The 57,671-nt window shown below is 37.5% G+C and carries 56 protein-coding genes, 1 tRNA gene and 3 pseudogenes (2 of these 60 only partly in view); 30 read left to right on the plus strand and 30 right to left on the minus strand.

Features of this window, described 5'->3' with window-relative positions; genetic code table 11:
* The 7 genes from JOOMADRAFT_RS16890 to JOOMADRAFT_RS16915 all read left to right on the plus strand — a co-directional run.
* Positions 1-490 carry the 3' portion of an MvaI/BcnI restriction endonuclease family protein gene (locus JOOMADRAFT_RS16890; RefSeq protein ID WP_008615531.1) on the plus strand. It extends 692 nt beyond the left edge of the window, so the window shows 490 of its 1,182 coding nt (coding positions 693-1,182); its start codon lies beyond the left edge, outside the window; it ends in the stop codon at positions 488-490.
* Positions 491-746: 256 nt separating this feature from the next.
* A complete protein-coding gene (locus JOOMADRAFT_RS16895; RefSeq protein ID WP_008615532.1) occupies positions 747-1,298 on the plus strand; it encodes a hypothetical protein in 552 nt (183 codons plus the stop codon).
* 184 nt (positions 1,299-1,482) lie between these two features.
* Positions 1,483-1,581, plus strand: a tRNA-OTHER gene (locus tag JOOMADRAFT_RS20215).
* Positions 1,582-1,593: 12 nt separating this feature from the next.
* On the plus strand, positions 1,594-2,340 hold the full coding sequence (locus JOOMADRAFT_RS16900) for a HEPN domain-containing protein (RefSeq protein WP_008615534.1): 747 nt from the start codon (positions 1,594-1,596) through the stop codon (positions 2,338-2,340).
* 739 nt (positions 2,341-3,079) lie between these two features.
* Entirely contained in the window at positions 3,080-4,330 is a 1,251-nt protein-coding gene (gene ltrA / locus JOOMADRAFT_RS16905; RefSeq protein ID WP_008615535.1) for a group II intron reverse transcriptase/maturase, read from the plus strand.
* 185 nt (positions 4,331-4,515) lie between these two features.
* Complete coding sequence (locus JOOMADRAFT_RS16910; protein ID WP_008615536.1) at positions 4,516-4,842, plus strand: hypothetical protein; 327 nt, start codon at positions 4,516-4,518, stop codon at positions 4,840-4,842.
* An 11-nt stretch (positions 4,843-4,853) separates the two neighbouring features.
* A complete protein-coding gene (locus JOOMADRAFT_RS16915; protein ID WP_157136702.1) occupies positions 4,854-5,357 on the plus strand; it encodes a hypothetical protein in 504 nt (167 codons plus the stop codon).
* A gap of 290 nt (positions 5,358-5,647) precedes the next feature.
* On the opposite strand, the pseudogene JOOMADRAFT_RS16920 reads toward JOOMADRAFT_RS16915, so the two are convergent.
* Positions 5,648-6,046 (minus strand): annotated as a pseudogene (locus JOOMADRAFT_RS16920) (transposase); the annotation flags it as partial.
* Positions 6,047-6,566: 520 nt separating this feature from the next.
* Between JOOMADRAFT_RS16920 and JOOMADRAFT_RS16925 the strand changes: the two are divergent.
* The 20 genes from JOOMADRAFT_RS16925 (at position 6,567) to JOOMADRAFT_RS17015 (ending at position 27,379) form a co-directional block, all read left to right on the plus strand.
* Positions 6,567-7,811 carry a site-specific integrase gene (locus tag JOOMADRAFT_RS16925; protein ID WP_008615538.1) on the plus strand — a complete coding sequence of 415 codons (1,245 nt, stop codon included), beginning with the start codon at positions 6,567-6,569 and terminating at the stop codon, positions 7,809-7,811.
* Positions 7,812-8,310: 499 nt separating this feature from the next.
* On the plus strand, positions 8,311-8,994 hold the full coding sequence (locus tag JOOMADRAFT_RS16935) for a response regulator transcription factor (RefSeq protein ID WP_008615540.1): 684 nt from the start codon (positions 8,311-8,313) through the stop codon (positions 8,992-8,994).
* Positions 8,991-10,271 (plus strand): sensor histidine kinase, encoded by a 1,281-nt coding sequence (locus JOOMADRAFT_RS16940; RefSeq protein ID WP_008615542.1) that lies wholly within the window; start codon positions 8,991-8,993, stop codon positions 10,269-10,271. The genes JOOMADRAFT_RS16935 and JOOMADRAFT_RS16940 overlap by 4 nt, the downstream gene beginning before the upstream one ends.
* 69 nt (positions 10,272-10,340) lie before the next feature.
* Positions 10,341-10,730, plus strand: coding sequence for a hypothetical protein (locus JOOMADRAFT_RS16945; protein WP_008615543.1), 390 nt, complete (start codon positions 10,341-10,343; stop codon positions 10,728-10,730).
* Between the two features lie 137 nt (positions 10,731-10,867).
* Positions 10,868-11,590 carry a superoxide dismutase gene (locus JOOMADRAFT_RS16950; RefSeq protein ID WP_008615545.1) on the plus strand — a complete coding sequence of 241 codons (723 nt, stop codon included), beginning with the start codon at positions 10,868-10,870 and terminating at the stop codon, positions 11,588-11,590.
* The gene (chrA, locus tag JOOMADRAFT_RS16955) at positions 11,590-12,957 is read left to right on the plus strand and encodes a chromate efflux transporter (protein WP_008615548.1); all 1,368 of its coding nucleotides are present in this window, start codon (positions 11,590-11,592) and stop codon (positions 12,955-12,957) included. Before JOOMADRAFT_RS16950 ends, chrA begins: the two co-directional genes overlap by 1 nt.
* A gap of 458 nt (positions 12,958-13,415) precedes the next feature.
* On the plus strand, positions 13,416-14,390 hold the full coding sequence (locus JOOMADRAFT_RS16960) for a DUF1259 domain-containing protein (RefSeq protein WP_008615549.1): 975 nt from the start codon (positions 13,416-13,418) through the stop codon (positions 14,388-14,390).
* A 1,086-nt stretch (positions 14,391-15,476) separates the two neighbouring features.
* Positions 15,477-15,614 (plus strand): hypothetical protein, encoded by a 138-nt coding sequence (locus JOOMADRAFT_RS20360; protein WP_008615551.1) that lies wholly within the window; start codon positions 15,477-15,479, stop codon positions 15,612-15,614.
* A gap of 461 nt (positions 15,615-16,075) precedes the next feature.
* Positions 16,076-17,329: a site-specific integrase gene (locus tag JOOMADRAFT_RS16970; protein ID WP_008615553.1), complete on the plus strand. Its 1,254-nt coding sequence runs from the start codon at positions 16,076-16,078 to the stop codon at positions 17,327-17,329.
* Positions 17,330-17,678: 349 nt separating this feature from the next.
* A complete protein-coding gene (locus tag JOOMADRAFT_RS16975) occupies positions 17,679-18,086 on the plus strand; it encodes a hypothetical protein (protein ID WP_008615555.1) in 408 nt (135 codons plus the stop codon).
* Positions 18,087-18,295: 209 nt separating this feature from the next.
* On the plus strand, positions 18,296-19,324 hold the full coding sequence (locus JOOMADRAFT_RS16980) for a nucleoid-associated protein (protein ID WP_008615557.1): 1,029 nt from the start codon (positions 18,296-18,298) through the stop codon (positions 19,322-19,324).
* Complete coding sequence (locus JOOMADRAFT_RS16985; RefSeq protein WP_008615558.1) at positions 19,317-20,744, plus strand: hypothetical protein; 1,428 nt, start codon at positions 19,317-19,319, stop codon at positions 20,742-20,744. The genes JOOMADRAFT_RS16980 and JOOMADRAFT_RS16985 overlap by 8 nt, the downstream gene beginning before the upstream one ends.
* Positions 20,745-21,157: 413 nt before the next feature.
* Positions 21,158-21,994, plus strand: a complete 837-nt coding sequence (locus tag JOOMADRAFT_RS16990) for a DUF932 domain-containing protein (RefSeq protein WP_008615560.1) — start codon at positions 21,158-21,160, stop codon at positions 21,992-21,994.
* Between the two features lie 680 nt (positions 21,995-22,674).
* The gene (locus tag JOOMADRAFT_RS20365; RefSeq protein ID WP_008615562.1) at positions 22,675-22,821 is read left to right on the plus strand and encodes a hypothetical protein; all 147 of its coding nucleotides are present in this window, start codon (positions 22,675-22,677) and stop codon (positions 22,819-22,821) included.
* 77 nt (positions 22,822-22,898) lie between these two features.
* Positions 22,899-23,255 carry a single-stranded DNA-binding protein gene (locus tag JOOMADRAFT_RS16995; RefSeq protein WP_008615563.1) on the plus strand — a complete coding sequence of 119 codons (357 nt, stop codon included), beginning with the start codon at positions 22,899-22,901 and terminating at the stop codon, positions 23,253-23,255.
* Between the two features lie 75 nt (positions 23,256-23,330).
* Positions 23,331-23,711, plus strand: coding sequence for a DUF6876 family protein (locus JOOMADRAFT_RS17000; protein WP_008615564.1), 381 nt, complete (start codon positions 23,331-23,333; stop codon positions 23,709-23,711).
* 22 nt (positions 23,712-23,733) lie between these two features.
* Positions 23,734-23,931 carry a hypothetical protein gene (locus JOOMADRAFT_RS20565; protein ID WP_008615565.1) on the plus strand — a complete coding sequence of 66 codons (198 nt, stop codon included), beginning with the start codon at positions 23,734-23,736 and terminating at the stop codon, positions 23,929-23,931.
* A 431-nt stretch (positions 23,932-24,362) separates the two neighbouring features.
* Positions 24,363-24,743, plus strand: a complete 381-nt coding sequence (locus tag JOOMADRAFT_RS17005; protein ID WP_008615566.1) for a BfmA/BtgA family mobilization protein — start codon at positions 24,363-24,365, stop codon at positions 24,741-24,743.
* A gap of 11 nt (positions 24,744-24,754) precedes the next feature.
* A complete protein-coding gene (gene mobB, locus JOOMADRAFT_RS17010; protein WP_008615567.1) occupies positions 24,755-25,786 on the plus strand; it encodes a MobB family relaxase in 1,032 nt (343 codons plus the stop codon).
* A 9-nt stretch (positions 25,787-25,795) separates the two neighbouring features.
* Positions 25,796-27,379, plus strand: a complete 1,584-nt coding sequence (locus JOOMADRAFT_RS17015; protein ID WP_008615568.1) for a type IV secretory system conjugative DNA transfer family protein — start codon at positions 25,796-25,798, stop codon at positions 27,377-27,379.
* Between the two features lie 9 nt (positions 27,380-27,388).
* Here the strand turns inward: JOOMADRAFT_RS17015 and JOOMADRAFT_RS19755 are convergent, their stop codons facing one another.
* From JOOMADRAFT_RS19755 to JOOMADRAFT_RS17060, 9 genes and pseudogenes are all read right to left on the minus strand, one after another.
* Positions 27,389-28,135 (minus strand): hypothetical protein, encoded by a 747-nt coding sequence (locus tag JOOMADRAFT_RS19755; protein WP_008615570.1) that lies wholly within the window; start codon positions 28,133-28,135, stop codon positions 27,389-27,391.
* Positions 28,125-31,037, minus strand: a complete 2,913-nt coding sequence (locus tag JOOMADRAFT_RS17025; protein ID WP_241077787.1) for an Eco57I restriction-modification methylase domain-containing protein — start codon at positions 31,035-31,037, stop codon at positions 28,125-28,127. The genes JOOMADRAFT_RS19755 and JOOMADRAFT_RS17025 overlap by 11 nt, the downstream gene beginning before the upstream one ends.
* A 305-nt stretch (positions 31,038-31,342) precedes the next feature.
* Positions 31,343-31,708, minus strand: coding sequence for a hypothetical protein (locus JOOMADRAFT_RS17030; RefSeq protein ID WP_008615577.1), 366 nt, complete (start codon positions 31,706-31,708; stop codon positions 31,343-31,345).
* A 7-nt stretch (positions 31,709-31,715) separates the two neighbouring features.
* Positions 31,716-32,549 carry a DUF4138 domain-containing protein gene (locus JOOMADRAFT_RS17035; RefSeq protein ID WP_008615578.1) on the minus strand — a complete coding sequence of 278 codons (834 nt, stop codon included), beginning with the start codon at positions 32,547-32,549 and terminating at the stop codon, positions 31,716-31,718.
* Between the two features lie 55 nt (positions 32,550-32,604).
* Complete coding sequence (gene traM / locus JOOMADRAFT_RS17040) at positions 32,605-33,534, minus strand: conjugative transposon protein TraM (RefSeq protein ID WP_008615579.1); 930 nt, start codon at positions 33,532-33,534, stop codon at positions 32,605-32,607.
* Between the two features lie 33 nt (positions 33,535-33,567).
* A complete protein-coding gene (locus tag JOOMADRAFT_RS17045) occupies positions 33,568-34,182 on the minus strand; it encodes a conjugal transfer protein TraK (RefSeq protein WP_008615580.1) in 615 nt (204 codons plus the stop codon).
* 11 nt (positions 34,183-34,193) lie between these two features.
* Positions 34,194-35,036, minus strand: coding sequence for a hypothetical protein (locus JOOMADRAFT_RS17050; protein ID WP_008615581.1), 843 nt, complete (start codon positions 35,034-35,036; stop codon positions 34,194-34,196).
* Positions 35,037-35,038: 2 nt separating this feature from the next.
* On the minus strand, positions 35,039-35,608 hold the full coding sequence (locus JOOMADRAFT_RS17055) for a hypothetical protein (RefSeq protein WP_008615582.1): 570 nt from the start codon (positions 35,606-35,608) through the stop codon (positions 35,039-35,041).
* A gap of 12 nt (positions 35,609-35,620) precedes the next feature.
* Positions 35,621-38,017, minus strand: a pseudogene (locus JOOMADRAFT_RS17060) (TraG family conjugative transposon ATPase).
* 5 nt (positions 38,018-38,022) lie between these two features.
* Here JOOMADRAFT_RS17060 and JOOMADRAFT_RS20770 point away from each other — a divergent pair.
* Entirely contained in the window at positions 38,023-38,271 is a 249-nt protein-coding gene (locus JOOMADRAFT_RS20770) for a hypothetical protein (protein ID WP_157136703.1), read from the plus strand.
* Positions 38,272-38,321: 50 nt separating this feature from the next.
* On the opposite strand, the gene JOOMADRAFT_RS17070 is transcribed toward JOOMADRAFT_RS20770, so the two are convergent.
* A complete protein-coding gene (locus JOOMADRAFT_RS17070) occupies positions 38,322-38,609 on the minus strand; it encodes a hypothetical protein (RefSeq protein WP_008612775.1) in 288 nt (95 codons plus the stop codon).
* A gap of 189 nt (positions 38,610-38,798) precedes the next feature.
* On the opposite strand from JOOMADRAFT_RS17070, the gene JOOMADRAFT_RS17075 reads away from it, so the two are divergent.
* Both JOOMADRAFT_RS17075 and JOOMADRAFT_RS17080 read left to right on the plus strand, forming a co-directional pair.
* The gene (locus tag JOOMADRAFT_RS17075; protein ID WP_008615583.1) at positions 38,799-39,446 is read left to right on the plus strand and encodes an N-acetylmuramoyl-L-alanine amidase family protein; all 648 of its coding nucleotides are present in this window, start codon (positions 38,799-38,801) and stop codon (positions 39,444-39,446) included.
* A 143-nt stretch (positions 39,447-39,589) separates the two neighbouring features.
* Entirely contained in the window at positions 39,590-40,246 is a 657-nt protein-coding gene (locus tag JOOMADRAFT_RS17080; RefSeq protein ID WP_008615584.1) for a class I SAM-dependent methyltransferase, read from the plus strand.
* Between the two features lie 38 nt (positions 40,247-40,284).
* Here JOOMADRAFT_RS17080 and JOOMADRAFT_RS17085 read toward each other — a convergent pair whose 3' ends face one another.
* The 19 genes and pseudogenes from JOOMADRAFT_RS17085 to JOOMADRAFT_RS17170 form a co-directional block, all read right to left on the minus strand.
* A complete protein-coding gene (locus JOOMADRAFT_RS17085; RefSeq protein WP_008615592.1) occupies positions 40,285-40,947 on the minus strand; it encodes a P-loop NTPase family protein in 663 nt (220 codons plus the stop codon).
* On the minus strand, positions 40,931-41,683 hold the full coding sequence (locus JOOMADRAFT_RS17090) for a hypothetical protein (protein WP_008615593.1): 753 nt from the start codon (positions 41,681-41,683) through the stop codon (positions 40,931-40,933). The genes JOOMADRAFT_RS17085 and JOOMADRAFT_RS17090 overlap by 17 nt, the downstream gene beginning before the upstream one ends.
* A gap of 3 nt (positions 41,684-41,686) precedes the next feature.
* Complete coding sequence (locus JOOMADRAFT_RS17095; RefSeq protein WP_008615594.1) at positions 41,687-41,971, minus strand: helix-turn-helix domain-containing protein; 285 nt, start codon at positions 41,969-41,971, stop codon at positions 41,687-41,689.
* A gap of 310 nt (positions 41,972-42,281) precedes the next feature.
* A complete protein-coding gene (locus JOOMADRAFT_RS17100; protein ID WP_245547692.1) occupies positions 42,282-43,076 on the minus strand; it encodes an RteC domain-containing protein in 795 nt (264 codons plus the stop codon).
* Between the two features lie 282 nt (positions 43,077-43,358).
* Complete coding sequence (locus JOOMADRAFT_RS17105; RefSeq protein WP_008615596.1) at positions 43,359-44,273, minus strand: helix-turn-helix transcriptional regulator; 915 nt, start codon at positions 44,271-44,273, stop codon at positions 43,359-43,361.
* Between the two features lie 2 nt (positions 44,274-44,275).
* Entirely contained in the window at positions 44,276-44,767 is a 492-nt protein-coding gene (locus tag JOOMADRAFT_RS17110; protein ID WP_008615597.1) for an asparaginase domain-containing protein, read from the minus strand.
* Positions 44,768-45,208: 441 nt separating this feature from the next.
* Complete coding sequence (locus JOOMADRAFT_RS17115; RefSeq protein ID WP_008615599.1) at positions 45,209-46,030, minus strand: universal stress protein; 822 nt, start codon at positions 46,028-46,030, stop codon at positions 45,209-45,211.
* A gap of 56 nt (positions 46,031-46,086) precedes the next feature.
* Positions 46,087-46,443 carry a SpoIIAA family protein gene (locus tag JOOMADRAFT_RS17120; protein ID WP_008615606.1) on the minus strand — a complete coding sequence of 119 codons (357 nt, stop codon included), beginning with the start codon at positions 46,441-46,443 and terminating at the stop codon, positions 46,087-46,089.
* Between the two features lie 18 nt (positions 46,444-46,461).
* Positions 46,462-46,638, minus strand: a complete 177-nt coding sequence (locus tag JOOMADRAFT_RS20370) for a hypothetical protein (protein WP_008615607.1) — start codon at positions 46,636-46,638, stop codon at positions 46,462-46,464.
* A gap of 9 nt (positions 46,639-46,647) precedes the next feature.
* Positions 46,648-47,964 (minus strand): APC family permease, encoded by a 1,317-nt coding sequence (locus JOOMADRAFT_RS17125; protein ID WP_008615608.1) that lies wholly within the window; start codon positions 47,962-47,964, stop codon positions 46,648-46,650.
* An 18-nt stretch (positions 47,965-47,982) separates the two neighbouring features.
* Positions 47,983-48,168 carry a hypothetical protein gene (locus JOOMADRAFT_RS17130; RefSeq protein ID WP_008615609.1) on the minus strand — a complete coding sequence of 62 codons (186 nt, stop codon included), beginning with the start codon at positions 48,166-48,168 and terminating at the stop codon, positions 47,983-47,985.
* A gap of 3 nt (positions 48,169-48,171) precedes the next feature.
* Positions 48,172-49,170, minus strand: a complete 999-nt coding sequence (locus JOOMADRAFT_RS17135; protein ID WP_008615610.1) for a sodium:calcium antiporter — start codon at positions 49,168-49,170, stop codon at positions 48,172-48,174.
* An 11-nt stretch (positions 49,171-49,181) separates the two neighbouring features.
* Positions 49,182-49,853 (minus strand): lipoprotein signal peptidase, encoded by a 672-nt coding sequence (locus JOOMADRAFT_RS17140; RefSeq protein ID WP_040880183.1) that lies wholly within the window; start codon positions 49,851-49,853, stop codon positions 49,182-49,184.
* A gap of 45 nt (positions 49,854-49,898) precedes the next feature.
* Positions 49,899-50,699, minus strand: a complete 801-nt coding sequence (locus JOOMADRAFT_RS17145; RefSeq protein WP_008615612.1) for a cation transporter — start codon at positions 50,697-50,699, stop codon at positions 49,899-49,901.
* A 1-nt stretch (position 50,700) separates the two neighbouring features.
* A pseudogene (gene nhaA / locus JOOMADRAFT_RS17150) lies at positions 50,701-52,050 on the minus strand (Na+/H+ antiporter NhaA).
* Positions 52,051-52,147: 97 nt separating this feature from the next.
* On the minus strand, positions 52,148-53,551 hold the full coding sequence (lpdA, locus tag JOOMADRAFT_RS17155; RefSeq protein ID WP_008615613.1) for a dihydrolipoyl dehydrogenase: 1,404 nt from the start codon (positions 53,549-53,551) through the stop codon (positions 52,148-52,150).
* A gap of 90 nt (positions 53,552-53,641) precedes the next feature.
* Complete coding sequence (locus JOOMADRAFT_RS17160; protein ID WP_008615614.1) at positions 53,642-54,070, minus strand: Fur family transcriptional regulator; 429 nt, start codon at positions 54,068-54,070, stop codon at positions 53,642-53,644.
* Positions 54,071-54,108: 38 nt separating this feature from the next.
* Entirely contained in the window at positions 54,109-56,661 is a 2,553-nt protein-coding gene (locus JOOMADRAFT_RS17165) for a heavy metal translocating P-type ATPase (protein WP_008615616.1), read from the minus strand.
* Positions 56,662-56,938: 277 nt separating this feature from the next.
* Positions 56,939-57,671, minus strand: the 3' portion of a protein-coding gene (locus JOOMADRAFT_RS17170; RefSeq protein ID WP_008615617.1) for an AlbA family DNA-binding domain-containing protein. Its footprint extends 29 nt past the window's final position; the window shows 733 of its 762 coding nt (coding positions 30-762); its start codon lies beyond the right edge, outside the window; its stop codon occupies positions 56,939-56,941.

A 57,671-nucleotide genomic window follows, 5' to 3' on the forward strand; every position in this document is an offset into this window, starting at 1 on the left:
AAGTAAGTTTAAAAGTTCAGCAGAAATTCTTGACAATTTTGGTTACGAACGAGAAGAAGATTTCAAGTTGTATTGCACAGTATCAGCAATAACGAGAAACTCGCAAGGCTTGAACTTAAGAATTGATACCGACATAAAACAACTGATTGAAAACTCTGACAAGCCAGAGGTTGGCGATTTTGTGGTTTGGACATTAGACAAACTACACAACCGACTAAAACTGAAACATAAAGAAACTTTTTGGGTAGAAGCGGAAAGTACTAGAATAAATGACCGAGAACATTTTCAATATAAATTGGTTGAGCATACTAAAAAGCCAATTACGTCACAATTTGACTTACTAATTGAACAAGGAATAATAACGCTTGACCATTTAATTAAAAGAAACTCGAAAGGAAAAGTGGTCGAAAAAGGTCCGCTTTTTAAAATAAAACCAAAAGGAATTGAATTACTGTTTCCACCTAGTGAAAGTTATAATTTAATCACATAGCGGAATTGCCAACGCTGAAAGCCATACACATTTACAGTCGCGCCATCCAAGCTACACCAAAACTGTAAAAGAGTATGTCTTTGCCAACGCTAGCAAGTTTGTGGAAAAACGCCAGCCAGGTAACAACGTATATAAAAAATAGCGGTTTAAGTGCTTAAACGAAAATAAATTTTATAAATTTAAGGTCAGTTATAATCCGAAAAATTAGTGTGTAAAATCCGCTACTTTTCATATACAAGACCGTTGTGCCCAATTTATGAACGATAGTTACAAAATAGAAAAACCTGCCTCTGATTTAAACTTTTTGACAATCGGAATTAAATATATTGTATTATTCATTGTCCTCTTTTTGGGAAGTTGGATTGCCATTCCTTTATTTGTTTCTAAAGGAAGAACAACTAGAGTAAACACTACTGCTGAATTTTTATTTGAAAATCCTTTGTGGTCGAGTCTCTTAATTTCAATTGGTGTTATTACTTGGTTTATTTATCGGACTATAAAAAAATATAAATTTGGAGAAGTTTTCAAAATTGATTTTAATGATTCCGACAAAAAACTGGAAGTTAAAACTGTTAACCTAGCTAATAACCAAGAAAAAGATAATTATTACGATTACAAGAATTTGAGTTTTGATTTACAAAATATTGAAGATTCTCTTTTTGGAAAACAAAGGATTTTAAAAATAAAAAATTATGACCAAACTGTTCACGAAATAAATATTGACCGAACGGCTTGGTGCAGAAATGAACGGATTGAAAAACTGATTGAAAAAATAAAAACTGGGCACAACACGGTGTATAAAACATAGCTAAATTAGACTTTCCCAGAGGTTTTTGCTTGTTTGCCGAGTCCGCCAAATTTTTAATTTGGCTTTTACGTTTGACAAGTTAAAAACAAAATTAAAAATTTAGCTCTGTTTTAGCCTTATAAATATTACCTTTTTACACGCTACGTTCCATACACAACAACGTTGGCAACAAGCTAAAGAAACAGAAGGATTAGCATTAATGGTAATGCGCAGGCATAAACATAAGTTTTGAAAAGAATTTAAGTTACTGCCTGTGAAGTTGGTTCGATTCCAGCATCCTTCACAAACAACTATTATGATTGTAAGAACTAATGCCTTTAACACTTTACAAAGACAAGTACAAGAAACGTTTGATTTTGCAGTAGTAGTCTGCCATTCTGTTCCTGCATTAAAATTGCAAATGAACTTGTTAGATAAAGGAACGATTAATAAACTACCAACACCTGATTATTTTACTTTAAATAATACAACTGAATTAAGAGCACAAGCAAATGGTTATAAGGAAAAACTTGCAACCTACTTATTCTTAAGTTCATTTTCATTTTTTGAAAATTATTTCGGAACAGTATTAAAAGAGATTTTTGACTTAAATACAACAATACCAGATAATATATCTCTCAAAAAAAGTTTAGATGAAAATACTGACACCAGAGGTAAAAGAGCTTTAAAAGGAACATTTGATAAAAAGAAACTTCAGAGATATAAAAAGTTTTCGGACGAACTTAAAGCTAATGGCTATATTTCCCCAGACGAACTTTTAAAAATTGTGGCGTTCAATAACTTATACAAAACTGTGGAGAATTTAAAAGCTAATGAAATTCCCGATTTTTTGATTTCTCACTTTAAAATCGACATTACTGATGACGAAAAAACAAAATTCGGAACATATCGACAGTTAAGGAATGATATTGCACACGGAGATAATCCAAATTTGGATTTGAGAAAAGTTAAAGAGGCGAATGCATTTTTAAGACTTTTGGCTTCTAAAATTGATGATTATTTGTCTGAACATTATATAAAATTAAACAACTATACGGAATAAAGCCAGTTGCCAACAACGTATATAGCTCATAGCTAGCTAGTTGCTTAATTCAAAGTTAAGACATATTTGGAAAGTCGCCAAATTTTTTAATTTGGCTTATTGATAAAAAAGATAATAAGAAAAATTAAAAAATTCGGCTCGTGCTTAATCCGAAAATATTTTCATAATTTGCACGCTACGAGCCATATGTGTGCCGAGAGTAACGAACGGCTGAAATTCGTTACGTAACTGTTTATAAGATGGTGGAACCGCCTGTGCTGAGCGCAGTCGAAGTGACCCACCGGTGCTGTTCTACAGGGGAGAGCATCAAACCCCCATAAGGTGCTTTGGTAAAGAGTCAAGGTATTGAGCGTTATGGAAACGACTGTGCCATGAGCGTGGTCAGGTATGAATAAAGGAGATGAATGCAAATGAACCTCTGATGAAGTGTCGAGAAAGTGCAACCTTCTGTCAAAAGTGTTTGAAGTATGACAAACATGATAAGTTTAGCGGTTACCTGTTTACTGGCTAAGCGGCAGGCGTCATTTAGGAGGCATGACCTTTATTCGGGCTTATAAGCGGAACTCGGGAACCTGCTCCAAGATGCAAAGTGAAAAGTACAATAGCGCAAACTAGAGGCTAAATAGCGATGCTTGGTTCAGGGACGGACCAGTCTGTAGTAGTTATGAAAGTTTTGTAATGAAACTGGAGCAAAGGGACTGGCTTATACAGTTTATCAATTTTTACAACTCGTAAGAGGATGATTCAATTTGAGAAGACAAAATCAGTGCCTATTACCAAAGAAATGGTATGGGAAGCCTGCTTGCAGGTAAAGCGAAAAGGAAAAAGCGCAGGGATAGATAATCTAAGCATGTCAGATTATGACAAACAAAGACATCGACACTTGTATAAGGTCTGGAACCGCTTAGCCTCTGGTAGTTATTACCCATCACCAGTCCTACAAGTTGAAATACCAAAGAAGAACGGCTCCATTCGCCAATTAGGGATTCCAACCATTAGCGATAGAATAGCCCAAACGGTGATAAGAAATCAAATAGAAGAAAGACTGGAAATAATCTTTCATCCAGAATCCTATGGTTATCGACCTAAACGCAGTGCTCATCAAGCACTTGAACAGGTACGCAAAAACTGCTGGAAATATGATTGGGTGATTGATTTAGACATCAAGAATTTCTTTGATGATATCGACCATGACAAGTTGCTTAAAGCGCTAAAGAAACATGTTGAGGAAAAGTGGGTGCTTAAATACATCGAAAGATGGCTCAAAGCTCCACTTCAAACCCAAAAAGGTGAAATCGTAGCAAGAACAAAAGGCACACCACAAGGTGGGGTGATAAGTCCACTATTAGCCAATCTGTTTCTGCATTACACCTTAGATGTTTGGTATGGAAGAATGAAGCCTGCAATTGAATTTGTACGCTATGCAGATGATATTATAATTCATTGTCAGACACAAAAAGAAGCAGAGCAAATTTTGCAAAGCATAAAAGTAAGACTGGAATCTTGTGGATTAATATTGCATCCTGATAAAACAAAAATTGTGTATTGTAAGGATTTTAGAAGGCAAGAAAAGTATGAAAAAGTAAAATTTGACTTTTTAGGATATACATTTCAGCCACGCAGCTCAAAATCGAAGAAATCAGGGAAGCTGTTTCTAGGGTTTGACTGTGCAATCAGCATCCAATCACGCTCACGAATATTTGAAGTGATTAGGAAGATGAAAATTCCAAGAAAGCAATGTGATAGTATTGTAGGTATAGCACATTATTTAAATCCTAAACTTAGAGGGTGGATACGTTACTTTGGTAAATACCGAGGTTATAGTCTGTCCAAGGTGTTTTATGTACTTCGTATAAAACTAGTAAGATGGGCAAGATATCGCTATAAACGGTATAGAAATAATCTAACAAATGCTTATAGATGGTTGGACAGGGTTAGAAAACAATTTCCTAGTCTGTTTTATCACTGGTATGTTGGATATTTGAATTAAGTGTATAGATTTGTATAAGAAGAGCCGTATGATGGGAGACTATCACGTACGGTTCCTTGAGAGGCTCGGGGTGAAACTCCCCTTGTCTACTCGACACAAACACGTTGTAAAACATTTTGAGAAAAATTCTGTACATATTAATAATATTCTGTTTCGGATTTAAATGCGCTGATAAAAATTGCGATTTGAATGACGGAAAATATAAGGTAATTTATGACAAAGAATTTTCTGCCTATCCAAAATTTGAGTTTGAAATTGACGGACAATACTTAACCGAAATAAACTCTGAATTGAATCGAAAATACGAGATTGAAAAACTTGATCAAAGTTCTTTTAGACTAAAGTCATTGAATAAGGAAACGGATTCTTTGACGGAATTCCAAAAAACTTTAATGTCGCAAGGAAAACCATATTATGAGATTACGGATTGTAAAAATGATACAATTAATTTTACGATGCGTGTGAATTTACACGTGATTTCACATTCTGGAAAATTTGTACGTATAAAATGAAAAAAAACGTTTTGACAATCATTTTGACATTAATTGGCTTTTTGACTTTTGGACAAGAAACTGAACTGAATACGATTGAAAAAAATGAATTGGACAGTATTTATGTTAAAGCCTTAAATACAAGATTTGACCTTTTACTTTCTAGTGGTTGGAAATACATTGAACCAAATGAAATTGGACAACGGATTTCTAAACTAAACGTATCTGACCAATACAAATTCTTGACCAATGAGGAACTGATTGAATTATCGATTAAAGAAAAAAAGACAGTCAAGATTATCCGTCTAACTCACAAAATAATCGGAATTGACACAGTTGACGTGAATTTTGGAATTGTAAATGTTACTGGAAAGAGGAAAATTCATTTCAACAATGGACTGAAATTTAAAAAGGCGGATTTTGCATTAGAATGTGGCGGAACAAATGGGTACGTTCCTGATATGAGATTTGTATTCGACAGAAAGAAAAACAATTGGGTATTAATAGATGGAAAATATAAAATACAGAGTGAATAAAAAACGTTTTACAATAACTAAGCGTTCGTGTGGTCGGTACGACCAAACATGAACGCCGTGTTGACTGAACCGGTAGTTGATCGGTTAGCCTACTATGGGGATTGGTTTATTTTTTAAGAGGAGTTTAAGGGGGTGTTCCAGATTTATTTTTATTTCGTATGTCACTCAACAATCGTTTTTCTGCCTTTTCAAGATAGCTAAATCAAGTATTCATGTTTTACAAAGTTTTTTTCTTTCATTAATTTAAAATTTAGCCAATAGCTGCCTGTTACGTGCTTGGCAACGTTATTTTATTGAGGGGTATGTAACTGATCTATCCAGTATTTTGGCGGACCTCGAGCTGTAAATGTTGTAATGGTTATTAAGTGTCCTTGTCGGCATTTAGGGCATATATTGTGTAATAACGGTGGTTTTTCTTTTAACCTTACAGGATCAAGCGTTTTCTTTAATTCAGCTAAATTTTGCCTTTTATGATAAGAGCTCAGCATACCATAATGTCTGATACGGACAAAACCTTTGGGCAGTATGTGTAAAGCAAAACGTCTGATGAACTCGGCATCTGGTAAGCACATTGAAGAGCGTTTGCCGCCATGCCGGTAATCTTTCATCGAAAAGGTCACAGAACCATTCCCGACATCCTGTATGCGATGGTTACTAATGGCTATTTTATGGGTGTAGCGCCCTAAGTATACCTTAGTCCTCTGTATGTTTATCCCTAGAAAAATTCAAATGCTATTTACTGAATTACAATCACTTAATTTATCAGTTACAAAAAACTAATTTATTTTATTGTTTTATTCAAAAACCTCATTATATTTGCACCGCTTTACAGATAAAGCAATACAAAAAGAAAGTTCTTTATTAGATGAGTTACTTATTCGGTTACCTGAATATTTTAAATTAGGATAACTCATTGATTTTAAACAATATACTGTTGGGTTCAGGCAGGCTGCCACCCCGACTTTAACAAGTTATATTTTAACATAATTAAAGGGTAATTATATGGTTTTCATATAGTTGCCCTTTCTTTTTTGCTCAAATTTTAACAAACAGTGTTAAATTTTATGTGAGTTCACCGTGAGTTCACTGGGAATTTGTGAGTTTATCGTGAGTTATTTTTTTGTATTTTTAGCTTACCGATACTCCATAATTGCGTATTGGTAGTTTGACTTTCGCCTTAATTAATTGTTTCATTAAAATAACATAACGATGCGTACCAGTCAAACCTTTTCCATTTCTTTTTTTATTCGCAAAAAGAAAAAGCAACCAGCCTTAGCCCTCCTCTATGCCCGAATCACCGTTAACGGTAAATCATTAGAAATAAGTTTAAAACGAACTATTCCGGTAGACAAGTGGAACCAATCAGCCAGTAAACTTACCGGTAACACTTCTGAAAGTCGGCAGATCAATAAAAAGATTGATGAAACCAAAGCGCAATTATATAAAACCTATGATAGCCTTTTAAAAGAAGGACTGCTGGTAACCACACAAACAGTCAAAGCTAGATACCTGGGTAGTGACCAGCAACATTATACGCTTACCTATTTGATTAACTATCACAAAGAAAAGATGGATAAGGTGTTAAAATATGGTACCATGAAAAATTATACGACTACGGAAAATTACCTAAAAGATTATTTAAAAGCCCAGCATCATACTTCAGATGTTTATCTAAAGCAAATTGATTACCAGTTTACCCTGGGATTTGAAAGTTATTTACGTGTTTTGCCGGGCCTTCAAAATAATGGAGTAATGAAGCATATGGAGCGGTTCAAAAAACTAATGCGCCTGGCCGAACATTTAGATTGGATTGAAAAGAACCCCACCAAAAGGTTCAAGCTACGCTTTGATCAGGTGGATATGGTTTATTTAAACAAGACCGAGCTGGAAAAGATCAAAAACGAAGAGTTTGAAAAACCGGTATTAACTATTAACCGGGATATTTTTGTTTTTGCCTGTTATACCGGGCTGGCTTATGCTGATGCCAAAGCCTTAAATAAAAACAATTTGCAAATTGGAGTGGATGGCAATAAATGGATTTATACCCGAAGGAGTAAAACGAATACTGCTGTGAGAGTTCCATTACTCGCAGAGGCGGAACGAATTCTAAAAAGATATAAGACTCATCCTAAAATAGACGGAACGGAAAAATTGCTACCGGTTTATTCCAACCAGAAAACCAACCAGTATTTAAAAGAAATAGCTAAAGAGGTGAAAATAAAAAAACAACTGAGTTTTCATACCGCCAGGCATACTTTTGCCACAACGATAACTTTAGCTAATGGCGTTCCCATAGAAACAGTTTCCAAGCTTTTAGGCCATACCAAATTATCCACTACACAGATCTATGCACGAGTAATTGATTCTAAAATTTCTAATGATATTGATAATTTAAGAGAAAAGTTGAACGATGAAAAAACAGAAATGGTAACAGACCGTACCTTTTATTTATAAACCTTTATTAATAGAGACTTTGTAATAGTCTTGTTTCAAGGTCACCAATTCGGATTCAAGTTTTTTGTTCAAATTTTGTTTTCAAATACTGAAGAAAGTAGAAACTACTTCTAAAATAGCTTATATCTTTATTTGTCGCAGAATTTCTTCGAAACTGGGTGGATCATTTCAGGTCTAGGAATTTTGATCAACCTATTAATAAAAATTAACCTATTTGATATCCTTAAAATCCTTTGTTTTTTCCATTTTAGCTTCTATTTACCGGAAGCCGTTGAGAGCAAAGTATTTGGTCATAAATTTATCACCAATCCAAATTTATCTTTTAAAAAACTTTTGTCCGTTATACTGAGAAACTTTGGGGGCTTTGATTCAGCTGTTATTGTTTTGGTTGCCGATCATATTTTTTTATTTGCCAATGGATTTTGAGATCGAACTGAAGCGAAGAAGATATTGCTCAGCCAGTATTTCTACAGAATTAATTTCTTAATTTGTATTTATTATGAAATTACTGATTGTAGAAGATGAACCGTACCTGTTAAAAAGCCTTGAGGATTTCGCGGCCAAAGAAGGCTATTTATATGATTCGGCAGGCAACTTTCAAACAGCCCAAGAACGTGTTTATTTATACGATTATGACTGTCTAATTCTAGACATTAATTTACCGGATGGCAGTGGGTTCGAAATTCTTGAAATTCTTAAAAAAGAAGATAAGACTGATGGTGTTATTATTCTTTCTGCAAGAGATTCCCTAGATGATAAGTTAACTGGCCTCGAATTAGGAGCTGATGATTACCTGATAAAACCATTTTATTTTTCAGAACTTAATGCCCGGATAAAAGCCGTCATTCGTAGGAAACAGTTTAAAACCAATAAGCCTATCCGCTTTGCCAATATGGTAATAGATCTAGGCCAATACCTAGTGAGAATAGATAACTTTTCTACGCCAATCTCATTTACTAAAAAAGAATATGCTATACTCATCCACCTCATTAACAATAATAAACGTATTATTTCTAAAATGGCGCTCGCAGAGTACGTATGGGGTGATTATGTAGATGAGGCCCAGAGTTTTGATTTTTTGTTTTCTCAGATTAAGAACCTCAAACGAAAGCTGAAAGATGCCGGGGCACAAGTAGAAATAAATAACATCTATGGGGTAGGTTATCAAATTCAGGCTTTATGAAGCTGCTTACCTACACATCCCGCCTTCAAATGCTGTATTTCCTCGTCTTGTTCGGGATTTTTTCGATATTGTTTTATTTGGTACTTAGCTGGAATGTACTTCAAAATGTAGATGAAGTGTTGAACAACCGCAAAGTCAACTTGCTAGCTTATCTAGAAGAAAATCCTGAAGCTCCTTTTAAAGAGGATAACCCACTAGACGATTTTACCTTTTTTCCTGTTGAAAAGAAGGTGTTTCAGGAAAGCTATGAAAGCTACACTGACACTCTTATTTATGAGCCTGTTGATGATGAGTTTGATGAGTACCGAAAGCTTACAGCTTATGTGAAATTACACAATAATAACTACCGGCTGGAAATTATAAAGCCACATCTGGAAGCGGGAGAAATGATAGGTACCATTGCCATTACACTCGGCAGCCTATTTATGGGCTTGGCGCTTTCTTTTTACTTAACCCAACGTATTATCTCCAAAAAAATATGGAAATCGTTTTTTGAAATGCTCGAAAGGCTCCGGCTCTTGCGCTTTGATAAAGAGAAAATGCCCGAATTACCATCTACAAATATTGATGAGTTCCGGATGCTGAATGAAGCTGTGAATGAGCTGGTCCGAAAAAATACTGAAGTCTTTCAAAGCCAAAAGCAATTTATTGAAAACGCTTCACATGAAATGCAAACGCCCTTGTCCATTATCCAGTCAAGGCTGGAAGCACTCATTGGGCAGGCTGAACTTTCAAAGAAGCAGGCGGAAATTATTGAAGGCATTATCGGTTCAACACAACGCTTAAAAAAACTGAGTAAAACTCTGTTGCTCTTATCTAAAATCGAAAACCGGCAGTTTATCCTTTCGGAACAGGTTGATATTCAAACAATTTTATGCCGATCCATGGAATTTTATGAAGAACATAAAGCCGCCTTGAATATATCGGTGAAAGCCGAAACACGAGATAGTTTGAAAGTGCAGGGAAATATTATGCTTACGGAGATACTGATACAGAACCTACTTAAAAACGCCTTTCTGCATAATATTGAGAATGGAATGGTAAGCGTTCAAATAATGGAAAACAAGCTCATTATTGCCAATACCGGGCAAAAGCAAGAAATAGGAAAAGTATTTGAGAAGGATAAATTGTTCAACCGTTTTTACAAACAATCCAGGAATCCCAATACTTGGGGGTTGGGATTAGCCATTGCTCTAAAGGTAGCTGAAACGAGTGGATGGGGACTTCATTATTATAAAGAAGAAGGATTGCACATTTTTGAAGTGAATTTCGGGTAACCAATCAGCTTCCCAAATTTCTACAGATTCCATTCATATACTTGCATTTAATAAAATCATGAAACTATAATGAACAGAGCCGGGAACCAAATCATTCTTATTTTGCTTTTATCCTTTTTAACCCCTAAAATTGTTTTTTCACAGGTAGAAAATAAAGAAACAAATTATCCTAAGATAAAAAACTATTTTAGTATTATGCATCCTATTGCCACTATAACAAAAGACGGGAATCACTTTAATTTTGATGGCAGTTATACAGTAGGCTTTCCAGTTGGTATAAATTTTCTTCAGAGCGACAAAATAGCTTACAGTATCGAGTTTGCACCTATGATTTCTTTTAATGATCGTGCGAGTAGGGTAACCGGATTACTTTTTCACCCAGGTGTTATCTACCGAAACATTGGAGGTTTTAATTTTTTAACCAGGCTTGCATTCAATACCAACGGCCGTTATGGTTAGACCTATAATTAAAAAGGAAAAAGTAACTTATTTCCTCGCTACGCCCATTCCGTTTAGATTCGGCAATGATTTACCTTTTTCAGTAACTTTTGGTTTTCAAGTTGGAATAGCATTTTAATCATATAAAAGAAAAAATTATGGACAGAAAAGATTTTTTAAGGAACTCAGCAATTTTAGGTGGAGCAACCATACTCCCTACTAACAATGTATTTTCGCAGAATGTGACTGAAAATGGAATAGATAAGTTGGTCGACAAAAACGGTAACTTTATCCAGAAATCACTTCCTTACAACAAAACATTTTTGGAACCACATATGGACGAAGAAACCCTTCACTTACACTATGAGTTTCATCATGGTGGAGCAGTTAAAGGTGCAAACAAAGATTTGATTAAAATAAAAGAACACCTAAAATCAGGAGATTTAGACCAGGTTGATTTGTGGACACGCAAACTGGCGTATCATTTTTCAAGCCACGTGCTACATACCATTTTCTGGACAAACCTTTCCAATAAAAAAACACAGCCCAAAGCAGAACTATTGAAACAGATAGAAAAAGATTTCGGCTCATTTGAAAAGCTCCAGGTATATATAGCAAAAGTATCTAAAGGCGTAGAAGGAAGCGGCTGGGGTATTTTGGGTTATCAACCCTTTTCCCGATCGCTAACCATCTTGCAATGTGAGAATCATCAGAAACTGACCCAGTGGGGCGTGATTCCGTTATTGGTTATTGATGTGTGGGAACATGCATATTATTTGAAACACAAAAATAAAAGAGGGGATTTTGTCGATACGATTTTAAATATCATTAATTGGGATAATGTAGCAGAACGATATAATAAGGCCATAAAAATTGTTTAATGGAGCAATTACCCTTTAAAGAAGCCATAAAAGTATGGATTAGAGTAGCCATTTATAGCTTTGGTGGACCTGCCGGGCAGATTGCGGTGATGCATAAAATTCTGGTCGAAGAAAAAAAATGGATAAGTGAGGACCGCTTTTTACATGCGCTCAATTACTGTATGCTGCTGCCTGGGCCGGAAGCCCAGCAGCTGGCCACGTATATTGGGTGGTTGCTGCATAGGACGAAAGGGGGGGTAACTGCAGGTATTTTATTTGTAATACCTGGATTTGTTTCAATACTAATTCTCAGTATTCTTTACGCTGCTTACAGAGATGTTGGTATTGTCGAAGCTATATTCTTCGGTATTAAACCTGCCGTCTTAGCCATAGTTGTTGGAGCCGTCATTAAAATAGGTAAAAAGGCCATCAAAAATGAGCTCATGTTTGTTTTGGCGGCTTTGGCCTTTATAGCTATATTTTTCTTTGAGGTAGATTTTCCTTATATAATAATAGCAGCGGGATTGACAGGTTTTATTGGCGGAAAACTTTGGGAAGAAAAATTCCATGTCATTAAAGGGCATAGATTAGCTGAAGAACATAAAGACAAGGACAATAATGAAAATACATTGATTGACAGCAAAATACAACCTGTAAAGCCGTCTTTAAAAAAAACATTCAAGACTATTTTTATTTTCCTAACGCTATGGTCTTTACCACTATTGATCCTTGGACTGGTGATTGGGGTCGAAAACATTTTCTTCTCGGAAGGCTTATTTTTCAGTAAAACGGCCGTTCTAACTTTCGGAGGGGCTTATGCTGTATTAGCCTATATCGCTCAAAAAGCGGTTGAAGATTATGGCTGGTTACAATCCGGTGAAATGTTGGATGGACTGGGTATGGCCGAAACTACGCCGGGTCCGCTGATACAGGTGGTACAGTTCGTAGGCTTCATGGGGGCCTATAGATTAAGCGGCTCTCTCGATCCTCTAACAGCTGGAATTTTAGCTTCCCTGATGGTTACCTGGGTTACCTTTGTACCTTGCTTTCTATTCATTTTTACAGGCGCTCCTTATATAGAATACCTACGGGGCAATAAAAGTTTAACCACTGCACTATCAGGAATTACAGCTGCCGTAGTAGGGGTTGTACTTAATCTGGGTGTCTGGTTTGCAATCCACACCCTTTTCTCTGAGGTTAACGAAAAATATCTGTACGGAGCAAGGTGGTTGATTCCCGAATGGAGCACAGTTAATATTGGATCATTAATTATTGCTCTAATAGCCTCTTTTGTATATTTCATTTTGAAATGGGATATGTTGAAAACTATCCTGATCAGTGTTTTATCAGGTATCATCTATTTCTTCATATTTAAGGAATTAGGTTGATTATGTGCTGTAACCCTATTGTCGATAACAGCATGATAACAAAGGATATGGCACTTACGGTATGTTTAAAAGGTGTAACCGGCAATCACGACAAGGGCGGCGGTTTATGGATAAAACAATTATTATGTAGTACGGGCAAATCCACTCGAGGATAACGTGGTGTGTACAAAGTAGAAGATGGCTAACGCAGAGATTTGCCCCTTGTAGGAAAAGGAAAAACCTATGGCTTAGATGTTGCCGCTCTAGGTGATAACTGGAAGAGCCTGGAATTAATATTAAAAGTGATGATTTACCATTTATTTGAACAATAAGGAGTATTTAAAGTTAAAGATACCACCCTCACTAAAGCTGGTAAGGTGGGTTTATGGACCAAAGAAGATGCTGTAACTTACTTTGATGATTTCAGTATAAAAACATTAGATTGATTAGAAGAATTTAAATAATAAAACAAACATATTATGAAAAGTAAATACGTATTGATTTCAACAGTTTTTTTATTGCTTTCGTGCAATGGCCATGACGGTAAAAAAGAGAATGCTGACAGTTCTCGCCCATCTTCTGAAAAACAAAAGGAGATAGAACAACAGGAAGATATGGAACGGCATCCCCTGAATATTACAGCTATCCGGGAGGTTATTGGCATTAAGGGCACGGAAAACAATGGGGAATATAAAGTAGTAGTTCCCCAAAATGATCTAGAGATAATGGTTGATGGTTTTAAAATCATCCCCCCGATGGGACTAGGCAGCTGGGCAGCATTTTCTGCGATTAAAGAGGGAGCAATGGTCATGGGCGATATAGTGGTGACTGAAGATGATTTGTGGCCGGTACAACAGGAAGTAATAAGACAGGGATTGACTATTACCGCCATCCATAATCATTTTGTGAGGAATAATCCCAATGTCATGTACATGCATATTGGAGGTATGGGTGAAGAAGGAGTACTTGCAGAAAAAGTAAAAGCTTTATTCGATAAGGTTGTGGAAGTGCGTGGTGGGAATCCTGCAGCTTCCGAACCTAGTGAAGTCGAGAATACGCTGGATACTGATAGAATAGATAATATTATAGGACATTCAGGTAATCTTAACAATGGAGTTTATAAGATTACAATAGGGAGGCCAGATGTTGATCTTAGGGAGCACGGAGCTCCTGTTAGTACTTTTATGGGATTTAATACCTGGGCCAGCTGGCAGGGGACTCCAGAAAAAGCTGCTGTTGCAGGAGATTTCACCATGCTTGCCGATGAAATTGCCCCTGTTATAAAAGCCCTTGTAGAAAACGGTATTGAAGTAGTGGCAGTACATAATCACATGGTGTATGAAGAACCAAGAATATTCTTTTTACATTATTGGGGTGTGGGCCCAGCCGAGAAACTCGCCCACGGTCTGAAAACGGCTCTTAACCAGACCGGGGTGGTGAGCAAAAATGAATAATTAAATTCATTTTTAATTTAGCGAGGTATTTTAAATGAATGAGAGAGGAGACACGGGATTAATTTCCGTTACCTCTTTCCACGTAAAAATACCTACGGTTCTCGTATACTGTAATTTTTCTATTTATTCTGAATTTCCTCTAACCATTGCCAAGAGGTGGATGTCCTGTCTGGAACTTGCCGAAATAAAACTTTATGTGAGCTTTTTAATAATCCCTTGAATAAAATAGACCTATGAGTAACCCAGGCGAAATTTTCGTTATCTTTAAAAGAAAAGGATAATTATATGTCTATATACGATTACCCTTTAAAATGTTGAAATTTTCTTTAACGAAAAGGATGTTGAACTCCTATTAAATTAAAAGGTCTTAAAACCTGATTTTCCATCTGATGCCGTTCCGGAGATAACTAACAAGGGCTTTTATCAAATAAGTATCAGCCCGAAGCTTTGAATAGCGTATAATTCGTTCCTATCAGTTCGGTCACAGTTTATTATTATGGGGAAGTATTCCCCGATAGAAAGTTAACAATTACAGAAACTCACTAACATATATATAATTCCTAAATAAGTGTGTTCGTAAAACTAAGGGGGAATAGCAAGAGGGTAACACGCGAAGCGATGTTACAGATCATTAATACATTGAAATTCAATAAATTACGAATTTAAATCCTATCATTTTTCACGTATTTTGCGACAAATGCACTCGCAACCCCCGTAAATAGGTGGTTTTTTGCGACAAATTTCACGGAAAACTGAAATTCAAACCCACTTACCACTTTTACCTCCACTTCGCAAAAGCTCCATTTCAGCAAAAGAGGTTTATTACAATTTGTCTTAGACACGAGCCAAAAAGCTTAAAATATTAAAAGAATACGATCGAAAAAGCTTTTTGACTCAAGTCCGCTAGGCGGTAACTAAAATTCACCGATCAGGTTTTCAGAATTATTTAAAAATCCTTCCTACATCACCTTACCTTTCGATGCAAAAATCAAGCTTAAAAATTAACCGGAGCGCATAAACCGCTTTGCTATTTATAGCTCCTCTATAATTTTAAAACTGAATGAAGTAGCATCAAAAGGTAATGCGATGGCGCTGGAAGAAGTAAATAAAATTGAGAATAAACCATTTCATCCTGATCTCACTATTTTTTCTTTTCGCCGGCAAAAGGAAAATGCTCCAGATGAAAAAAGTAAATTGGTTTTTGTTCTAAACTTTCCGGATTGACCAGATTCGATGCAAAATCTTTGATTTTTTTGGAGTCGGATCTTTTACTTCCTCAATAAATTAGACAGGATTCATAATCTAATTATTTGTATATTTGATTAGGTCAGAATATCAAACTGCACCAATACGTTCTATTTAAATTGTGAGTTAATCGTGAGTTCAAAAAACTAGAACTGCGTGAAACCATACAAATACTGGGGTTTTCAGCGTTTTAAAAGCGTTCTGCCACCCCGACAATTACGGTGTCAATAGACACCAAAATATAGCTAATCTTATGAAAATCAAGGATTTTCATTTTTCTTGAAATCATAAGATTGGCTTTAATATCAATTCAAAGGTTACCTATTCGGTTAGCTAAATTGTTACCAGAATTTTCACTACATTGGTAATTCAATAGACTTGACTTTCGCAGCGATTTGACTTTCGTAAACAAATCGATTATTCACTTAAAGCGAGAGTTTATGCAGACTTCCAAGACTTTTACCATTCATTTTTGGCTAAGTATGGCCAAGAAAAAAGATGATTTTGCACCCATTTATGCCCGTATCACGGTCGATGGAAAACGTGCCGAAATCAGTTTAAAACGATCTACATCGGTTACCTATTGGGATACCCGTTCCAAGAGGTCAACGCTAAGGACTTCCGATGGAAAGTCCTTAAACGTTTACCTCGACCAGGTGTACTCTGATTTATTGGAATGCCACAAACAGCTTCTGGGCGAATCCAAATACGTTACCGCCCAGGCCATCAAAGCCCGATATCTTGGGGAAGATGAACAGCACAAAACGCTGCTTCAACTGGTTTCCTATCACAATAAGAATATGGTTTCGGTGCTCAAACCTGGCACCTTGAAAAATTACTTTACTACGGAACGCTATATCAAACGGTATCTGAAGCACAAACTAAAGACCAATGACATTTTCCTGAAACAATTGTCCTATAAATTCATCATTGATTTTGAACAGTTCCTGCGTAACGGAAAATCTATAAACCGTTCCCAGCCCCTAAAGAACAATGGGGTTATGAAACATTTGGAACGCTTGAAAAAGATGATGAACCTTGCCCTTCGGTTGGAATGGATCGAGAAAGACCCTTTTGTAAGGTTTTCGCTAAAGTTCACAAAACATCAACGGGCATTTTTATCGCAATCTGAACTTGAAATTTTGGAGTCCGGTCAGCTTTCAAAAGGGATGCACCAGAAAACGAGGGACGTTTTTGTTTTTGCCTGTTATACAGGATTATCCTATATCGACGTGAAATTGCTTTGCGACGACCATATTGTAAGAGGCATCGATGGGGATTACTGGATATTTACAAAAAGGGAAAAGAACGATGAAGCGGTAAAAATCCCGCTTTTGGACAAAGCCCTTGACATCTTGAAAAAATATGACCAAGATCCTAAAAGCAAGCAAGAAAAACTGCTACCGGTATTTTCTAATCAGAAAATCAATAAATATTTGAAGGAAGTAGCTGCTATCCTAAAAATCAATAAAAAGCTTACGTTTCACGCGGCAAGACATACGTTTGCAACTACCGTGACCCTTTCCAATGGCGTGCCCATTGAGACCGTTTCAAAATTGCTGGGGCATACGAAGCTTTCGACAACGCAAATATATGCCAGGGTCATCGAACAAAAAGTGTCAACGGATATGCGTTCGTTACGCAGTAAATTAAACACCACGGACAAGGCTGAAACAAGGGTGCATTATCAATAATTCGGTTTTGAAAACAACTTTTAGGTTCTAATCCAGTCGGCACCCTTATTTATTCTCGTCAAATCCTTTGCAAATTTTGGTTTTTATGGAGCCTTAAATTTCTGCGTTAAGTCATTTTTTGTGTCGGTCAGCTGAGGCAACCAAAACCAAACCGGGGGCAAATGTAGCCACCTTCCGCCGCTGGGTCAAGGCCGGGCCCTTCGGGATGCCGAACATTTTTCTGCGAAAAATAACCGCTCATACCTTGCCCTTTCCTTTCCGTGGCTGTTAATGCCCTGTTTTGGTATTGCTCGTTGCCTTACAAGCTGCCAAAACGATTTAAAATAATGTTTAACTAAAAATTTTAATTATGGCAACAACAGTAAAACAAAACGGAACTGCAAACAAGGATAATGCATCCGTTAAAAAAGAAGTACAGAAAAAGCTTACCAATGAAGCCATTGGAAAAGCTGGTTCAACAGAAAGAACGGTAGTACCCAAAAAAGCTACCATCAGTTTGGATAACCGGATCCAAAATTTTGAAAAATTGAGGGGATTGGCCACCCAACGGGAACGGTTGACCCAAACCTTGAACGAATTGACGAAGTTCAACTACAACCAAGGGGATTCAGCTTCATTTTACATCCGGGACTCCCACAATTTGGAGTTTAAAACGACCAATACGAATCTTATCAAATTGGTCACAACACACTTGCAGTCCACTTTGGAGGAACGAAAGTCCGAAATTGAGGAACAGTTTTTACAATTTGAGCTCTAAGTTAACTTCAAACCCTTTAAACAGGAAGCCTACTCCCCAGGAGTAGGTTTTTTAATGACATAAATAGTCAAGTTTGTTAAAATAACCAATCGCAAATTCGTAAAATACCATTGGTGAAAGTGAATGCCTATATGTAATTGTAGAGATAAATTTTAAAGAAAAGAATTGATCTCCCGTAATATTAATATCTTTAACAAAATTTTTGATATATGACTATTAAATATGCGTCCCTTAATCATATAAATCATAGAGACTCTTCAATAAGAGATATTAACATTACACATAGCGACTCCTTAAAGGAATATACTGACAAGCTTTTTAAGGAAATAACGGAAAGCCCTAGAAAAAGACAGTATATATTTTCTAGTTCAAAATCAGAAGTAAGAAATGTCCTGGATGATATTGTTACAGATAACGACCGAAAAAAATCAATTAATTTGGCTGCTCAACGGCTCTTAAATAAAGAAAAAGATGCTCAACAACAACTCGACAATAAAAAATTAAAAGTTGATATTTTAAAAGGTAGTTTGTTCCAAGCATATGTTGAAATAGACGGAAAGGAAAATATTATTATTTGTAAAGCCGATCATAATGAATTTCTTGATGAAAATTCCCTTACGATTCGTAGTGGATTACCTTGGGATAAAAAGATTTTTAAAGCAGCTTTGATACATTTGAAAGATGGAATTGTTGCTGATGAAGTTGATGTCCTCGATGCTAACTTATCTAAATATTGGTGGAGAGAATTTTTAGAGCTTGAAGCTAAACATACAGATGCTTTTAATACAGAAAAATCTATGGATTTTTTTGACACCCGTGTTTTTAGCGGGATTAAAAAGAAACATCCAGCTGATTATCGCATTCTCAGAAACAGCTTCGTTGGTTACTATCGTAGGAAGGATATATTTGAAATAGAAGATTTTATAGAAACTCTTTTCTCAAATTATGAACCTGAAGATGAAAATTTAAAAATTGATCCCTTAGTTGCTAAAATTAGATCCTTACCATCTAGTTTAGGCTTCGATAGATCATTCGATATTTCAAAAAAGCACATTAAAAAAAGAATGTCAACTAGGGTCAAAGTATCTGATGCAATTGATCTATACCTAAAGACAGACGTTCCTCATTTCAGAAAAACATTACGCTCTGGTAAAACCAGTAGTGGACAAATGTATTTGCAGATTTTAACAGAAAATGAAGATGTTTATAAAGAGTTTTTGAGAAGTGAAGATGAATAGCATTTCAGAAATAGTAGGTTTTATTTTTTCAAATGGAGACGATCTTATTTGTAATGATCGCTATGAAAAGACCATTATTTCAGGAATTGTCAGGAAAAAAACATCATTAAGAAGTGAAGGGAATTTAAACAACTTTTTTAATAATATTTCTGATGAATGGAGCTTGAGAATTACGCTAAATGACGATGAAAATTTATTGACCTGTTCGAATTCTATAGATCAAAATTTTGTTAGTGAGTATAACGCGATTCAACTTCTTCAAGATGATAAATTATCCATAAAATTAGAAATTTACAAAGATTCAAAGGAGTTTAATAGAAATGTATATTGTGAAAAATCTTTCAACGAGTGGGTTGAATCTAGATCGGCGATTGAACTGTTAAAGACAATTTCTAATGATATAAAAAGAAATGGTTTTGTCAATTTTAATATGATTGAAAATAAACAGACTCATTTGTATTCAAAGCGTGTAAGAGTAAATGATTCAACCTTTGTAAACAAAAATTTTAAAACATATCCTGAATATTCAAATTTTGATCAAAATAATGAATATCCCTACATAGGAAGTGACTTTAAAGTTTTAGATCATAATTTGAGCTGTCTTTTTTTACCATCTCGTCTCACAAATTTGAGTAATTTGTTTTCAATTACGAGCCTTTTTGATGTTACCTATTTGCAGGGGAATATTTTATTTTACAAGTTAAAAGGTTATAAATTTTTTCAAGGAAAGTTACCTGTCAAGGATCTAACAAAAAACTACGACATATATTCAAAAATTAATAACTGGATTTTTGATGATAGTGCCAATATTGCTGATAAACTAGGCATATCGAAAAATATTATATCCCTTCATATTACCCCAAATAACATAGTTTTAAATGATTCAGTATTTAGTTCTATTCTTTCTGGACACAAAATTTATCTCAAAGAAAATGTATCACAATACCTTAAAGTTAGATCAAAAATAAATGATGAATTAGCAGATATTTTAAAAGAAATAAGAAATAGCCTTCAAGAATTGAGAACAAATTATCAAAAAAGTAATTTTCTCTATATATCCTTTTTTATGTCTGTTTACGTAATTAGAACCCTAATTAAAAAGGATTTTGAACAGATTTTCACCAAAGATACTACTGTGCTTTTCTTCGCTTTTATAGGAATATCCATAATATATCTTATTTACACAATTTGGTCGGTTATCACGATGAGGGATCGAATAAAAAAACACTATCAAAATGTTAAGGCAAAAAACCTTGATATAATGGAAAAATCAGACATTGAGCGAATTTTAAAAAATGACTCTGAATTTGATGATGAAATATCATATTTCAATACAAGAATAAGCGTTTATGTAATCTTATGGATTTTAACTATGGTTGTCCTTACCTTTGCTGTACTTTATTTATCCAAAGCTATCTAATTTCTATTAATTGAGATACTATTTACATTCAGCCATTGCCTTGCATTCCGCAGAAAAAAGCCTGTCCTGAGCAAAGCCGAAGAGCTCCATTCCGGGAAAAGCGCTTCATTAAAAAGGTCTTGAAAACATCTCTAAAGTTTCCGATTTCCATTCCACTTGCGCGCTCATTCCCAAGAAAAACGGGAAGCGGTCAAAACCCATTCCCATCTATAACTTTGAAGTCAAGTCTGCTTTAAGGGGAGGGTATTCAATCAATATCAACGCAAAGGTAAACCCGTAAAATACTCCCATCAAAAGCTTACGGCATAAAGCCGCTCCAACGCTCGCTATTTATTCCGTTTCCTTTTGAGCCGAGATTTTATCTTCCGTTTGGTTCTACTTAACTATTAATTGTTTAACCAAAATCAAATGTTATGTATTTATCAAATTTACAGCAAGATGAAATCTTCGTTCCATCAGAAATGAAGTCTTTGAAAAGCCTGACACAGATGGAATCTCGAAGGGGGCTTGAAAATGTCATTATCTCGAATGGCAAAATTGTCAATGTGGTATCGAACTGCTATGGCCACGTACCGAACGAACTGTTCTTCAAAAAAGCCGAAGAAATGTTGACCGATGCCGAGCTGAACTATCAGAAGCGCACGATCAATAGGGATGACCGGTCATTCATAACCGACTTTATCATCGATGACAACAGCCAATTCTCGGTAAAGAACGAAAAAGACCTGATACTGCCAATGCTGCGGTTCAAGAATTCCTATGATGGGAGCGAAAAAACTTCCGGCCATTTTGGCTTTTATCGGCAGGTATGCTCCAATGGCCTGCACGTTTCACAGGCGGAAATTGAGTTCTCCATCAAACATAGTAAGAACAATACCGACCTGATAATGCCAAGGTTAAGCAATCTGTTCGATAAGTTCTTGGATAATGAATTTTACACAATTACCAAGAAATTAGACAGGATGAGGGAATTCAAGATCATCGACACCAAAGAATTTGTGAAGGAAATTCTGGAAAGGACAAAATTGTTCCGGTACGAATGTAGTGATAAGAACAATGATCCTTCAAAGAAATCCCGTGAAGTCCTTGAAATTCTGGATAATGAAGCCCTGCTGCTCAATGAAGTCCCCAATTTATGGATAGGCTATAATGCTTTTAATCAAATGCTTCACAATACATTGAAGAAAAGCTTCTCGCAACAGGAACGGCTGGACAAAAAACTGTTCGATGCTGTCTATGAAATGGCTTAATGTCATTAAAGGTTTATCCAGTACCTTAAACTGGATTTTTTCCTGTTCTCAGGAAAAGAATTTGTTTTGAAAGTTGGCTTTGCAATCCCACTCAGCCCATTCCCCTGCATTCCGCAGAAAAAGCTCCATTCCGTGAAAAGCGCTTCATTACAAAGGTCTTGGACACAACTCCAAAGCTTCCGATTTCCATTCCACTTGCCCGCTCATTCCCGAGAAAAACCGGGAAGTGGCCAAGCTCCATTCCCATCTACAGCTTTGAAGTCAAGTCCGCTTTAAATCCTACTTCAAGAGGATAATCCGTTTTCATAAGCCGGTCAGCACATTGCCGTTGCATTTCGCGAAAGGCTGCATTCCGGGCAAAGAGCTTCCCTTCAAAGGTCTTGGACACAACTCTAAAGATTCCGATTTCCATTGCGTTAACCCTGCCTGAAAAACGGCAGGGACACTTCATTCCCAATCTACATCTTTAAAGTTAAGTCCGCTTGATAGGAATTCCATTTATCATTTAGTCCCGCTTCCTATGTTTCCATACTTCACAAAAGGCATTTAGACCTACTCCCGAGCCACCGCTGTCCCTACCCTTTTTTTGTAAGCAAAATACCAATATTTGGAAGTTAAACGGAGTGCATAACCGGTCGTGCCTCCCTTTTATAACTCCTTATTAATTCCAACTATTGAAAATGTATCAGCAACAAAAAAAGGTAACAGCGGACGGCTCTATGGGAAGTAAATCTAAACTGAATTATTATGAAATCTTACAAAAACATCAAAAAGGAAGCGGGACTAAAAAAACAAAAAAAGGAAAACGCTCTGGATATAATAAGTAAATCACTTCAAAAAAATATAAACGCAAACTATCTGAATGGTTCGGGTAGCATTTTAGTTAATCTTTAATTCTTTTATTATGAGTACTTTAAAAAATCACGTACAGTTAATCGGAAACGTTGGCCAAGAGCCACAAATCACCAACCTTGAAAGCGGTAAAAAGGTTGCCCGTCTTTCACTCGCCACGAATGAGTATTACAAAGATGCCAAAGGCGAAAAAGTCCAAAGTACCGAATGGCACACCATTGTAGCCTGGGGCAAAACTGCCGAAATCATCGAGAAATATGCCGGAAAGGGCAAAGAAATCGGGGTAACGGGAAAATTGAAATCCCGAAGCTACGAGGATAAGGACGGTATCAAAAGATATGTTACCGAAGTGGAAGCCAACGAAATCCTATTGTTGGGAACTAAGAACGGCAATAATTCAGCCGATTAACCTAAAATCAAAGAGGGTGTTTCCGTCTAAAGTTGCGCCCTCTTTTCATTATTAACTCCATAAATAGAAATCAAAATGAAAGCACAAGTTAACGAAATCAAAGCGGGATTACAACATTTTCACGGTTCGGAAACCGTGTTTCAAATCCCATTATTAAGAACCCGATACACCAACGGACTAAAATATTTGGCGGAAGCTGCGGAATGCTTTTGGCTGATAACCGATACATCTGCATTTGCCAAAACCTTGATGGACAAAAGCTATTTTGTAACCATCGACTTTAAACGGTTGCCCAAGGATAAACAGGATTATTCTGGGTATGAAGCCGAGATTACGTACAGCGATGGAAACGGGAACATTTTTGGAAAACACGGTTATTGGATAACGGATTTTCCACTTGATGAACTGCGGTTATTTTTTGTGGATAATACGTTGATGTTACCAAGCGAATATTAACCCGTTCAAAAACCTAAAAATTATGATCTACTTAAATTTTTCAGATCTGAACGGGGAAGCCCAAGAACGCCTTTTGGAAAGTTCAAAAAAGGACGTTGAGCAAAAATTTGGCGATGATATCCGAAATTACGCAAAGGAACATTGCACCAATTTTGAGGTGATGATCGAAGAGGAAGCACTACGGAATCTGTACAGTTATACCTATGTGTTCAATATCTGAAATCTGCTAAATAAGAACGGAAAGACCTTTGGAATTTCAAGGGTCTTTTTTCATTCTGTTGGCATCAATTCAATAAAAAGCCTTATCTTTATTTTGCTGAAATTCAGCATTCAATTTTACGCAGGGGTATCCATTTTTTGACTTTCGCCGATAACCCTGCCCATCGAAAAATTACATAACGGGAAATCTTTTCCCTGAAATTGGCAATTGGCATTTAGCCAAATTGTACGAAATTTTTGTCCCGCTGGGCGGGACGAAAAGGAGTAGCAAGAGGGTAACACGCGATGCGATGTTAAGCACTCCTATTCCTTGTTAATCATCTGATTTTTAAACACTTAAAAATCAATTGATTATTTGAATTTCTACAATTTGCGACAAATGCCCTGTAAGCGCCCATTTTTAGGGAAGGATTTGCGACAAATCGGCGAATTATGGACTCATTTATCGGCATTAGGTTCAAAAAGGAAACCGCCAAGCGTTTCCAGCAATTTTCAAGAACTCACTTCAAATCGCACACCGAGGCAATGGCCACGATGCTCGATTTTTTCTTCTACAACGAAATCTCGCCACGGGAAAAACTGGGTCCGACCGGGAGGACGATCGAGGCCAATTTAAAGAAACGGATCAATGCGGTAATCGCCATAATGAGGGATATGGAAAAGACCCAGACCAAACCCACCGCGGCAATGATCGAATCCCTTTTTCAGAGCGAAGAACCCAAAAAGAAACCCCTGATTTTAGAGAAGAAATTTGTGGAAGAAAAGCCGAAAGTAAAATTTCAAGAAAAACAAAACCACAACAACGAACTGTAAATTTTTGAGCTATGTATATCACGATCACACCTCAAAAACTGGGCGGGAACTATTCCCAAAGTTCGGCCGATTTTGTGGGCTATCTGGAAAAGGAAAACCAAGGTCTGGAGCAGGAAGAAATGGAGCACTTTTTCAATCAATATGGCGATGAATTTTCAGCGGAAGAAGTGGTAAAAGATATTGATGGAAATGGTGCAAAATTAAAAAAGAAAGAACCGAAATTCTATTCGATTACGGTCAGTCCGTCGAAGTATGAATTGAACCGGTTACAGAACAGCAGCGAAGACTTAAAAAAATACACCCGTGAGTTGATGAAAGATTATGTGCAATCGTTCAACCGGGAAATCAATGGGCGACCGGTAACCATCAATGATATAAAATACTATGCAAAAATTGAGCACCAACGAACCTTTAAGGGAACGGACAAACAGATCAGGGAAAACCAACCTTTTGCCGCCAAAATATTGCACCTAAAAAATGAAATCCGAAGTATTGAAAGCGGTTCGATGGAAGGAAGTGTTAGGAAACGAGAAAAAGAAATCGCAAAACTGGAACGCCAAGCGCCACACCAACAGGATGGCAAACGGATCGTCCAGGGAATGCCCAAGGCCGGAAGCCAAAGCCATATCCACATTATCGTGAGCCGGAAAGACGCTTCCAATTCGTTCAGTCTTTCGCCCGGGAGCAAATACAAAGCTTCCGAAGTAGAGATGAGGGGGAAGCAAGTCAAACGGGGCTTTGATAGGGATAAATTTTTTGACCGGGCAGAAAAGACCTTTGATAAGACTTTTGGCTATCAGCGGAACTTTGCGGAAACCTACAAGGCACGGAAGGATTTCATTAAAAACCCAAAAATCTATTTTGCCTCGTTGATGAAACTGCCCACCAACGAAAAGGCAATCGCTTTTAAACTGATGCGGGAAACGGGCATCCCGATAATGCCAAGCATCCCGACCAATCAGGCACAGCTTGCCCTAAAGGTTTTCAATAAGCTGCGCAAAGGTTTGGACGTGGCCATCAAATCAAGTTCAATCGGAATCTAAATCTTTGTTATGCAACTGGATAATCTTACAACGACACTCTTAATTATTGGCTTAATAAGCACGCTATTTTATATGCTGTACAGATTGACGCGTTATGCCTTTATTTTAAATGGGATTTTGCTTGGGATTTTGGTGTTTTACCTATCGAGTGGCAATGACTTAATCTTGATTTCATTGATTCTGGTTTGTCCGTTGATGCTAATTAATACAGGACTGTACGTTTTTCTGCACAAAACGGATGAACCTAAAAATGCCGAGAGCAAGTATCGTGTAAGCTTTGCAACGAGCAAGGGAAACTTCAAACTCGAAAACGTAAAAAGAGGGGCATCCATCATAGGATCTGCCGGAAGTGGCAAGACCGAAAGCGTGGTTTATGGTTTCCTGAAGCATTTCCAAAAAGAGGGCTTTTGCGGAATCATTCACGACTACAAAGATTTTGAACTCACGGAAATGGCCTATCCGCTTTTCAAGGATTGCGATATTCCGTTTAAGGTTATTTCCTTCGATAAAATCATCCACAGGGTAAATCCTGTTGCCCCACGGTATTTAGAGAACGAGGAAAGCGTAAACGAGGTTTCCCGGGTGCTGATCGAGAACCTTTTGGAGCAAAGGGAATCCGGCACGAGTGGCACGACCAAATTCTTCAATGATGCTGCCGAAGGACTGATCGGTGGATTGATTTGGAAGCTGAAAACCTCTTATCCTGAATTTTGTACCCTGCCTCATTTGATTGCCATCTATCAGTATTTAGATACGGACAGCCTCATCCAGTTTTTGGAAACCAATACGACATCACGGGCAATGGCAGATGCCTTTATCAGCGGTAAGGATTCTGAGAGACAGACCGCAGGGGTTAAAAGCACCTTGGCCAATGCGCTCAAGCGGATCAGCACCCAACGCATCTTTATGGCCTTATCTGCGGATGAAGTGCCACTCAATATAAATAGTTCTGAAAATCCAACTGTGATTTCGGTGGTAAACAATCCCAAATTTGAAACTTCTTATTCGCCTGTTATTGCAACCATTATCCATACGATCACCAAACAAATGAGTGTGCGAAATTCCAAACCTTCTTTTCTGTTGATGGAAGAAGCGCCTACCATACGCTTATTGAATATGCACCGCATTCCGGCAACCCTGAGGAGTTATGATATTGCTACGATTTACGTGATGCAGGACAAGATACAGAACGATATGATGTACGGGGATAAGGCAAGCAAGGCGATATTGAGCAATCTTTCCTATCAGTTTTTTGGAAAGGTCAACGACCCGGACACTGCAAAATATTATGAACGCTTTTTTGAGATTATAAAGGATCCGACCAAAAGCGTGAGCCGTGGGCATAACTTAGATTTTGATACAAGGGTTACCACTGGGGAAAAGGAAATACCCAAAATACGCGCTGATGTTTTCTTCAGATTAAAACAGGGCGAGTTTATTACCTATGCCGACGGAAAGGATAAAAAGGTACAGTTTAAATTGCAGCAGATTCAGCGAGAGCTTCCCGAGGAATCAAAGCAATTTACCCCGGCTGATTTAGAGGCTAATTTTGAACGGGTTTATAAGGAGGCGAAGTCTATATTCAAAAATTAAATCATAAATTTAACTCATTACTATTTTAGTATAATCCAATAATAAATGATATACCAAAAATGATTCATTTCTTCCAAAATTTTTAGTGTGGATAGAACTATATGTAGCTTTAAAAGTACTATGGAAATTCTGAAATTTCAGATATTGAAGCGTGTGTATCTCTGAATCTTCACTTAATATAGTATTGGCTTTTTTCGCTACAACTGTATGATCTAGCTTTATATTCTCGATAAACGCGATTTGCCCCTCAAAAGGTAACCTCAAATTTGTATGATTTCGATTGGTTACTTTTTTTATATCCCCAATATAAGCTTTGGTGTCAGATAATATTTTTATGCGTTTGCATTCTATAGCAAAATAAACCTGATTATTTTGAGACATCCATTCATCTTGAAGCCCCAACCTATCAACATAAATATCTATTTTGTCAGGTTTTTGCTTAGAATCAATTAGATCAATATACCTTTCCTGAGTCTCAGCACTAAAGTGAATTTCTTCTAATTCAGTGACCTTTTCTTTAAAAAGATGTTTGTTGACGTTGAGATAATTATCTATTAAATCAAATTTTAGAAAATCCTCGAAGGTCAGTGTACTATTCTGAGCGACCGTACTGATAGAATAAGGGGCTACTGTTTTATCCTTGACACAAATTTCATAGCATTCGCATACGTAAGAAATTATCTGCGTTATTCTTTTGTTGGTAATAGAAAAAGTATCTTTTCTATGCTGTATGAATTGGGAGGCATCAGAAATCATTAATCTCACTACTTAAGCTGTTCAACTCTGCCTGCTCAATTGTATTTCTGAATTCCGCAACATCATACCAAGCAAGGGCACGATGCCAACATTTATATTCATTTGGTTTAATGATATAAAATGAATTAGTTTCGAAGCCTTTAATATCTTTTTGAATGAAAAGGTTTTTTGAAGGGTCCTTTGTATTGGTAATCTGAGAAATACTAAGATTACTCGCCAACCTTCTAAGCACTTCTTTTTCGTTATTTTTATCTTGCGGATAAATAATTTTATCTTTGGGTTCTTTGCTCAAAAACACAAAATTCATTGCAATAAAGTGGTCTAAAGGATAAATTTCAATTTGGATAAATTCAGCATTATAAAGATCGCCCATCTCTTTCAGGTAAACTTCTGCATATTTTTTTAGAACAAGATCTCTATTTCTATAATGCTCAGGGTTAAGTTGTGTAAAATCTATTACTAAATATTGTTTGCTTTCTTGAAATTGGTATCTCGAAACATTTAAAGCATAATCTATCAAATCTTTTTCATACTCTTTAATCTCATATACTTCATTGATTAGTTTATTTATTTGAGAAAATACAGAATCGTCAAACTCAGGTTCGCCTAAATTAAATTCTGAGTAATGCTTTTTGAATGGATTCAGGAATTTATTCACCAAATTAATGAGATCATTTTTTAAACCCTTACCTGGTTCCCTATACGGTATTTTTAAAAACTCATCCACAAAACGAATAGCAGGTCTAGTTCCAACGCCCCAGGCACTAGCAATCAAAAACATATAATAGGTGGCCATTTCTGAAATAAGTAACCCATACAGAGGTTTAATAATCTCTTCATTAAGTGAAGAGATTGCAAAAGTTCCTTTTCGAAATACAGAATCTGAATCACAATAAGATATAACTGGTTTGTTCCAATTCTTACTTTGCTCTTTTAATAGAATTTTTTTTCCTTTAAAAATATCTATTTCTCTTCCACGTGCAAGATTGACGTCTGACTCTTCTAATGTGTTGGCCTTATCAACTTGGGTATAATATTCATTTATTTCGCTATTTTCAACTATTGGCATTCCAATCATATTAGGAAAAGGTTTTGCATCTTTTCCCCTCGAAATGCCGGCACCTCCATATAAAGTATCCCCATCGACCAAGTCTGATATTTTGAAAGCATTTTGTGACTCTAATCTTTTAATAAGGCCAAAATCTAAAATATTTCCATATAGCGCTACTTTAAACATCCAATCATTTTCAAGAAAATGTCTCTGAGAGATTTTCTTGTTATCATACTTCTCAATGACTAGCATTTTAAAATATTTTAAAAATGAATTAACCTTTATGCTTAAATGTTCGACAACATTTTCCAGATAATTTTTGTTATTAGCTAGGCGATAAAAAGCTATAGAAGTTGGGCTCTCTTGCTGCTCAAAAAGAGTTTGTTTTACGGGTGAAAGATCTAAAAATTTATCTAGGCAGAAAGATGTCAGGAATTTATGTTTAAATTCCCTTGTAGTGGTTGAAACATTATAGAAAATTGTACTGGTTACTATTAAAGCTGCCACAGTATCCGGTTGCATAAAATCTTGCGAACGTAATAAAAAAGATTGTGCAATTTCTAATTTGCCCGTAATCTTTCTATTATGAATTTTAGTAGAATTGATCCATTTTAAATGCTTAAGGGATTTATCCTTTTTCCAAGGAGGATTTCCTAATATGAAATTCGGTTTTTGCTTTTTGACTACTTCATTAAATTGATGGTCTAAGTCGAAACAATCTGCTTCAAATAGGTTTTCTCCCAAGAAGTTTGGGAAAGGGTATTTTTCGATATCCTTTGGACTTTGATAATCCAAAAGAGCAATATATATAGAGAAGCAGGTTACTTTTAAAGCTTCTGGATTAATATCGATTCCGTAAAGATTTTCTTTGGCAATGTTTCGAATGCGTTTGCTAAAATCCTTATTATTCTTTTTTCCTTTTAGGTCGATTTCTTTTTCAATCATCTTTCTCAAAGACTGAACTAAAAAAATACCGGAACCTACAGCTACTTCGAATATTTTACAAGAAGAAGAAGTGCTATTCGCTAAATATTTATCGACCGTATCATTTAAAACATATTCTACTAAAAAAGGAGGCGTATATACCGCTGCGTCCAATTTCCTTTTTTCTTCATCAATTAATGATTCGTAAATACCAGAGATTACTTCTACAGGAATAATTGAGAAATCAAAAATATGAAAATAATACCCCTCGAATATTGCGCCCTGTTCTTGTATTTCCCCTTTAAAAACATCCGCTAGGAATTGAGACTGTTTTGAAGTTAATTTAATATTGACTTCCTTGAATAAAACACCATTGAAATTTTTATTGAGCCTGCTGAATAAGTTATCCAGTTTAGTTGGTTCCTGTATTATTCTACTAAAACTAAGTCTTTTCTCGTCTAAGGAATTACCTCTTATTTCTTCATCATCGATTTTAACCCCTCTATCAATTAAATAACGAATAAAAATTAATCGGAGAATTAAAGAGTTCGCTTCATTTTCGGTAAGTCCATTAGGTTCATCAATTAAAATTTGCCTAACCGATCTTATATTTTGAAATAGACGCTCATTTACTCTTTTTCTATATTTGTTCTTTTTTGTAGTTTCTAAATATTCTTGTTGTAGCCATTTCCACGTAGATCCGCTTTGAAGATTCCAAAAAGAAAACCTCTCCTGTCTTTCCTCTGGACTCAAGGGGATTTCTTCAAGACTCTTTTCTTTTTTATGGTAATTCAAGGCATTATAAACCTTTACATCTTGTTTTTTAATTACAAAAATTACCGGTGAGTTATCGAAAGACCATACCTGTTTATGAATTTCTAACTCCCGATTTGATCGATCATTTTCATCGAGATAAAAAAATAGCAATAAGGGCTGCTGATTAAAAACATAATACGCATCAGGATTAATAATGTCTATTTTTTGTTTTACTTCTGGAGTAAATCCATTGAAAGGAATACCAAGTGCCTTATCCCTAAAATAGACCGCGTGGTGTTCGATTAGCCCTAATTGATTTAATATGTTTTTTAAAGGTGCGATTAGAAATTGAATTTTGTCTTTGCAAAAATAGAAGATTTAACAGACCACCCATAACATAAATTACTTTTGTTTTACCATTGACGAAAAAATTAACGACCAATTTAAAAAGGAGAAGGTCTATACTATTTCTTTCCTTAAAACGGCCCTTTCTCTCTTGGCCCTTGCTGCGTAACCTTCCATTGACCATCTACCTTTAGAAGCTTGAACAATTCAGGATTTTCCTCATAAGAGGTTGTAAACCTTACCCAAGCGGTCTTATCATCGGCAGTTTCTTCCAGCATTTTAAAATTGGAATCCCCTGATTTTCCTGCTGCCATTAAATCCTGTATCGATTTTAGACCTTCATAGCCTTCGGGGGTGGTATGTTTTTTTAGGGTGGTATTATCTTCATTGTAGAAACTTTCCACCACGATTTTTGAAGTTTCGCTCGGCGAAAGGTCTTGTTTCCCTGCACAGGACAGAAAAAATACTACTAACGAAAAAATGGCTATTCTTTTCATAATGATATTAATTTGGGTTATTGATAAATCTATGCGATATTTTTAATTTTAAGTGCCTTTCCCCGTTCTTTTCGTTGATCTCTAAAACCGCCCTGCGGTCATTGCTTATCGAAAATTTTGGCAGCACGTAAACCAATTTTACGGTTTCATTTTCAACTACTTTGGTGGGCAGATTATATTTAAAAATAGGCTCTTGATAAAGACTTTGCAATGATTTCTTTTTACCCTTTTGTCTCGTCTCTACCGATAATTTTAAGAAATTCAGATCGTAATCCAAGGTAGATTTATTTTCAATCTGGATTACGAAGTAAAGCTCTTCCTTATCAAAAACAATGTTTTCAATACTTAAAACGATGCCCTCATTTCGCTTTTTTATACGACCAATCCGTTGCTTTCGATCAATTAAATAGGAACAAAATTTTTGGTAATAATAGACCTCATTTCCCAACTCCTTCTTAAACACAACTACTTTTGTCGAATCAGCAACAATAGGCTTTTCATTGCCGATGCTTTTAGACTTCGGTATAAAATAATTCAGTCTATCAAGCTGTTTCTTATACCTTACAATATACGAAAAAACTGCACCATTTCTATTGACCACCAACAGATTACTTTCCATTCCTGGCTTTGCTTGGAGCAATCCAAAATACTGTTCTTTCTCGCGATTGTAGGTGAATACAAAATTGTCTGATCCCGTAATTCCCTGACGTATGGGTTCTGGGAAGAACAAGGCCACGTTCTTTTGGTCATTGGCATAAATGGTATCGAGTGTGATAGGTGTTTGCGCTTTTGCGAAGGCTGTACCGCACAGAAATATTGAGATAAAAATATAATTTTTCATAAGAGTGAGTTTTTAAATGCCCTACTTGTCCCGAATTCAGTTCGGGATTATGGGGTCATAATTTAGGCTTTAGGATTAGTCTGTAATTGTTGAGTACGGTAACCTTTACGTTCCGGTGGTTGCGCTGAAATATCTTTTTGAAACCGCTTACTTGTGGTACACCCGTAATGTTTATGTCATCCACCATATCGCCTACAACTTCGCTGGTTACCTCTGCACGAAAGTTGTTTTCCACATAAATGCCATCGCTACCATCCTGTAGATCGAATGCTTTCAGTTTTGTGGGTTGATGTTGAATGTTCTCGATCTCAATCAAAACCCGATTGGGCTGAAAACTGATAAAACCGTAAATTGGAGTGTTTTTTGGAATCCGTTTGCTATTGATGGTGGCGGTTTTGGTCAGGCGCATCCGCAAACGCGAATTTGCCTTGACTACTTGGTCACCATCTACAACGGCATAGATTACAGCATCCGTTGAACCGGACACGGAAACAGTGCTTTCCTTGGGATCGGAAGCAAAAAACAACTGGTGTTCCAGCCCCATTTCCTTTGCAGCAATTTTTTCTTCCGCTTTTATTGCAGCGGAGTCAACCACTTTTGCGACCTTGACAACAGTTTTCTTAACCCCAATATTCCGATAATTTTTTTCGGAATACTTGATTTTCCCTGCGGAGTAGATACTATCCACAATGCGTTCCTTTTCCTGTTCGGGCAAATCTGGATCGTAAAAGCCGAGGGAATCGATCAGCTTTTCATCGTAGATGCTTGGTGCGTTGGTTTCCCGCACTTCCTTAAGATCATTGATGGCATCCAGTTTGGAATCGTACTCCTTTTGATCTTCTTCCAATGCGGGAACCGACGTCTCTTTAAGGTTTTCGTTTTCACTTTCATCATTGCCCATAACCATAATGGAATAGGAAATCAGGAAAATGAATACTACGGCAAGCACCGCTGCAAAGACTATTTTGTTCTTTTCTATCTTCATAATCATTGGTTTTTAAATGCCCATTATGGGCTTTCAATTTTCATTGTTCAGTTTTTTAAGGGATTTTTCAAAATAGTTCGTAATCAACAATCCGTGTGGATTGTTGGGGAAGTTTCGGTCGACCGTAATCAGGTTTCCGGTGGAAACCAGTTCATAAGTATCGATAATCGAACCCCGATTGATTTCAAATACGGTAACCGTCTTGAAGGTGTAAACTCCATTTTTTTCCTCGACTTGGGAATCGATACTGACCACCTTTTGGACTAATGAATATTGCAGTAACCGATTATAGACACCATCGGCCTTCTTTTGGCGATAGAGATTGTCCACGGAACTGTTACCCAACCAAAGTGCCTTTTCCAAGTTCTTTTCATAATTGCTTGCATCAATGTTGTAGAAGTAATTGTGGAACAGTTCCAAATGGGCCAAGGCTTCCACCTTAAAGTTTTCCTTTTGGGTAACGAGTTTTAGGGGAATAATACTTCCATCGGTATTGATCGCAAAGGCATTGTTCAGGACTTTTTTATTGATGTTGAATACCATCCAAACGGCAAAGAAACTGGACAAAACGGAGCAAATGACAACGGCCAAGACGATGAACCGATTAATTCTAAGGACTGCGTAAATATTTTTATAAGGTGTTTTCATTTGTATGGGTTTTAGGCAGTAAATAATTTTAGGGTAAATGAGGTCGCGCGCCGGTAAAGTTTGAATTTTAGAAAGACGATAAATCCTACCGAACCAAGCTGTACGACCGGGGCAAAAAAGCCGCTACCAACGTCAGTTCCAAATAAGTTCGTCCAGAAATTGGTATTTATCTCGGTATAAAGCGCATTGACGAATACATTGACCAGAAAGAACGCAGGTACCAGCATATAAACAGCAGCGTACAATTTGAAAAAGTTATAGGCGAGCGAACGGAACTTTTCAAAAACGGCAAGGCTTATGACCAATGGGAAGAATGCCTGCATTATTCCCAACAAGAAGAAACGTTCCGCAAGGAATAATGGGTAAATGAACAAATCGAGAATCCATAATATTGTACTCACGACGAAGGCAAATATCTTAAAACCGAAAAGTGGTGTTACCAAAGCTTCATAAAGCAAAGACATTGCGGCCTGGGCTGCTTTTATAATATTTACCTCTTCCTCAATGGGAATATCCTGCATCTGCAAGGGCAACAAAGCCGGAGCAGTTCCCCGATATTGTCCTTCGATGGCCACCAGAATACCGTCAAAAAAGCCCAATATCTGTGTTGAAAATATGACCAGAAGAACGACCGCGAAATTTTTGATCAGTTCCGCTGGACTTAATCCCCAAGTATAACCACCCTGATCTGCAACGCCCTCATTATATTTTTTGAGGATGTTGATCAGAAAGAACAGTACGGCAAGCGTTTTCATTCCCGAAATGGTATATTGTGAGAAGCTGCTGTTCTGTATGGTCTGGAAAACGGTATCAACGTATTCCAAGCCTATCCCTAAAATGATTGCCGCGGTCATAATTAATATCCTGTTTCCCTATTATTGATTTTATCCTGCATCTTGCGGAAAGAAATTATATCTCGGTATCGTTTAGTTTTCAATGTGATTTCCGAAACCATTTCTTTCGATTCCAGTTCTTTTTCTTTCAAGATTTCTGCACGTTCGGCATCGCTCATTTTTAGATAATCACTTGATAAGACTTGATCAATAAAGTCAACCGTTTCCAAGGAGTTTTGAACTATGGCATCGAACGATTCCACAACTCTGCTAACTTCATCTGGTTTGATGTAAGGCGAGTTCAGGATATCCTGTAGGTCATTTTGCATTACATTGATAAGGCGCTGATTATTCTGACCAATTTCTTGAACAGCTCTTAACTGTTGTACCACGCTTGATACTTTCTCAATGCTTTCCTTCGCATCTTTTAGGAACTTTACAGACTTTATCATTTGAGCCGTCTGTTTCCCAGATTCTATAAGTTGCTTTACCAAGCTGATAAAATTGGTATTGTCATAAGTAGGCATTCCTTGCGCTTTCATATTGAAGCTGAACAGTAATGCCATTGCGAGAATTAAGAGTTTTGTTTTCATTGTTTATATATTTTAAGATGAATATTCCGTGATTGCTTTTTCCATATCCTGATGTTTTTCGAAAAGCTTCATTATTTCTTCATTTTCCTTTCCATCCGTGAGATAAGCGGCATATACTTCCTTGGGAACTTCAAGCCTAAAAATGTTACTCTCCTTACCAATCTTGATGAACATTTCGGTGTACTTTCGTTTTCCGGAAAGATTGTTCTTGATGGATTTTAATTGGTTTAAATCGTGGCTTGATAGGTTAAGCCGCTTGACAAGTTCCGCATAGCCTTTCTCGTTGTTCAGGCTGTAGATAACCTGTGTATTTTCTAGGATGCTTGCCGAAGTTGAATTATTTGGAAGTTGATTGATGGATTGCAGAATAATCCCAATCGCTCCGTTCTGTTTACGGATGGCCTGATAGTAGAATTCAACACTTTCCAGTACGTTTTCAAACTTCAGTTGCTTGGCAAATTCATCGAACAGGATGATGCCTTTTTCAGCTCTGTTTTTCCAAATGGTTCGTTGGATTGCCGACTTTATCAGTTTCAACATTACGGAAAGGATTTCCTTATTGTCCTTCACTTCGTCCAGCTCAAAAACAATCAATCGCTTGTCCTCGATTTTATAGATCTGGTCTTCGCTCACTTCAAATAGGAAGCTGTATAGACCATCGCCAACATACTCCGACATTACGTGCAAAAAGCCCGTAACATTGAAGTAGTCAGGATGGATTTTAAGTTGACCCAAAAGGTCTTTTTGGTTGCGCTCAATGAAATTGTAAAATCCATCCAAGGAGTGATTTTCTGAAGTGCTTTCATAATAATGGCGCAGTATCTTTTTGACCGAAACAGATTGTGCCTTGGTTACTTTTAAATCGGAAGCGAACAGCTCAAATAGGAACACCGATAAATCTTCCAAGCGTTCCGGTGTTAGGTCATTGATATCGCTGATGTAAAATGGGTTGATTCCCAGGTTCTTTCCACTTTCATAGCGCAAGACGGTGTACTGTTCTGGATAGAGTTTGGCGAATTTGGTATAAGAACCGCCCAGATCAATGATGACCAGGCGCACGCCACTTTCAAAATATTGGCGCAGAATATTATTGGCCAAAAAGGATTTCCCTTCACCGGTGGGTGCGAAAATGGCAAAGTTCCGGGCCTTGATGCGTTTTTTTTGATCATCCCAAACATCCTTCAATACCGGAATGTTATGCTCGCGGTCGTTAAAGATGATCCCAGTTTCGTCCGATTTATAATTGGTGTTATTGATCAGCAGGCAAAGCGCGTGTTTCAGATCGGTCACGTATAAATCGTTGTTCTAGAAATTGGAAGAAAAGCAGCAGTAGCTGTTTAAAATATAATTCTTCCGTTCCTCGCCTCGTGGATAGTAAGGAATAATGTCCAGTTCCTTAAACTCAGTTTTTATTTTAGAGCCGATTCTACTTAGGTTAGCAGCATTCTTATCCCAATAGACAATATTCAAATGACCACGAATAATCCGGGCATTGTCATCCGCATTGATCTGGTCAAGAATATGCTGGATCTTTCCAAGTACCACTTTGTTCTGTGAACCGAAATTGGAGCTTTTGTTCAGTTCCTCTACTTTCTTATCGAGCAGCTTGCGCCACTTTTGTTTATCGTCCAGATAAAGAATTTGGTTGACGATATGGTTCTCGTTAAGCGTAAGCCCTAAACCATCAATAAACCCTTGATAAAACACAAAATCGTCAGAAGTGAATTTCTCATTGGTCTTGCTACTCTGTACCCTTTCGCCAAAGCACAGTTCGCTGTTGATAGCCAGGGCATCAAAATAATTTTCGCCTATATTGACATTTTTTCTTTCAAGTAAAATATCCGTATCAAAGCCTTCATTGAACCCGTTGAAATAGGCGCTTGTATGATTGCTGATTTCTGCTGGTTTTAATGGTCTGAAGGACACCCTCCGGCTGTTGTTGATAAAGGAAACCGAATCGCTGACCGATCCGATAAAGCGTTGTACGGAATCATCAAGTTCCCGAATAATGCTTTTGGAAACCTTTCGGAAGGGATTGACATATTTCGGATTGTTGAGGGCTTTGTTCTTGGTAAGAACAAAGAACAGGTAGCAACGATGTTCCATATATTCGCGCCCTTTAAAATGATCGTGGGTCGCCTTACCCAAAAAGGTGGTATTGGGCAGTTGTTCCGCAGCGTAGGATTTTTTCAAATAAATATCCTGTTTATGGATTACCGTACCCACGGGTAATGACTTCAAAGCCTGAAACCAAGCCCCGTGCATATCCTCAAAATCTTTTTCGGACAAGGAATAAATCTCGGGCAAATTGCCTTCATAGCACAAGACCACATTGCCATTGTTGGCAAAAATGATATTGTCCTGAATATCTGCGATGGGTCGGTATGCCGAAAGGTTAATCTTATTCATAATCGATGTCGGAGTTTCTTTTGTTACTGATGATTTTAGGGAATGCTTTCGCTATCTGGAAAAGCTGTGGATTGCCGGTTATCCGTGTCAAAGCGATATACAAAGCTGAATTGAAAAGCAATACGCCAATGATAATCCCGAAGCTGAACGAGAAGATGATGACCAATAGTGAAGCGAGAATGGAAACCATCATTATTGCAAAGAGGGATATGGGCAGCCCAAAAATGACCGCCCGTTTCCTGATGTTTTTATAGACCTCGAACTTTTTCATAGGTACAGTTGATTTAAAATCACTCTTAAGGGTTTAGACCACGATACCGATTAGGTAGGTAAAGATGCCGACCACAGCTCCTGCAATCAATACAAAAACGAGAACACGGGTAATCCCTTTTTTGAGATCGGCGTTTTCCCCGAAGAAATGTCCCGCGTTGAACAGGAAGCCAATCAGGAAGATTACACCAAGGATTATTGGAAAAATTGTCCTAATTGTGCTAGAAACATCGTCAACTGAATCTTCGATTCCTCCAATTTGTGCAAAAAGTGATGTTGAGAGCAACGAAAGAAAAGTTGCCAAGTAGATTGATTTTTTCATAACGGAACAGTTTAAGTTTTTGATTCGTTTTCGTTAAGGGAAAAGTACATATATTTGTATTCAAATACCTGAAAATCAAATATTTGTGAATAAAATATTATTTGGTATTAATTGAATTCCGTTGCCATTATTTGGTATCAAATTTTATGAATTTTGGAAGGCAAGTTGTTGATAACTCAAAGATTGAAAATGAAAAAAGTGTTCAAAAACGTCAGTTTTGTCTTTTTGCTCCTAAAAATGTGCTTCATTTTTGGGCAAGAAACTGCCATCCAAAAAAGAATAATTATTGACGTTGGTCACGGTGGAAAAGATTCCGGTGCGGTTGGAATTAATTTCGTACAGGAAAAGGATGTCGTACTGAACATCGCTCTGGAAGTTTTAAGGCTTAACAAAAAGTCAAAAACACCGTTGGATATTTATTTAACCAGGTATAACGACACACTTATTTCGTTATCGGATCGAACTAAATTGGCCAATGGTTTAGATACGGATGTATTTATTTCCTTGCATTGCAATCATTCAAAGAATCCGAATGCGAGAGGAATTGAAGTTTATGTGGCAAATACTAAATCTCAGTATTCAAATGATGCCTCTTGGTTAGCTTTTCAATTGCAAACAGAGTTTAAAAAACAATTGGGTTTTAAAAGTAGGGGCGTGAAGTTTGCGAATTTTCAGGTGCTACGGGAAAGTGTTGATTACCGCCCTGCTGTTTTAGTAGAAGTTGGATTTCTTACCAACGAAGATGAAGGGTTCTATTTTTTGCAGCCTTCTAAAGTCAAGGCCGTGGCGATGGCTATTTTAAAAGGAATCTATAACTACTCAAATAAACGATTATGAAAGACTTATTCATCGAAACAATTAAAAGCATCCGAGAAGTATTGAAAGTTTTTTTGTCAGAAGCTCTAAGGCAGATTTATGACTTGAAAAATAAGAAATGAGTATTTTTATACATCAAGTTCATCATCAGATAAAAAAACGTAATGGAAACTCAAATGTACGGAACAAAGGAAGAACAGGAAAACGCTATTCGTTACTACGATAAGCTTTCCGTCATTTACGATTACATCTCAAATTGGTATTATAAAAAAGCCAGGAACTATGCCATCAAAGAGCTTCAACTCAAAAATGGACAGACCGTATTAAACGTGCCCTGCGGAACAGGGGTCAACTTCAAATATTTCAACGAATATTTGAACAACTCAGGACTTATCATTGGCATTGACCTGTCGAGTGGAATGCTTGATAAGGCCAAGCAAAAAATAGAAAAAAACGGTTGGACGAATATCGAAACGGAATTAAACGATGCTACTAAAATTGACAGAAATTGGCTTGATTATCGAAACGAACAAATTACTGTTGACGCTGTTTTTTGCGACCTTGGCTTGTCAGGGCTACCCGAATGGCGGAAAATAATCGACAATATGATTTCAATTTTAAAACCAAACGGTAGAATTGTTATTCTGGACTGGTATCTTGAAAAACCGAGCTTGCGTGGCAATTTTGTAAAATGGATCGGTAAAGGCGAAGTGGACCGACCAATCTATCAATATTTAGAGACGAAGGTTTCCAATTTTAAAGTGGATGATAGTTTTAATTATGGAGGTGTATTTGTCGCTTCCGGTAGTAAACCTGAATAAGTAGCGCAAGTTTTCATTAAAAGACACTAAGTTTAATTTCACTTCCTTTTATCCCCAGCCCCTTCATCAAAAGCAATCAAATTAAAAAGTTCCCGCATCCGGCTACGGACACGGTTTCCGTAACGTTCTTCCAGTTCCTCCGCATTTAGATTTGTGGTCGCGTGGGTCTTGATTTTATGCTTTGTCTGAAGGTAAAGTTCATAGCGCGATAAAAGCACTTCGCCCATAACGTTCAGATCTTTTCCGTAAAAACGACCTGCGGGTTCTACGCCCAGATCATCAAAACAGAAGAATTTTGTATTCCCATAATCCTCGATGGTTTTAAAACCAAGATGGTTAAAACTGAATGCCACATTCCGACAGGGGATCATTTCATAAGGTCTTTGCAATGGCACTAAATGGCGTAAAAGTTTTAATAAACTGGTTTTCCCGCACCCTACTGGGCCCGATAACAAAATCCCTTTTTCAACATCGATATCAAATTTTTTACAGTTTTCCCTGTCTTTGATGAAGTAGGAACAGAGTTTTAGTAAAATATCCTTGTCCTCTTCATAAATTTTAAATTTCCTTCCAAAGAGGAGTTTCCCCTTGGCATTCAGGTAAATCAGGATTTTTGGGAAGTCGTAAAGCACACATTTCCCGTCAAACTTGCCCAGTGAGTATTCCACGCCGCCTTCGGTTATTTTAGAGGGGTTGTCCATAATCCTTGGTTTTAGTGGTTCGTAGGTTGTCTCGATTTTGGGACGCTCCCCTTTTTTTTGGTGTGTTTTCTTCGGCAAACAATTCGGTTCTATCCATCCAATTTTTGGCCAGAGCCTGCCAATCGCGGATTTCTTTTCCGTCACTTGTTTTCCAATCGTTGGCTTTATAATGCGCAAAGAATTTTTTTCCTTCATCAGCATTAAAACCTTTTTCTTTAAAAAAATCTAAAACAGCCTGTCTGCCCTTTGGCTGTTTATTAATGTTTACCTGTTTGGTATTGTTTATATTAGATACCAATGCTTGTCCACTGGTGGGACGGTGCAGGTACATAGCTTGTCCGTTGCTGGGATGGTGCTGGTACACTACCGGTTCACGTATGGGATGGTACCGTTCCGCAAGCTGTTCCAATTCGGGATTGTAGTGTCCCATATCAGGTTCATCACTTGTCCCGATAATGGACATCTTGATTTTGCTCCCTTTGTACGGATTGTTAGATGGAAAATAGGATAGGTAGTTCCAAGAATCGAGGTCTGTTACACAGCGATGGTAGGTAGATTTTGAACCAATCTTGGCCACGCGCATCAATTCGCGACGGTTCACGAAAAACTCATCGGCAAAGCGGCTGCTGTTCCATTCCTGAAACAAGGCCATATAGAGGCTGATATGAGTCGGGTTCAAGCGGTCATCGAAGAAGAATTTTTCAAAAGCCGCGTTGAGGAGCTTTATATAATTCATCTCTTAAGAATTTAATCCGTGCTGTACACGGTTTGCGGTCATCACATTCTGAATTTCCTCGGCATCGTAGTAGATGATGCCACCCACTTTGGTGTAGGGCAACGTGCCATTAATGCGTAGGTTTTGTAAAGTTCCTGGGCTTACTTGTAGTAAATCCATTACTTCAGAGGATTTTAGGTACTTTTTTAGCTTTCCTTTAGACTGATTGGTAAGCAGTTTTTTAATATCATCGAGTAATTCCATTTTGAATTCCCGAAGATCGTCTGTGGTAATGATACTTGTTGGCATAATAGAACGGTTTTAAAAGAAAGAGGCTACCAAATTGCTTTAAGCTAATTTGATAGCCCCTCGCAGGATTTGACTTTCGTTCTACAAATTTGGATATGTTTATTGGATTTTATTCCCCATTACGACCGTAGTACGGTCAAAATTTAACATATTGAAATTTGATTGATTATGGTGGTTTTTGAGGCCTGTTTGAGGAAGACAATAGATTAAAAGATGCCAAATTAAATGGAGAATCTTAAAAAAGTAGAATTTCGGTAGGTCGTCCGTAGTACGGTCTTATTTTAACAGACTCTGAAAAGATGTGGAAAGGTTATTCTTCGCTCTTGTCCATCCCAAAAAGAAGAGAGGTCGCCATTTTGTCAAGAAATATAGTCCTGCTGTGTTTCCGGTTCTCCATATCCCCGAAGCTTTTATATATATCTGTGGATTCCCGATCAAATATTTCCTGAAGCTTTTGCGACACCTGAATGATGCTCAGACCTTTTTGCCTCAGACCGGTAAACCATAGAGCATAAATTAATTCCGCCCAATCCATATTCGAAAAAGGCCAGGGAATTTTTTCCGTAGGAGTATCATAAAGTGTTTTTCCGTTGGAATTGTTTTTAATACAGGACATTCGCTTATCCAAATAAACAACTAGGGAATTATACGCTTTAAATCTACCTAAAAGCATATCTCTTGGTGTAGAAAAATCAGGATCTTGAAAATAGAAATTTGAAGTGGTTATATAGTAGGTGTCGAGATATTTCCGGGTGTAATATTCTTTATCAAAATGAGTAGCGTTAGAGTTGATATATTGCCCGAAATCAATGTTATACAGGAAGAATCGGTTAAGCCTTTTAATTTTCTTTTTTATGAATTTTAATTGGGCTTTTTTATCGGCTTTCGGAAACTGAATTTCTAAAGAGTGGATTTCTGAGAAGTAAATAAGCTGTACAAGGGGGACTTGTTTGATATTTTTGAAGAAATCTATTTCTTCTTCCTGAGAGTTAAGGCCATGTAATATTATTTCTTTTTTGAGCTTATGTAGTAAGTTGCGGCATAATTCAATGGAATGATAGGCCCTGCTCAAAATATTTTCATTTTGGAGCTTCAATTCATGCAATTTCTGAATGAGTATTTCCGATTCCAACTGTAAATCCATTACCAATCATTTTACAGGTTATTTTTTGAAAAAGTACCATTTCAGGCATGTACAGCTTAGAAAAGCAAAAGCGGCAGCCTTACTTCTAAGGTAATTTCACCAATACAGAATTCTTGAAATATATTGCGTATTTAGCTACGAAAAGTCCGTATTTATGTACGGAACATAAGGAGGGAATACTTTAATTGAGGTTTTTATCGCTACTTTGTTATCAGAGTTTAGAAAAAACCGGGTTGTTGTATATTATGGGTTTTTGTGGAAGCGTGATAAAAATTCTTTTCTGCCATTTACTCCCGTTTTCTTAAAGATGTTGGAGGCATGTTTAGATACAGTGCTCTCGGCGATATAAAGATCTTTGGCAATTTTTTTATAGGAAAGATTATTTAAAATCGATACTGCAATCTCGACTTCCCTTCTGGTTAAATTCTGATAGATAATTTTTGTATTAATTGGATCATCTTTTTGCCCTTTATTAAATGCAAAAACTTCATATACAATATTTTTATTTTTTAGGAAATATAGATATCTATTGATCTCAATGGCTGTTATTGCATAAAATGCCAGATTCATTACCGAAAATGTCAGCCATTGGTAATCCCCAATTACGGTCAAAATAGGTAAGAGTACAATACAGCTAATACTTATTAGCGCCAATTTTTTTCGCTTTGAAAAGAATGTATTGGAATCCTTTAGGTTTGAAATCCTTCTATAAAACAGCCCGAGGAAGATAAATGCTATGATTGATATGGGAATAGTAAACAAGATTCTGGCAGAATTCAAGGAATTTGTTAGAAAATAGGGGATTAAAAATAACAGGATAAAACTGCTAATTACCAAAATGGCTATATTTATAAAAGACGCACGGAATTTCAAAAAAATAATATCATAATCTTTGAACAGGTAATAAATCATATATAGGCATAATGCAATGGCAACCCCATAAGTAATAATGTACTGGAGAATAAGTGGATCGGTTAAATTTTCAATAGGCAAAAATCCCCCGGTGGCATTGTAAGCGATGTACAGGAGGCCGAGAATTATATATCTGTGGAAACTAAGGTGCTTAAGATTAATGTTTGCAATGGTAGCAATAACTACAATAAAAGTATCTATCAGCAGGTAAAAAAAGGTGGTCCAATGTATTGAGGTGCCGAACATTTTTATTCATTTTTAGGCTCAAACTTGTTTGATTCCAGATTTTTGGTAACATTGCTCCAATGAAAAATCCTGCCATTCATAACCACATAAACATCAGGTTTTAAAAATTGTAAAGCGCAGATTGCATAGCCTAAATTGAATGGAGCATCGGTGTTTGCAGATGATCCTAAAATAAAGGAGCCGACAAGGACGATAGTCTTTTTAAGTTCTTCCTTTCCAAAATAAGTCGCGGTATCTTCCATAGTAAAAGTCCCATGGGTTATTAAAATTTTTTCTGCATTGGAAGCTTTTATTTTTTTTAACAAAAAATTCCTGTCTTCATCGGTAATTGATCGGCTATCCTTAGAAAATGCCCTTTCGATAATATAGGGAAACGAGACATTGGCCAGGTCAAGAAATTCTCTAATCGCTATTTCGCTTTGCTCTGTTTTATTTTCTTGGTTTTCATAATCCAAGCCTTCAATGGTTCCTCCTGTTCTAATAATATGTATCATAATTTTATTTTTTATAGAAATTAATGTTTATGGATATTCCCTTTTAACACAAAATAATAAAGCAGAAATGAAGCAATAAACAGAAGAATAAGGACAATAATTGCCTTGACCTTTTCCTTTTTTGTGAATTGTTTTTTAGATGGGTTTTGATTTTTTTTCTTTCTTCTGTTTCTTCTACTTAGAGACATCCTGTTGTACTATTTTTAATTTATTTTCTATAAACGGATTGCTTTGAGAACGGCCAAGAAAGCTACGCCCACATTGGCAAATACGGTTTTAAAAAACCACCTAAGACTTAAAGCCGAATGGCAGAGTTATATTGTACCAAAAGCCACCTAGTTTTTCTGAAAAGATCCACTTTTAGAAATTTGCTAATTTTTCAGAAAATAACTTTCCAGGGTATTAAAATCTAGTATATTTCATTAAAAGTTATCTCTACCATTATTTTAAAATAAGTACAGGAACTTCTGATTTGAAAATCATTTTCCGTCTCAGCCCTAGTTCAGTTAGTTTTTCTATAAAGTCATGTTTCCTGTAAAGTAGCGCCAAAATATCTATGGTATTATCTTTCAAAAAACCGGTTATTTTATCTTCAGTTTTCCCTTCGGAAAAAAGGTGAACAGAAATATTCTGCAGATTAAAAAACTCCTCATAATAGTTTTCTATCTCCTGTTCTTTAATAACTTCATCTTTACTTTTAGCAAAATGAAATATAAAAAGGCGTGCGTTAAATGCCTTTAGTAGATCAGCCAGAACCTTTAGTTCCCTATCAGGTTTCAGATTATCTGAATCCAGCGCCAGACAAATTCTTTTTAAACCAAAAGTTTCTAAATCTTCAGGTACAACCAGCACAGGGCAGGGTACATCCTTGCTCACTTTTTCACTGGTAGTTCCTGCAAGGTAACCTTCTACCTCACCTGCACCTTCTGTCCCCATAATTATCAAACTTGCTTTTTCTTCTGTTGCTAATTGATAAATTATATCTGAAGGTCTTCCTGGGGCTACCATACTCTTATATTTTATTGTCGCCAGACGTGGAAAATTTTCGAGAAATTCCAGCATTTTTTCTTTGTACAATTTCTGATAAGAACTAAAGTTGTCGGGAACCGGATAAACTATAGCCCCATATCCGGCATATTGATAACCTTCAGAATAGGCATGAACAAAGATAATTTCTGAATTTAAAGATTCGGCCACCTTTGTGGCATACTCAACTCCAATTTTGGAACTTTGACTAAAATCAATTGGAACTATTATTTTCATGGTTTTTTAATTTAATTATACATTCAGTTTTTTAATTAATTATTTAAATAAAAGGTTTATTGTTTAATCCACTTTTTGGCAATTTCCTTTTCCTCTAAGTCAAAATATTTTACTTCAGCATTGGTAAAAGGTTTCATGAACTTTGTAATCCAGTCCTGCCATTTTTTATCACCTACCATGGCGATTTTTTCATAATCTTTTGCGTGGGCAGTATCCATTTTTAGATCTTCCCACAGGCCTGGAAAATCCCAGCCGGTAAAATTCTCCATTTCAAAATACCAGCGTACGTTTAATCCTTTGTCCAAAATAGCATGAATAATGGGATGTACCTTCTCAATATCCATTTCGGATAAATCTCCCGATGCTCTGGTTGCAATAATATTATCTCCTGAAATCTCTATAATTTGTAACATATCTATTTTTATTAATTATTAACCGCCTAAATCGTAAAACCATTCTTCAGCTTTCATAATTCCTTCTTTTATGGCATTTCCCTTAGTATAATTCTTTTCTATAACCAGACTTTTAGCAATTTCCAGGGCTTTTTCCTTCACTGCAGGATGGAGGCCATCCAAACTGGTTTTAAATTCTTCAAAGGTCCATTCCATAGCTTCATTTTAATGGTTGAACAGTTCTTTTTCTTTTTCGGGATCCATCTCATTCTTTGACTTTTTGTCCAAAAAATAATCCAGCACGATGCCCACTATAATTGCTCCCACAAAAGCAACATACACCTGCCAGTTAAACTGAACTACCAGAGACAGGCTAATAATTATGGCCAAAATGGGTAGGATAGGTACTTTCCCTATGGAAAGGGGAACTTTAAAAGGTCTTTCTTTGTCAGGTGCTTTATAACGCAAAACGATGAGTGCAATATTCACAGCTACAAAAACGAGTAACGCCCCTAAAGAGGACATTCCTGCGACAATTTTAATATCTCCCAATAACAAAAATGCCGCTACCGCAGCCATAACCACCAGTGTAGTTACCCAGGGTACTTTCTGTGCATTGGTCTTGGTCATAAATTTTGGAAGCTCGCCCACGCTTGCCATACCGAAAAGCAACCTGCTAATGGAAATAATGCCACTAAAAGCCGCATTAGCCGTAGCAAAAAGTGCCGCAACTGCCAGGGCTACGGGCAACCAGGAATTTAAATTTGAAGCGGCCAGCGACAATGGGGAATTTACCTTTGCTATTTCTGCGGGGTCACTTATATTGAGTACCGTAAAAGATATTAGTAGGTATATAATTGTGGTAAACACCATTGTCAATAAAAATGCCCTCGGAATCGTCTTGCCCGGATTTTTTACCTCGGAACCCAATGCTGCCATATGCTCAAAGCCGGTATAAACAAAAAATAAGGTAGCAGTCGCTGCCAGGGTGCCGGAAAAGGACTCCACTTTAAAAAATTCTGATTTTGGTGGTCCTGTTTCCAAAAGTCCGACCGCAATAAGAATAAACAATCCCAATAGCTGAATACTGACCATAATGATATTGGCGGTAGATGATTTTTTGATGCCCGTAATGCTTATCAATGCAAGAATCAGTAGCACAGCATAGCTAACCAGTAAGGAAGGGATGTTAAAAAACGTATTGAAATACCCTGAAAAAGCAAGTAGCACCGCGGCGATGGTGGCCGAACTGTGAAATGCAATCGTCCAACCTGTTAGAAAAGATGGAATGTCGATTTTTGGAAAAGCTTTCCGTACAAAAATGAATTCTGCACCGGCATTAGGATAGGTAGAGGACAGCTCTGCATACGACATTGCCGAGACACTGGCCGCAATGGCGGCAAAAATAAAACTCAACCAAAGGTCTGTTCCCGCCTGTCCAGCGGCTGCACCAATTACAGTATATATTCCAGCACCAACAATGGTACCTACACCATAAAAAGTAAGGCGAAGAGTACCCAGAGATTTTTTTAATTCTGCCATAATACTATTAGTAATATATTATCCATTTCTATCTAAATTCCTTTTTTCCATCTCTGCCTTTACGATGCCACGCTCAATAGCCTCTTCTTTTGAACAATTTTTGTTCAAATAGAAATCCGTCGCATATTTTAATGCTACTGCTCTAATATTTTCATCCAGCACATTTAGCCTCTCCTGGTAATCCTTAAATAAGTCCTCCTTCATTTTTTAAAATAGTTTTAGAACAAAAAACACCATAGTTAAGAGATATACAATATACGCTGCATCGAAAACGAATATCTGCCATCTGCTGAACCCGTGAAGTTCCTTGCTTTGATGAACAAATACCGAATATAAAAGCGGCATCAAGCCCACAAACGCGAGATTGACCCAAAACAACTGGAAATCTTCGATAGGGGTAGTAACCAGCGCCAACGGGAAAAATGCCACCGTCATGGTAACAGCATTATCGGCAATCACACTGGTGGTGCCCGCGGTCACTTCACCTCCTTTTACCACACTCCAGGTTTTAAATACTTCTGGGGCAGTCGTCATTATTCCGGTAATAAACAGCCCTCCAACAATTTCGGAAATGTTCAACACCGAAACAATATTTTCCGTAGCCTTAACAATAAAAAAAGCACCCACGGCTATAGCCATAGCTCCGGCCACTGATAACCACACTTTCTTCTTATCCCACTCCACACTTTCCCCTTTTTTCCTGCCTTTTATAATGGCATGCATTAAAAAAGCCGCATAGGCCGCCAGCATAATCCACCCATCAATGGGTTGTAACCCACGCCAGGCTTTTGGAAGGGTTAGTATAGCTACCAAAGCAATGATTGCCAGATAGGGGATGGACAATACCGAGACAGAACGTTTGTTCAGGGCCAGCAGGTTGGTATCCAAATGTTTTTGATGTTCCTTATTGTTTTTAAACTGCCTTCTGGAAGCGAAATAGGCGATGGTTACCATGAGTGGGATGGAAATTATATTGGAACCAAGCAAATTTCCTAATCCGATATCAGATACACCACGGGCAGCACTTGTAATATTTATCGCCACTTCCGGGCTCGCCGTTACAATAGCTAGGAAAGCTGCTCCTGCAGAAGCTGTAAGCCCCCATTGCTTACGCAGCATTTTTAAAGGGGTAAGGAGTTGGTCCGCGCCCCAATGAGCAGCCCAAGCTGCCAATCCCAATACTACTACCCAGAGCCAAACGTTCATAACTAATCGATTTATATAATTGTCCTGTTACTTTCAGTATATTTCAACTTTTTCTTATCCGATATTTTCTGGTCTTTTTTTTGTTGGCTTTGAAAGATCAGGAGTAAAATCACTCCCGTGCTAATCCAAACATCTGCGGTATTGAATACAGGATCGAAAAAAGTAAATTCATTGCCTCCCCATAATAGCATCCATTCCGGAAGCCTTGTTTCAATAATTGGAAAGAACCACATATCCACCACATTGCCATTTAAAAATCCGGCATAACCACCGCCTGAGGAGAATATTTCTGCAATATTGCGAAGTGTGGGATCACTTTTTTCAAAAATCAGTCCGTAAAATGCACCGTCAATCAAATTGCCCAATGCACCTGCGTATATAGATGCGGCACAGATTATAAAGACTTTTGCATATCCTTCACGTATCATCTTTTTGATATAAAAGGTCCCCCAAATAACGGCTACGAAGCGAAATAGTATTAAAACAAATTTGGCCAGATAACCTTCGCCAAATTTAAAGCCCCAGGCCATGCCGGCATTCTCCAAAAAATGTAAGCGAAACCAATCCAGGCCAAACACAAAATATTCCTCGCCATAATAAAAATGGGTCTTCACATAAATCTTTATGGCCTGGTCTATTACCAACAACAGTAAAATTAATAATGCTACACTACTTTTATTCATAATTTCCTTATTGTTGCCCAACGTCTTGTGCAACATATATTTGCATTATTTAGATAATTTTAAAATTCTTATGGCGCCCCGCATTACAAACGTGAAAACGATGCCGCCAATTACCAAATCGGGCCATTTGCTATTCAGAAAATAGACCAGCACCCCGGCCAGTATCACCCCGCCGTTTACGATGATATCATTGGACGTAAAAATAGCACTGGCCTGCATATGCGCCTCCTTACTTTTGGCCTTATTTATCAACCAGAGCGAAATAAGGTTCCCCAGTAAGGCTAAAATGGAAACTATGATCATCCATTCGAACATTGGTGTTTCACTACTTGTAAAAAACCTTCTTAATACCTCTGCAAAACCAAGTGTTGCCAATGCAATTTGAAAGTAGCCGCTGAATTTTGCCACCTTCTTTTTTCTGGAAATGGCACCACCTACTGCAAATAAACTTAGCGCATATACTATCGAATCTGCCAGCATATCCAAAGAATCTGCAATTAGGCCCATAGAAGAAGAAATCCACCCCGTGGTCATTTCGATAATGAAAAAGCCGAAATTTATCCCCAGGACCCACCAAAGGATTGTTTTCTGTTTGGATTGGTCTTCTATTACGGGAGGCTCGGCTTCTTCGGTCCCCATAAATTTATCACCTAATTTTAATTCTGAAATCGAGGCTTTGATTTCCTCATTCCCTTCAAGGTGATATACTTCAAGTTTTCGATTGGGAATATCAAAATCCAAATATTTCACTTGAGCATAAGATTCCAATTTCATCCGGATCATCTGTTCTTCTGAAGGACAGTCCATTTGACTTACTATAAAGGTACTTTTGTTTATTTCCCCCATATCACTTAACTATATTTTTCCTTCCTTTATTGGAAGTTAATAAGAGAATTACCGCACCGCCAATAGCTGCAAGTAATGAAGCTATCAAAATGCTTATTTTCGAAATTTTAATCAATTCCTGATCATTAAATGCGAGATTGGTAATAAAAAGGGACATGGTAAAGCCAATTCCCGCAATCATACCAATTCCAATTATATGTTTCCAGTTTAGTGTAATATGTAATTCGGAAACTCCAAGCTTTTGCCCGATCAATGTAAAAATACCAATCCCTGTTACTTTCCCAATAGCTAATCCCAAAAGGATCCCCAGCCCTAAAGAACCGGAAACAACCTCAATTAAATTTACATCGAGCTTTACTCCCGCATTCGCGACTGCAAAAATTGGAATGATAAAGAAAGCATTGAAATCAACAAGGGAATTTTCCAGTTTGAGCAAAGGAGGCCTTGAATTCTCAGTATCTGTTTTAATAGCTTTTAAAATTATTTGTTGTTTTTTATCCTGAAGAGGATTTAATTTTTCCAGCTCTGTTTTCTCAAGATTAGTAACGTTTGTAGCAGTCCTTTCTTTTAATATTTTACTGTCTAATTTGGGCACTATTGGAATGGTAATGGCAAAAAGTACCCCCGCAATAGTTGGATGGATCCCTGAATTAAGGAAGCAATACCATAAGATGATCCCTATAATAATATACCAAATCAAATTTTTGACCCCAGTCCAATTCATTAATAATAATACCCCAAATACACCCATACCCGATCCAAGGTATATCCAGCTCAACTCGTTGCTATAAAACAATGCTATCACCAATATGGCACCTATATCGTCAGCAATAGCGAGGGCTATTAAAAATGTTTTTAACTGCCTGGGAACATTTTCCCCCAGTAGGCCAATGATCCCTAGTGAATATGCGATATCGGTAGCCATAGGGATGCCCCAACCCTTTATATTTTCAGTGTCTAAATTTAGGCTGATAAAAATGAGGGCCGGAACTGCCATGCCACCTAAAGCTGCCAACAATGGGGCTGAGGCTTTTTTAATTGAAGATAATTCCCCCACCATAACCTCCCTCTTCAATTCAAGCCCGGCAACCAAAAAGAAAATTGCCATTAGGCCATCATTGATCCACTCTTCAATTGTTAGCCCAAAACTAAGATGCTCGGAAAATTCAAAAAGCAATTCATCGCCAAGAAAATGATGATAGGCTCCTGCCCAATTTGAATTAGCTAAAAGAAGGGCTACTATAGTAGCAATTATTTAAAAAATCCCCCCAGCTGTTTCCCTGTCGAGGAACTTTGTTGCCGTTGCCCTAATATACCCAATAGTGGATTGATTTCGAACTGATTGCCCCATTTTATCTTACTTATTTTTTGAGTTAATTACCTAAACTTTAATATTTTCAAAAAGCCCGGCAACGCCTTATTTTTGAGAACTTGCTGTTAGGCCAACATTAAATATGTAGCGCCCTGTCTTCGGTGGCTGCCAGACACGCCTCCTTAAAGGTCTCGGAAAATGTGGGGTGCCCGTGTGACATTCTTGCAATGTCTTCGGCAGCTGCCCTAAATTCCATCGCTACCACCGCTTCGGTGTAGCTGTCTGCAATGCGAGGGCCTATCATATGCACGCCCAGTATCTCATCGGTCTGCTTATCTGCGATTACCTTGATAAAACCGTCGGTGTCCATACTTATTTTCGCCCTCGCATTTGCCTTGAAAGGAAAGGAGCCTGTTTTAATACTTCTTCCTGCTTCTTTCAATTCTTCTTCGGTTGATCCTACCCCGGCCACTTCGGGCTGGGTATAAATGATATTGGGGATAAGGGAATAATTGATATGTGGCTTTTGACCTGCTATCCTTTCGGCTACAAAAACGCCTTCCTCACTGGCTTTATGGGCAAGCATTGCCCCTCGGATTACATCCCCAATGGCATACACACCCTTGACGTTGGTTTCAAGGTTTTTATCTACCGTTATCTGTCCTTTCTCATTGGTTTCCACGCCAATGTTTTCAAGGCCTAAGTTGGTGGTGTACGGTTTCCGGCCAATGGCCATAAGACAGTAATCGCCATCTAAACTCATTTCTTCTTTATCGGAAAGGTTTTCCGCTTTCAATTCTACTTTGTTATCTGTTGCTGTTGCATCGGTTACCTTATGTTGTAAATAAAATTCAATTCCCTGTTTTCTTAGGGAACGGTGCAATTGATGTCCCAGTGCGCCGTCCATAGTGGCGATAAGGCTATCAAAATATTCTACTATGGAAACCTTTGAACCCAAGCGGGCGAATACGGAACCTATCTCCACACCGATAACGCCACCCCCAACGACCATTAAGTGCTTAGGGATTTCCTGTAGGGCAAGGGCTTCGGTAGAAGGGATGATACGCTTTTTGTCTATTTTAATATTGGGCAATGAAGCGGGTTTGGACCCCGTGGCAATAATGATTTTATCGGTTGTTATGGTTTCCGTTTTATCTTCGCCCTTAATTTCAATCGTGTTTTTCTCCTTGATGGTGCCATGACCTTCATAAACGGAGACCTTGTTTTTTTTCATCAGATAATCAACGCCATTGATGATTTCCTGTACCACATCCTGAACCCTTTGGTTCATTTTCAGAATATCGACATTGGCCTCTTTAACATCAATCCCAAAATTTTCGAATTGATGTTTGACTTTGTAATAATGCTCAGAGGCTTCCAACCAGGCTTTTGACGGGATACAGCCCACGTTTAGACAGGTACCGCCCAACGTGCTGTACCTTTCAATAATGGCTGTTTTTAATCCCAATTGGGCGCAACGGATGGCACTTACATACCCGCCCGGGCCAGACCCTATAATAGTTACATCAAATTTTTCCATATTCATATTTTTTTTAAGGTAGTTACGGTGGAAAAAACCTTAAGCTTGACCATTGGGGGCTGGGATTCAGGCTTAAGGTACTCCCACCTATTATTTTTTGCTACAATTTTTACATATCCCTTTTAATACCAGGTTCACATCGTTCACTTCATAATCGTCCGGCAAGCTCTCTTCCGATATTTTATTTGGCAGACAGATTGTTTTCTTACAATCGATACAATGAAAGTGCATATGTAAATCTGTACTGTGTTTAACATTGGTGTTTTCATCAGAAAGCGCATATTTTGCAAAAGCAGTTCCATCGTCAATTTGGTGCACCATGCTTTTTTTCTCAAAGAGCTTTATCGTCCTATAGAAAGTGGTCTTATTGGCTGTTTTGATATTTTTATGGATAAAGACTTTTTGCATTTCATTTAAACTTACCGCATAAGTTTTCCTTTTGAGGTATTTGTAAATTTTCAACCTCATTTCAGTGGAACGTATCCCTTTGGACGATAATTTTTTTTCCGTTTTTGTCATTTTATATTCTTTCGAAAAACAGTCTAAGTCCGGATTTTCTATTCTTTTTTATAAGCCAAAAGCCTTAACGCATTAAAAACCACCAGTAGTGTGGAACCTTCATGGATTACAACCGCCATTCCAATATTTGCCAAGCCGAATATGGTTGAAGGTATAAGTAGGGCAACAATACCAAGGCTTACCCAAAGGTTCTGTCTGATAATCGCCTTTGCCTTCCTGCTTAAGCCTATGGCAAAGGGCAGGGTTTCCAACTTGTCGGCCATTAGCGCAATATCCGCCGTTTCCAGGGCCACATCACTTCCAGCAGCACCCATAGCTATTCCTACAGTGCTGTTTGCCATGGCAGGGGCATCATTAACGCCATCGCCCACCATTGCCACCTTGGATTCCTTTTCTTTTAATTCTTTTATAGCATCCACTTTTTCTTCCGGCAATAGGCTCCCCCAGGCATCGGTCAATCCTATTTCTTCTGCTACAGCGTCTGCTACCTTCTGGTTATCACCGGTAAGCATGATCATTCGTTTAATGCCGATTTCTTTTAATTTTTTAAGGGTTCCCTTGGCGGCTTCACGAGGGGTATCCATTAATGCAATGATGCCTATATATTCTTCATTTTTTCGTATAAGCATTGTTGTATTTCCACCACCTTCAAGACCACGCACTTTCGTAGCTATTTTTTCGGAAGGTGTACTCTCATCAAGCCCTTCGTACAGGTCGAGGTTACCTATATAGATTTTATCATTGCCAAATGATGCTTTAATCCCTTTACCCAGAACTGCCTCCAAATTAGAGGCATTTGGGATTTCCTCGCCTTCCAGACGCTCTTTTCCATCACGAACTACAGCTTTGGCCAGGGGGTGATCACTAAGACCTTCCACGGCTACTGCTATTTTGAGAAGTTCGTTTTCAGAAATTTTTCCAAGTGGCACCACTTGGGTAAGTTTTGGCTTTCCTTCCGTTAGAGTTCCGGTTTTATCAAAGGCGAGGGCGGTAATAACCCCCAGGTCCTCCAGAGGGCGCCCTCCTTTAATTAATACCCCGCCACGGGCAGCTCTGGCCACTCCACTTAATACAGCACTTGGGGTCGAGATTGCCAACGCACAGGGACTTGCAGCTACCAGTACCGCCATTGCCCGGTAAAAGCTCGCGCTAAAGGGTTCGTCAATAACTAAAAAAGCGAACAAAAGAATCCCGACCAAAATAAGGACGGATGGCACAAAATATTTTTCGAATTTATCGGTGAGCAACTGGGTAGGCGATTTTTGAGTCTGAGCTTCGTTAACCAGTTTCACCAATCGGGAAAGCGTTGAATTTTTGGCTGCTTTGATCACTTTAATTTCCAAAGTATTATTCCCATTGATCGTTCCTGCAAAAACGCGGTTTTCATCTTTAATATCATCTACCTCTGAGTAATCCTTCTCAACATCTTCTACGGGAACTTTATCTACCGGTACACTCTCACCGGTTATTGGAGCCTGGTTAACGCTACTCTGCCCATCTACCACTACGCCATCTGCAGATATTTTACTATTTGGTTTCACCACAATGATATCACCAATATTGAGTTTTTCGATACCAACTTCTTCCGTCTTACCATCTTTTTTGAGCAAGGCTGTTTTTGGCGCCAGTTCTGCCAATGCGGCTATAGATTTTCGTGCTTTGTTCATTGCATAATGCTCCAGGGCATGTCCCAGGCTAAAAAGAAATAATAACAAGGCACCTTCAGCCCATTCTCCTAAAATAGCCGCTCCAATCGCTGCGACCAACATGAGAAAATCAATTTCAAACCCGCCTTTGGCTACGGTTTCCACAGCTTCTTTAGCAGTATAAAACCCTCCAAAGAAATAGGCTCCAATATAAAGGGAAAGACTAACCCATTGCGGAACTGATTCTACAAAGGATAGTCCAAAACCTATCCCCAACAAAACCCCACAAATAATGGCAAAAATAAGCTCTGTATTTTTCCCAAAAATACCTCCGTGGGCGTGGGAATTTTCTTCCCCGGCCCCGTGGCTATCCGCTTCTTTATGATTCTGGACATCGGTATCTTTATGCTTTTGTTCTTCTTTATCCTTTACCTTTTCTTTATTTAAATTTTGAGGATTCTTTTCGGCAGATTTAAAGCCTTTATTTTCAGCAGAGGAGCTTTTATTAACTTTTATGTTTTCTTTTTCTAACTTTGCACTTATTTCATCAAAACTGGTCTCACGCTTATCATATTCTAAACGGATCATTCCTCCCGCATTGGCGGAAGCTTCCAAAACACCATTGGTATTTAGCAGACTCTTTTCTATAGTTCTTGCATGCCGGGTATGCCTAATCCCCTCAACCTCTATAAGAAGATGTCCATATTTCTCGGTAATTTCAGCCCCGGTTCTTTCTGCCAATGATTGAATGCGGTCAATAGAAATTATATCCGGATCGTAATGAAAGCACAATTGTGGCACCGTATCTTCCTGATCATCCGCTATGTGGACTTTTTCAAGGCCATTTTCGGCTTCCAGTTCCTTAATTAGCCTTTCCACACAAGCGTCTTTTTCATTAGGTACCTGTGGAAGGATTACGGGAATTTTGATTTTTAGTTTTTTCATATCCTTAGTTATTTGTATCCAGTTTTTTGCTTGTTCCTTATCCTGAAGGTCAAAATATTTGACTTCTGAACCGGTAAAGAAATGAGTAGCTTTAACGACCCATTCCTGCTATTTTTTTCGCCTACAAATTTTATGACTTTTTTCGATGATATTGTGGATTAGCGGATGGATTTTTTATATCCTTCTTCGTGATTCTACCATTGATTTTAGCAGCAATCAAGTTTTCTTTTTCTATGTCCAATACCTATATCATTTTTTCAATTTTATAGGGTTTATATTAATTTAAGTGTATCTCCAAATACTCCAGAGCCTCAGGCATATCCAACTCACGGGTACCATTCCCGGTTCTGATAAAGAAATGCGAACGGTCAATCAAATTCAAATACACAGGTTTTTGTGCTTTGTGAACCCTTACATAACAGATATCCTTTTCTTCGAATTGGTAAAAGGCCACTTTAACCAAAGGGCAAAAATGAGTGCCGAACTTGAGGGACACCAATTGCATTATATATTGCTCAAACCCGTCCTTGCCAGGTTTTTTTAAAGTACCGCAATCCTGTTCCAGCCCCAGAATACTACCTTCATCATCAACTCCGATAATTAAATGCCCTCCTTGGGTGTTCATAAACCCGGCAATTGTTTTTGCTATTACGCCTTCCAAAGTCTTATTCGGTTTAAACTGCCTCAAATCCCATCTCAAGGTAGATTTAAATTCTACTTGCTGGTTTTCTCCTGCCGCAATCAGCTCCCTGATCTCCTCCAGCTTATCTCTTCTTCCGGTCAATTGAAATATTCTTTGCCTGACCATAAACATAAGCGACAAGGCAATGCCCAGCAGTCCAAATAGCAATTTGATGATGGCTTGATCCAAATCCCATGAACTAACTTCCTGCTGATATGAAGCAAGCAGAGATTTCCACCATTCGCCATTACCTCCCTGCATGTCATACATGTGGAGTGAAATAACCAGGGGCTGTATTATAAATAAGCCAAGGGCTAATCCAATGAAT

The organism is Galbibacter orientalis DSM 19592 (assembly GCF_000260115.1).
GTDB classification, from domain to species: domain Bacteria; phylum Bacteroidota; class Bacteroidia; order Flavobacteriales; family Flavobacteriaceae; genus Galbibacter; species Galbibacter orientalis.

What these genes read in the sequence shown, in the direction of transcription:
- traM (WP_008615579.1), bottom strand. Translation starts at nt 33,534, where the DNA reads ATGAAGATAGAAAAGAACAAAATAGTCTTTGCAGCGGTGCTTGCCGTA.
- JOOMADRAFT_RS16960 (WP_008615549.1), top strand. Translation starts at nt 13,416, where the DNA reads ATGAAAAGTAAATACGTATTGATTTCAACAGTTTTTTTATTGCTTTCG.
- ltrA (WP_008615535.1), top strand. Translation starts at nt 3,080, where the DNA reads ATGATTCAATTTGAGAAGACAAAATCAGTGCCTATTACCAAAGAAATG.
- JOOMADRAFT_RS17130 (WP_008615609.1), bottom strand. Translation starts at nt 48,168, where the DNA reads ATGAAGGAGGACTTATTTAAGGATTACCAGGAGAGGCTAAATGTGCTG.
- JOOMADRAFT_RS17030 (WP_008615577.1), bottom strand. Translation starts at nt 31,708, where the DNA reads ATGAAAAGAATAGCCATTTTTTCGTTAGTAGTATTTTTTCTGTCCTGT.
- JOOMADRAFT_RS17125 (WP_008615608.1), bottom strand. Translation starts at nt 47,964, where the DNA reads ATGGCAGAATTAAAAAAATCTCTGGGTACTCTTCGCCTTACTTTTTAT.
- JOOMADRAFT_RS17045 (WP_008615580.1), bottom strand. Translation starts at nt 34,182, where the DNA reads ATGAAAACACCTTATAAAAATATTTACGCAGTCCTTAGAATTAATCGG.
- JOOMADRAFT_RS16945 (WP_008615543.1), top strand. Translation starts at nt 10,341, where the DNA reads ATGAACAGAGCCGGGAACCAAATCATTCTTATTTTGCTTTTATCCTTT.
- JOOMADRAFT_RS17090 (WP_008615593.1), bottom strand. Translation starts at nt 41,683, where the DNA reads ATGAATTATATAAAGCTCCTCAACGCGGCTTTTGAAAAATTCTTCTTC.
- JOOMADRAFT_RS17110 (WP_008615597.1), bottom strand. Translation starts at nt 44,767, where the DNA reads ATGATACATATTATTAGAACAGGAGGAACCATTGAAGGCTTGGATTAT.
- JOOMADRAFT_RS16970 (WP_008615553.1), top strand. Translation starts at nt 16,076, where the DNA reads ATGCAGACTTCCAAGACTTTTACCATTCATTTTTGGCTAAGTATGGCC.
- JOOMADRAFT_RS20365 (WP_008615562.1), top strand. Translation starts at nt 22,675, where the DNA reads ATGTATCAGCAACAAAAAAAGGTAACAGCGGACGGCTCTATGGGAAGT.
- JOOMADRAFT_RS20370 (WP_008615607.1), bottom strand. Translation starts at nt 46,638, where the DNA reads ATGGAATGGACCTTTGAAGAATTTAAAACCAGTTTGGATGGCCTCCAT.
- JOOMADRAFT_RS16900 (WP_008615534.1), top strand. Translation starts at nt 1,594, where the DNA reads ATGATTGTAAGAACTAATGCCTTTAACACTTTACAAAGACAAGTACAA.
- JOOMADRAFT_RS19755 (WP_008615570.1), bottom strand. Translation starts at nt 28,135, where the DNA reads ATGATTTCTGATGCCTCCCAATTCATACAGCATAGAAAAGATACTTTT.
- JOOMADRAFT_RS20770 (WP_157136703.1), top strand. Translation starts at nt 38,023, where the DNA reads ATGTCGGAGTTTCTTTTGTTACTGATGATTTTAGGGAATGCTTTCGCT.
- JOOMADRAFT_RS16940 (WP_008615542.1), top strand. Translation starts at nt 8,991, where the DNA reads ATGAAGCTGCTTACCTACACATCCCGCCTTCAAATGCTGTATTTCCTC.
- JOOMADRAFT_RS17035 (WP_008615578.1), bottom strand. Translation starts at nt 32,549, where the DNA reads ATGAAAAATTATATTTTTATCTCAATATTTCTGTGCGGTACAGCCTTC.
- JOOMADRAFT_RS16895 (WP_008615532.1), top strand. Translation starts at nt 747, where the DNA reads ATGAACGATAGTTACAAAATAGAAAAACCTGCCTCTGATTTAAACTTT.
- JOOMADRAFT_RS16950 (WP_008615545.1), top strand. Translation starts at nt 10,868, where the DNA reads ATGGACAGAAAAGATTTTTTAAGGAACTCAGCAATTTTAGGTGGAGCA.
- JOOMADRAFT_RS20360 (WP_008615551.1), top strand. Translation starts at nt 15,477, where the DNA reads ATGGCGCTGGAAGAAGTAAATAAAATTGAGAATAAACCATTTCATCCT.
- JOOMADRAFT_RS16935 (WP_008615540.1), top strand. Translation starts at nt 8,311, where the DNA reads ATGAAATTACTGATTGTAGAAGATGAACCGTACCTGTTAAAAAGCCTT.
- JOOMADRAFT_RS16985 (WP_008615558.1), top strand. Translation starts at nt 19,317, where the DNA reads ATGAATAGCATTTCAGAAATAGTAGGTTTTATTTTTTCAAATGGAGAC.
- JOOMADRAFT_RS17140 (WP_040880183.1), bottom strand. Translation starts at nt 49,853, where the DNA reads ATGAATAAAAGTAGTGTAGCATTATTAATTTTACTGTTGTTGGTAATA.
- JOOMADRAFT_RS16995 (WP_008615563.1), top strand. Translation starts at nt 22,899, where the DNA reads ATGAGTACTTTAAAAAATCACGTACAGTTAATCGGAAACGTTGGCCAA.
- JOOMADRAFT_RS20565 (WP_008615565.1), top strand. Translation starts at nt 23,734, where the DNA reads ATGATCTACTTAAATTTTTCAGATCTGAACGGGGAAGCCCAAGAACGC.
- JOOMADRAFT_RS17120 (WP_008615606.1), bottom strand. Translation starts at nt 46,443, where the DNA reads ATGTTACAAATTATAGAGATTTCAGGAGATAATATTATTGCAACCAGA.
- JOOMADRAFT_RS16990 (WP_008615560.1), top strand. Translation starts at nt 21,158, where the DNA reads ATGTATTTATCAAATTTACAGCAAGATGAAATCTTCGTTCCATCAGAA.
- JOOMADRAFT_RS16925 (WP_008615538.1), top strand. Translation starts at nt 6,567, where the DNA reads ATGCGTACCAGTCAAACCTTTTCCATTTCTTTTTTTATTCGCAAAAAG.
- JOOMADRAFT_RS17160 (WP_008615614.1), bottom strand. Translation starts at nt 54,070, where the DNA reads ATGACAAAAACGGAAAAAAAATTATCGTCCAAAGGGATACGTTCCACT.
- JOOMADRAFT_RS17070 (WP_008612775.1), bottom strand. Translation starts at nt 38,609, where the DNA reads ATGAAAAAATCAATCTACTTGGCAACTTTTCTTTCGTTGCTCTCAACA.
- JOOMADRAFT_RS17050 (WP_008615581.1), bottom strand. Translation starts at nt 35,036, where the DNA reads ATGACCGCGGCAATCATTTTAGGGATAGGCTTGGAATACGTTGATACC.
- JOOMADRAFT_RS16980 (WP_008615557.1), top strand. Translation starts at nt 18,296, where the DNA reads ATGACTATTAAATATGCGTCCCTTAATCATATAAATCATAGAGACTCT.
- lpdA (WP_008615613.1), bottom strand. Translation starts at nt 53,551, where the DNA reads ATGGAAAAATTTGATGTAACTATTATAGGGTCTGGCCCGGGCGGGTAT.
- JOOMADRAFT_RS17085 (WP_008615592.1), bottom strand. Translation starts at nt 40,947, where the DNA reads ATGGACAACCCCTCTAAAATAACCGAAGGCGGCGTGGAATACTCACTG.
- mobB (WP_008615567.1), top strand. Translation starts at nt 24,755, where the DNA reads ATGTATATCACGATCACACCTCAAAAACTGGGCGGGAACTATTCCCAA.
- JOOMADRAFT_RS16975 (WP_008615555.1), top strand. Translation starts at nt 17,679, where the DNA reads ATGGCAACAACAGTAAAACAAAACGGAACTGCAAACAAGGATAATGCA.
- JOOMADRAFT_RS17075 (WP_008615583.1), top strand. Translation starts at nt 38,799, where the DNA reads ATGAAAAAAGTGTTCAAAAACGTCAGTTTTGTCTTTTTGCTCCTAAAA.
- JOOMADRAFT_RS17015 (WP_008615568.1), top strand. Translation starts at nt 25,796, where the DNA reads ATGCAACTGGATAATCTTACAACGACACTCTTAATTATTGGCTTAATA.
- JOOMADRAFT_RS17105 (WP_008615596.1), bottom strand. Translation starts at nt 44,273, where the DNA reads ATGTTCGGCACCTCAATACATTGGACCACCTTTTTTTACCTGCTGATA.
- JOOMADRAFT_RS17135 (WP_008615610.1), bottom strand. Translation starts at nt 49,170, where the DNA reads ATGAACGTTTGGCTCTGGGTAGTAGTATTGGGATTGGCAGCTTGGGCT.
- JOOMADRAFT_RS17005 (WP_008615566.1), top strand. Translation starts at nt 24,363, where the DNA reads ATGGACTCATTTATCGGCATTAGGTTCAAAAAGGAAACCGCCAAGCGT.
- JOOMADRAFT_RS17000 (WP_008615564.1), top strand. Translation starts at nt 23,331, where the DNA reads ATGAAAGCACAAGTTAACGAAATCAAAGCGGGATTACAACATTTTCAC.
- JOOMADRAFT_RS17165 (WP_008615616.1), bottom strand. Translation starts at nt 56,661, where the DNA reads ATGAAAAAACTAAAAATCAAAATTCCCGTAATCCTTCCACAGGTACCT.
- JOOMADRAFT_RS17080 (WP_008615584.1), top strand. Translation starts at nt 39,590, where the DNA reads ATGGAAACTCAAATGTACGGAACAAAGGAAGAACAGGAAAACGCTATT.
- JOOMADRAFT_RS17055 (WP_008615582.1), bottom strand. Translation starts at nt 35,608, where the DNA reads ATGAAAACAAAACTCTTAATTCTCGCAATGGCATTACTGTTCAGCTTC.
- chrA (WP_008615548.1), top strand. Translation starts at nt 11,590, where the DNA reads ATGGAGCAATTACCCTTTAAAGAAGCCATAAAAGTATGGATTAGAGTA.
- JOOMADRAFT_RS17145 (WP_008615612.1), bottom strand. Translation starts at nt 50,699, where the DNA reads ATGGGGGAAATAAACAAAAGTACCTTTATAGTAAGTCAAATGGACTGT.
- JOOMADRAFT_RS17095 (WP_008615594.1), bottom strand. Translation starts at nt 41,971, where the DNA reads ATGCCAACAAGTATCATTACCACAGACGATCTTCGGGAATTCAAAATG.
- JOOMADRAFT_RS17115 (WP_008615599.1), bottom strand. Translation starts at nt 46,030, where the DNA reads ATGAAAATAATAGTTCCAATTGATTTTAGTCAAAGTTCCAAAATTGGA.